This is a genomic window from Paraburkholderia sp. IMGN_8 (assembly GCF_038050405.1).
GTDB lineage: Bacteria > Pseudomonadota > Gammaproteobacteria > Burkholderiales > Burkholderiaceae > Paraburkholderia.
In genome coordinates, this window is sequence record NZ_CP150900.1 from 509,418 (window position 1) to 566,923 (window position 57,506).

Here is a 57,506-nt window from a genome sequence, read left to right on the forward strand (position 1 = left end):
CGGCGCGTCGTCGTTGTCGATCACGTCGTCGGCTGCGGCGAGGCGCGCTTCGCGCGTGGCCTGCCGGGCGATAATCGCCAGTGCCTGTTCACGGCTGAACGCGTTGCGACGCATCACGCGCGAGATTTGCGTCTCGACGCTGCAATCGACCGTCAGCACGCGGTTCACACGGGTCTTCCAGCTACCCGACTCGACCAGCAGCGGGACGACCACGATGACGTACGGTCCGCGCGCCTCGCGCTGCTCGCGCTCGGTCTCCGCGCGAATCAACGGATGCGTGATGCCTTCGAGGCGCTTGCGCGCGCCGTCGTCGCTGAACACCAGGGTTCGCATACGGGCGCGGTCGAGCGAGCCGTCTGCCGCAACGAACGAGTTGCCGAACGCGGCGGCGATCTGCGGCATCGCAATGCCTTGTGGCGCGGTGATGCGATGTGCGATCAGGTCCGTGTCGACAAGCGGCACGCCGTGCGCGGCGAACAGATCCGCCACGGTCGATTTGCCGCTGCCGATGCCGCCGGTCAATCCCACAGCAAACATGCTTCAGCCTCCTAAAGCCGGATAAAGCGGCGTGCCGAGAAACAGCGTAACAGCACCGCCCGCCGCCAGAAACGGCCCGAACGGCAGGGGTTCTTCGAAGCGCATGCGTCCGCGCCACGTCGCCGCGAGACCGACCACCGCGCCGGCAACCGCCGCGATCAGTACGATTTGCGGCAGCGCGGCCCAGCCGAGCCATGCACCGAGCGCGGCCAGCAGTTTGAAATCACCATAACCCATGCCTTCGATACCGCGCACCAGCCGGAACAGCCAGTGCACCACCCATAGCACCAGATAGCCGAAGATCGCGCCCAGCACCGCGTCGTGCAGGCTCGCGAACATGCCGTTGAAGTTGACGATCAGGCCTGCCCACAAGAGCGGCAGTGTCATTGAGTCCGGCAGCAGGTGGGTGTCGATGTCGATCGCGCTCATCGGCAGCAACGCGGCGCACAGACCGAAGGCGGCGAGCGCCATGCCCGTCGGTCCGTACAACGCGAGCGCGCCTGCGGCGCAGGCAGCGCTGGCGATTTCGAGCAACGGGTAGCGCAGGCTCACGCGCGTCTTGCATGCGGAGCAGCGCCCGCGCAGCAGCAGATAGCTCAGCACCGGCAGGTTCTCCCAGGCGCTCAGCACATGGCCGCAGTGCGGGCACGCGCTACGTGGTACCCACAAGTTGTAGCGCGCGGGCAGGCCGTCGTCTTCGAGTGGTTTCTCGGTGGCCTCGCTGACTTCCTCGCGCCATGCGCGCTCGAGCATGATCGGCACGCGATGCACGACCACGTTGAGGAAGCTGCCGATCACGAGGCCGAACACGATCGCGAACGCGATCTGCAGGCCGGCAGGCAAGCTGCCGAACGCGAGGCCGAGACCTGCGGCGAAGTGGCCGGGCAGCAAGCCCGACAGCACGCTGGAAGAAGTTTCTGACACGAGCGGAAGGGTCGCCTGCATAACGAAAGAGTTGGATTCGGCTGCGATGCTACACCACGTTGCCGAGTTGAATAATGGGAAGATACATCGCAATCACAAGGCCGCCGACCAGCGTACCCAGCACGATGATGACGAGCGGCTCGCACAAACTCGACAGCGTGCCGATCTTTTCGTCTACCTGACGATCGGCGAGCGAGGCCACGTCGATCAGCATCGTATCGAGCGCGCCGGACTCCTCGGCAACCGCCACCGGCTGGACCACCTCCGGTGGAAAGCAGTGCGCGGCGTGCATCGCCGCGGCGAGTCGTTCGCCGCGCCGCAGCCGCGCGGCAATTCCCACGGTGGCGCGGTCGAAGAATGCATTGCCGGTGGCGTGTGTCAAGGAATCGAATGCGTCGGCGAGCGGCGTGCCGGCCGACAGCAGCGTGCCCAACGCGCGGCTCCAGCGGGCTGCGCACAACGTGCGCAGCAGCGGACCGGCGACCGGCATTGTCAGCGATAGGCGGCCGAAGGAGATGCGCGCCGCTTCGGAACGGCGTAGCAGAAACGTCATAGCCCAAACCACGGCGAAGATCATGACGATCGCGGGCACGCTCCAGCGTGCGGCGGCGGACGACAGCGCCAGCACGAACTGCGTCGGTGCCGGCAGTTTCGCGCCGAAGCCGTCGAAGATCTGCTTGAAAGTAGGGACAACCCATATCAGCAACGCTGCGGTAATCGCAATCGCAAGCAACAGGATGGCCGTCGGATAGGTTAGCGCCGCCCGCACCTTGGCACGCTGCGCGGCGGCGCGTTCGCGGTCGTCGGCGAGCCTGGCGAGAACCGTTGCCAATGCGCCGGCCGCTTCGCCGACCTCGACGAGCTGGCAATACAGCGCATTGAACTGCGCCGGATGCCGCTGCAACGCCGCCGAAAACCGCAGGCCGCCGGTGATATCACGCGCCAGCGCGCCGACGATCCGCGGCATGCCGGGCTGGCGCGAACTCTGCGTTTGGGCAAGAAGGTCGAGCGCGGGCGCGAGGGGCAAACCGGCGCGTAACAGACTGGCAAGCTGGCGGGTGAATATCGTGACGTCAGCGGCGCGAGTTTTAGGACGCGGCGCCGGCCCGCGCGCCGTCAGTTCGACGATGAACAGATTGTCGCGTTTGAGCATCGCTCGCGCGGCGCTAACATTCGCTGCAATGAGCGCGCCGTTTTTTTGTACGCCGTCAGCGTCGACACCGCGCCATCTGAAGCGCAAATCGGCTGCCGCGGGCTGAGGAGATGTGGCCGTGCTCATGCGACCTCGGTAGCGGCAAGTGCTTCGGCGAGGCTCGTGGTGCCGTCGCGCACCCGGGCCAGCGCCGCGCCGCGCAACGTGGCCACCCGTTCGGTTTGAGCGAGACGTGCAAGCTCGTGCGTGCCCGCGCTCGCCACAATCAGCTCACGCATCGTATCGGAGACGGGCATCACCTGGTGAACCCCGACGCGGCCCCGGTAGCCGATGCCGTGGCAGGCCGCGCACCCGGCGGCGGCATACGGTTGCCAGCCGTCGAGTTGGTCGCCGGCAAAGCCTACTGCTCGCAGCGCCGCAGCCGATTGCGGCGCCGGTGCGCGGCACGCTGTGCAAAGCCGCCGCACCAGCCGCTGCGCCGTCACCATCCGCAGCGCGGCGGCGAGGTTGTACGGCTCGACGCCGATGTCGATCAGACGCGCGACAGCAGCGGGGGCGTCGTTCGTATGCAAGGTGGACAACACCAGGTGGCCGGTTTGCGCCGCCTTCACGGCGACGTCGGCGGTTTCGTCGTCGCGGATCTCACCGACCATGATCACGTCCGGGTCCTGACGCAGAAATGCGCGCAACGCCACTGCGAAGGTCAGCCCGGCCTTTTCGCGCACGCTGACCTGATTGATGCCGGCCAGCTGGATTTCGGCCGGATCCTCGACCGAACACAGATTGCGCGCCTCGTCATTGAGAAGTTGCAGAAAACAATACAGCGATAGCGTTTTGCCGCTGCCGGTTGGGCCGGTGACGAGCACGAGGCCGTGCGGCGCGCGGATCGCCGCATCCACGGCTTCGCGCTGTTGCGGGTCGAGGCCGAGCGAGTCGAGCGAAAGATCGGTGGGTAGCGCGTCAAGCCTGCGTAACACCAGCTTTTCACCGAACAGCGTCGGCAGTGAGTTGACGCGATAGTCTTCGGTCCGGCCGGGCGACGTGGCGATACGCAGCCGACCGTCCTGCGGGACCCGCCGCTCGGCGATGTCCATGCGCGCCAGCACCTTCACGCGCGTGATGAACGCGTCGCGCAGATGTGCCGGCGGCGCAGGGATCTCGTGCAGCACGCCGTCGATCCGCAAGCGCACGCGCCAGCCATGCTCCGCCGGTTCGATGTGCAGGTCAGAAGCGCTGCGGCGCGTCGCTTCCTGCAGCGTGTCGGTCAGCAGCCGAACGGCAGGGGCGTTGTCAGGATCGGCGAGGCTTGCACCGGCGTTGGTCGCGAACGCGTTGGGTTTCGGCTTGGCCGCGACTTCGCTATCGAAATCGATGGGCCGCAACGCCGGCGCCGCCGGTTGAAAAGATGCTTGCATGGGAGACCGGTGATGAGCCGCCTGTAGTACACAACGACTCCATCATCCGGTAAGGCGGCGGTCGCCACCATTCAGCCGATCGGCTAATGGCGCGCGCTGCGCTCGTACGCGATGCTGCCGCGTGCAGGCTTCAACGGCGCGCTGCTTTGCCGGCCTTCGCACCTGAGCGCGCCGGTGGCTTGAACAGCTTGACCGTGCGGATCGCCTGGTCGTCGCTGCGCATCACTTCGAGTTTCACCTCGCCGATCTGCACGCACACGTCGCCATCGGGAATGTCTTCGAGAATTTCGAGGATCAGGCCGTTGAGCGTTTTCGGTCCGTCGGTGGGCAGCGTGAGTTGCAGCCAGCGGTTCAGTTCACGCAGCGGCATGCTGCCGGCGACGATACATTCGCCGTTCTCGTTCCAGCCGCCACGCGAATTCGCGCCCCGGGGAATCGACGTGGTGAATTCACCGATCAGTTCTTCGATGATGTCTTCCGGCGTGATCAGCCCTTGCAGCTCACCGTATTCGTTGACGACCAGCGCCGTGCGATGACGGCTCTCCTGGAAGTACTGCAATTGCTGGAACACCGGCGTACCGGACGGCACGAAATACGGCTCCGCCAGCAGTTCACGCAGCGTCTCGCGCTCCAGTTCCTGGTTGTGCAGCGCCGCGAGCGTCTTGCGTACGTGCAGCACGCCGAGCACACGGTCGATATCGCCTTGATAGACGATCAGTTTGTTGTGATAGCAGGTTTCGAGTTGATGCAGGATCTGCTCGAACGGCGCGTCGAAGTCGAGCGCTTCGATCCGGCGGCGCGGAATCATCACGTCGTCGACGGAAATGTTTTCGAGGTCGAACAGGTTCAGCAGAATGCTGCGGTGCTTGGTGGGCATGAAGCTACCCGATTCGAGCACGATGGTGCGAAGCTCTTCGGTGGAAAGGCGCTGATCGTGCGCGCCCTTGGTATTGATGTGCAGCACCCGCAAGATGGTGTTCGCGAACAGATTGACGAACCAGACGAGCGGCTTGGCGACGCGCATCATCGGCGCGATCAGCAGACTGGCCGGCAGCGCGATTTTTTCCGGGAACGTCGCGCCGACGATTTTCGGCGTGATTTCCGCGAACACGATAATCAGAAACGCAACGATGCCCGTCGCGATCGACAGCACCAGGTTGTTGCGGCCGAACGTGTGCAGCGCGATCGAGGTGGTGAGCACCGGGATGATCGTGTTGAACAGGTTGTTGCCGATCAGGACCACGCTTAGCAGCTGGTCGGTGTGCACGAGCAGACCCTGAGTGGTCCTCGCTCCGAGCGCGTTCTGATTGGCAAGGTGTTTCAGGCGATGGCGGTTGATTGCCATCATCGCCGTTTCGGAAATCGAAAAGAAACTGGAGCAGACGAGCAGCAGAAAGACGGCGCCAATCTGCGCCCATAAGGGAAGTTGTTCCACGCGTCGTGAAGGATAGGGGACAGGATGGAGAGAATATAGCAGAGGGGGCGGCGCCAGCCGCCTGGCCGGAAGGCTTAAGACACCTGGCCGCGCGTTTTCACGCGCCTCACGGGCGGTTTTGCCAAGTCGCGCGTGGGGGTGCGAAGAAACGCGACCCAAAACAAAAAACCGCCGAGCAAGCTGGGCGGTTTTTCGAGCCTTGGGCTAACAAGGCAAATCTGGTCGGGGTGAGAGGATTCGAACCTCCGGCCTCTACGTCCCGAACGTAGCGCTCTACCAGGCTAAGCTACACCCCGATTTGTACTGCTGGACTCCTACGGTGTTTCAGTCTCGTTCAAGACTGTCTTGCCGTTGAGTAAGAACATAATTCTAGCAGGCTATCTTTGAAAATGGAATCGGGAAACGAAGAAATTGCTGCAGCAGCTGCCTGGGCTTCCTGTTTCGCGCATTCGAGCGTGTGATCCAGCGCGCCAGAACGCGTGATGGCTTCGAAAATCGTGTCGAAACGATCCGTGCCGCCTTGTTCGATCGCCTCGCGTGCGAGCGCCGATTGCTCCGGCGTGCCGCGTTCGATCAGATAGATCAGTGGAAGAGTGGGCTTGCCTTCGCGCAGATCGTCGCCAGCGTTCTTGCCCATCGATTCCGCCGTGCCTGTGTAGTCGAGCCAGTCGTCCATGATCTGGAACGCGGTGCCGATGCGCCGGCCGAATTCCGCCGCGGCGGCTTCGGTCTTCGCGTCCGAGCCGGCCAGTACCGCGCCGAGCTGGGCGGCGGCTTCGAACAGCTTGGCGGTCTTGTAGCGGATCACCTGCATGTAGCGCGCTTCGTCCACGTCGGCGTCGTGCATATTAAGCAGTTGCAGGACTTCGCCTTCGGAGATGATGTTGGTCGCTTCCGACAGGATTTCCATCACGCGCATCTTGCCCACGCCGACCATCATCTGGAACGAGCGCGAGTACAGGAAGTCGCCGACCAGCACGCTTGCCGCGTTGCCGAACAGCGCGTTGGCGGTCTGCCGGCCGCGCCGCAGATCGGATTCGTCGACCACGTCGTCGTGCAGCAGCGTGGCCGTATGAATGAATTCGACCACCGCGGCCAGTTCATGCCGATGCCCGGTGGTTTCGCCCAGCGCGCCCGCTACCAGCAGCAGCAGCGCGGGCCGCAGCCGTTTGCCGCCGGCGCTGATGATGTACTCGGAGATCTGGTTGATCAGCATCACGTCGGACGCCAGACGGTGCCGGATGACGCGATTGACCTGCTGCATGTCTTCGGCAATCGGAGCGAGCAGGCTGGCGGCGTTGGAGGAGGGGGTGGCAGTCGACGACATGATGGCTGAATTGGGTAGTGCCGCGAATTATAAGGCGAATCGCGACAGTTCCGGGTCGCTGGCTGCGGCGCGGTACGATGCGGGCGCGCGGCAAGGCCGCGCGCCGGGGCTGACGGCGAGGTGCCGGGGTGCGCCCGCGGCACCTCTCAACGAGTTTTGACCGCGCAGCTAACTCTATGTATAATCACGGGTTTCCGCGCGCGGTGCGTGGGAAAAATGAACACAGAGTGAGGTTCTCAATGTACGCGGTCATAAAAACCGGTGGCAAGCAGTATAAAGTTGCTGTCGGCGAAAAACTTAAAGTAGAACAGATACCGGCAGACATTGACGCTGAAATCACGCTCGACCAGGTTCTCGCAGTGGGCGAAGGCGAATCGATTAAGTTCGGTACGCCGCTGGTCAGTGGGGCTTCCGTCAAGGCTACCGTCGTGTCGCAAGGTCGTCACGCAAAAGTGACCATCTTCAAGATGCGTCGCCGGAAGCACTACCAGAAGCATGGCGGCCACCGCCAGAACTATACCGAACTGCGCATCGACGCGATCAACGCGTAAGCGCAACGGTTAAGGAGCAAATCAAATGGCACACAAAAAGGCAGGCGGATCGTCCCGGAACGGCCGCGACTCTGAATCGAAGCGTCTCGGCGTTAAGGTTTACGGCGGTCAAGCCATCAACGCTGGCGGCATCATCGTGCGTCAACGTGGCACGCGTATGCACCCGGGCGAAAACGTCGGTATCGGCAAGGATCACACCTTGTTCGCGCTGACGGACGGCCACGTCAATTTCTCGACGAAGGGCGCAGCGAAGAAGCACATGGTCAACGTCGTCCCGGCAGCAGTCTGAGATTAGTCAGGCACGGGCTTCAGGACCGGAAAAAGGCCCCGCGAAGTTCGCGGGGCTTTTTTATTGCAGCGTTTCGTTGCCTGATTCGATTGATGAAGTGCGGCGCGCCTATGCCGTTCGATCGATTGATCATCGCGCGGCGGGCGCGGCAAAATAGCAGCATCCGAAAGCATTAAATCTAGCGGCACCACTGGCAGCACACCACGGGACGGAGTTACGCATGAAGTTCATTGACGAAGCGAGAATTGAAGTCATCGCCGGCGACGGAGGGGATGGCAGCGCGTCGATGCGCCGCGAGAAATTCGTTCCGTTCGGCGGCCCGGATGGCGGCGACGGCGGGCGGGGCGGCAGTGTGATCGCGGTCGCGGACCGCAATATCAACACGCTGATCGACTACCGCTACGCGAAGAAACATTTGGCGCGCAACGGCGAAAACGGCCGCGGCGCGGACTGCTACGGCAAGGGCGGCGACGACATCACGCTGCGCATGCCGGTCGGCACGACCATCACCGATATGGAAACCGGCGAGCTGATCGCCGATTTGACCGAGCACAACCAGAGCGTGCAGATCGCGCAAGGCGGCGCGGGCGGTCTCGGCAACCTGCATTTCAAATCCAGTACGAACCGCGCGCCGCGTCAGAAGACGGACGGCAAGCCCGGCGAGCGCCGCATGGTGCGCCTCGAATTGAAGGTTCTGGCCGATGTCGGTCTGCTCGGCATGCCGAACGCCGGCAAGTCGACCTTTATCTCCTCGGTGTCGAACGCACGGCCGAAGATCGCCGATTATCCGTTCACCACGCTCGCGCCGAATCTCGGTGTGGTGCGCGTCGGGCCGAGCCGCAGCTTCGTGATCGCCGATATTCCTGGCCTGATCGAAGGCGCGGCGGAAGGTGCCGGCCTCGGTCACCAGTTCCTGCGCCACTTGCAGCGTACGGGTCTATTGCTGCACATCGTCGACCTCGCGCCGTTCGACGACGCGGTCGATCCGGTCGCGGAAGCCAAGGCCATCGTCAACGAGCTGCGCAAGTATGACGAGCTGCTGTATGAAAAGACGCGCTGGCTGGTGCTGAACAAGCTCGACATGGTGCCTGAAGACGAGCGTGAAGCGCGCATCGCGGCATTCATCGAGGGCTTCGGCTGGGACGGCCCGGTGTTCGAAATCTCGGCGTTGACCGGCCAGGGTTGTGAGAATCTTTGCTACGCGGTATTCGACCACATCGCCGCGCATTCGGACGCGCAGCGTGCGGCCGAAGCTGAAGACCTCGCCGCGGACGTGCGTTTCCGCGAAAAGCCGGAAGCGCCGGCCGCCGCGGCGTCGGACAGCGTCGACCCGCAGGAATAACAAGCCTGAGCGCCGGCACCCGCGAGGGCGGCCGGCAGACATCACGCGTCATCTTGGGAGACTGCGCACAATGCGTTCCGTCATCGCAGATTCACGGCGATTGGTAGTGAAAGTCGGCTCGAGCCTCGTCACGAATGACGGGCGCGGCCTCGATCATGCTGCGATCGGCCGCTGGGCCGCGCAGATTGCCGCACTGCGCGCGCAGGGCAAGGAAGTGGTGCTGGTCAGTTCAGGCGCCATTGCCGAAGGGATGCAGCGGCTCGGCTGGACCAGGCGGCCGCGCGAAATCGACGAATTGCAGGCGGCCGCGGCCGTCGGTCAAATGGGCCTTGCGCAGGTCTACGAAAGCCGCTTTGCCGAGCATTCGATTCAAACCGCGCAGATTCTGCTGACTCACGCCGATCTGGCCGACCGCGAACGCTATCTGAATGCGCGCTCCACGTTGCTTACGCTGCTACGTTTGGGCGTCGTGCCGATCATCAACGAGAACGACACAGTCGTTACCGACGAGATCAAGTTCGGCGACAACGACACGCTGGGTGCGCTGGTCGCGAACCTGATCGAAGGGGATGCGCTCGTCATCCTCACCGATCAGCAAGGGCTTTTCACCGCAGATCCGCGCAAGGATCCGAACGCGACGCTGGTCCAGCAAGCCGATGCCGGTGCGCCGGAACTCGAAGCGATGGCAGGCGGCGCGGGCTCGAGCCTCGGCCGCGGCGGCATGCTGACCAAGATTCTCGCAGCCAAGCGCGCGGCGCACAGCGGCGCCAATACGGTGATCGCGAGCGGTCGCGAAGCGGATGTGCTGTCGCGGCTCGCCTCGGGCGAAGCGATCGGCACGCAGCTGATTGCGCGCACCGCGCGGATGGCGGCGCGCAAGCAATGGATGGCGGATCATCTGCAGGTGCGCGGCCATGTCGTGATCGACGACGGCGCGGTCGAGAAGCTGACCGAAGGCGGCAAGAGCTTGCTGCCCATCGGCATCGTCGGCGTGCAGGGCGCGTTTGCACGCGGCGAAGTGATTGCGTGTCTGAGCGTTGCGGGGCGGGAAGTCGCGCGCGGTTTGACGAACTACAGCAGCGCGGAAACCAAGTTGATCCAGCGGCGTCCGAGCGGCGATATCGAATCGGTGCTCGGCTACATGCTGGAGCCGGAGCTGATTCATCGCGACAACCTCGTGCTGGTCTGATCTACCGACAAAGGCACGCGCAGCATACAAAAAAAGCCGTTCCGGCTCACGCTGGAACGGCTTTTTTCCTGTCCACGCGTTCAGATTCGAAGAACGCTGACAACGCTTTAGCGAACCAACGAGGCCGCCGTGCGCTTGTAGCGGATATTCTCGACAATCTGGCCCGCCTTGCCCGTCGGTATCTTGTTCGCGCACATATAGTCCTGATACAGCACTGCCTGATAGGCGTTCAGCGCGCCGTTCTCAATTCGCGTGAAGCCGTTCTCAACTGTCCGGTCCCAGCCGTCATGATCGGCGTTCAGACCTGCATAGAGGCGCCATTCGTACGTGTCGCAGCGGATCCCTTCGTAGTTCACGTTGCGCGCGCCGCTCGGACTCGTCACGACCACCGTATAGCGCACCACGCCGTCGGAGCCGACGCTGACGGAGTTTCTATCGATCGAAAACTGGAGCGGCGTATTGCCGGAAACCTCGAAAGGCAACAAATTCGAGTCTTGCGGCAGCGGCGGCAGGGTGTCCACCTTGTTTTCAACCCAGTTGGTCGGCTGGTCCAGCAGGTAGTGGAACGCGCTGTCGTCTTGATTGGTAGGTTTGCCGGCGCTCGAGCAGCCGGCCAGCAGGGCGCCGGTGGCGACGCACGCCACGACGAGAGCAAGTGCTTTCAATATGATTTCCTTGAAACGCTGGCGCGGCTCATGGAGCCGCGCCAGCAGAGGCGGCATGGACAGCCGCACAGAGTTATTAACTGCGCACGCCGCTACGCAAGAGCGAGCCGGCGGTTCCGCGATCCGGCTCGTCTTCTTGTGCCGACGCGGCGCCAACCTCGGCTCCCGACCCGGAACCAGGCACGCAATCGGACACAATCGACGTCGTGTGAATCGATGTTTCGATGCTAACGGTGGTCACCGTCATCATCGTCGAATCCGGCGGACCTTCCATCGACGACGCTATCCGGGGATAACGCGGCCCATGGTGCCCGCCAGGTTTTTCCGCACGCGGCGCAGCCCGGCGCATGAAACGGGAGAGTTCCGTCAGCGCCAACTGATACACATCCCGCTTGAACTCGATCACACAGTCGAGCGGCACCCAGTACTCGTTCCAGCGCCACGCATCGAACTCAGGGTGGTCGGTGGCGCGCAAGCAGATGTCGCAATCGCGTCCAACCATCCGGAGCAAAAACCAGATTTGTTTCTGGCCGCGGTAATGACCGCGTACTTCGCGCTTGATGAACTTGTCAGGCACCTCGTAACGCAACCAGTCGCGCGTGCGACCGATCACCTTGACGTGCTCTGGAAGCAGCCCGGTTTCTTCGTGTAACTCCCGATACATGGCTTGCACGGGGGTCTCACCGTACTTGATGCCCCCTTGCGGAAACTGCCAGGAATGTTCACGGAGCCGTTTGCCCCAAAACACCTCGTTGTGCGCGTTCAAGAGGATGATGCCGACGTTCGGGCGAAAGCCTTCACGATCCAGCATACAACCACCTTCGAATCCTTTAAAATTGCTTTGATTATAAACAGATAACGGACCCGACGCACCGATTCGCACCAGAATGGAACGATTCGCCGCAAAAGGGCCGTGTTTGCGGTAGCCTGTCAGTCTTTCTGCGCCTTCCCCCTTGCTGCAAAGGCTTTGCGCGGCAGCGTCGGCGCCACGGTCTGGCGGGCCTGCGCCAGGTCTGCGTTGGGTCTGCGTCGATTCCCCACCGTTTTCACCTTTCGGGCGGTCCCTCCGGAGCCGCCGCTTTTGGAAAATCTGAATGAAAGCTTCCCGTTTCTTTATCGGCACCCTGAAAGAAGCGCCCGCCGACGCCGAGATCGTCAGTCACAAGCTCATGGTGCGCGCCGGCATGATCCGCCGCGTCGCCGGCGGTATCTATAACTACCTGCCGATCGGCCTGCGTTCGATCCGCAAGGTGGAAGCCATCGTGCGCGAAGAAATGAACCGGGCAGGGGCGATCGAGTTGTTGATGCCGGCGGTGCAGCCGGCCGAGCTGTGGCAGGAATCGGGCCGCTGGGAAAAGTACGGCCCCGAACTGCTGCGCTTCAAGGACCGCAAACAATCCGATTTCGTGATTGGACCGACCCACGAAGAAGTGGTGACGGACATCGCGCGCAACCAGATCAAGAGCTACCGCCAATTGCCGGTGAACTTCTATCAGATCCAGACGAAGTTCCGCGACGAGATCCGTCCGCGTTTCGGTGTGATGCGCGGCCGCGAGTTCATCATGAAAGACGCGTACTCGTTCGACAAGGACGCGGAAGGCCTGCGCGAGTCGTATCGCAAGATGTACGACGCGTACGTGCGCATCTTCACGCGCCTCGGCCTGGATTTCCGCGCGGTGGCGGCGGACAACGGCTCGATCGGCGGCAGCGGCTCGCATGAATTCCATGTGATCGCCGAGACCGGCGAAGACGCGATCGCCTATTGCCCGACTTCCGAGTTCGCCGCGAATGTCGAAGCGGCCGAAGCCTTGCCGCTGTACGCGGAACGCGCGGCGCCCGCCGAGGACATGAAGAAGACCGCAACGCCGGGCAAGGCGAAGTGCGAAGCGGTGGCTGAACTGCTGAACATTCCACTCGAACGCACGATCAAGTCGATCGTCCTCGCCACGGAAAACCAAGGCGCCGAGCCCACCATCTGGTTGCTGATGCTGCGTGGCGATCACGATCTGAACGAGATCAAGGCGAGCAAGCTGCCGGGTCTGGCTGAGTTCCGCATGGCGACCGAAGCTGAGATCATCGAGACCTTCGGCACGCCGCCGGGTTACCTCGGCCCGATCAACACGAAGAAGCCGGTCCAGGTCGTCGCGGATCGCACGGTCGCGAACATGAGCGACTTCGTGGTCGGCTCGAACGAGGTGGATTACCACACCACCGGTGTGAACTGGGGCCGCGATCTGCCGGAACCGGTCGTCGCCGATATCCGCAACGTGCAGAAGGGCGATCCGTCGCCGGACGGCAAGGGCGTCATCGACATCTGTCGCGGTATCGAAGTCGGCCACGTGTTCCAGCTCGGCACGAAGTATTCGGAAGCGATGAACGCCACTTGCCTCGACGAAACCGGTAAGCCGCAGCCGATGGAAATGGGCTGCTACGGCATTGGCGTCACGCGTATTCTCGGTGCTGCGATCGAACAGAATTTCGACGACAAGGGCATTATCTGGCCGGAGTCGATTGCGCCGTTCGAGGTCGTGCTGTGCCCGATGGGTTACGACCGCAGCGAAGCCGTGCGCGAAGAGGCCGACAAGCTGTACGCGGCTTTGGTCGAAGCGGGCATCGACGTGATCCTCGATGACCGCGGCGAGCGCCCGGGCGTGATGTTCGCCGATTGGGAGCTGATCGGCGTGCCGCATCGTCTGGTGATCGGCGATCGTGGCCTGAAGGAAGGCAAGCTCGAATACCAGGGCCGCCGCGACGCGGAAGCCACTTTGCTGCCGGTCGAAGACGCCGCGCAAACGGTGATCGGCAAAGTTCGCGCCGCGTTGGCGCACTAAGCGGAGCGGACGGTGGAGTACACCTTCCTGTCTGCTACCGTCCTGCTGCTTCTGATCACCGACCCACTCGGCAACATCCCGCTCTTCATCAGTTGCCTGCGCGGAGTGGCGCCGAAGCGGCGCACGATCGTCATTCTCCGTGAGGTGGCGATCGCCTTTGCGATCCTGCTGGTCTTCATGGTGGTCGGCGACCGCTTCCTGCGCATGATGAGTCTGACCGACCAGTCGTTGCGCATCGGCGGCGGGATCGTGCTGTTTCTGATCGCGCTCAGGATGGTGTTCCCGCACCCGGATGGTCCGTTCGGTGGCGACACGCGCGGCGGCGAACCGCTGATCGTGCCGCTCGCCATTCCGGCGCTGGCGGGCCCATCGGCGCTGGCGACGGTGATGCTGCTGACGTCGCAGGCGCCCGGCAAGATGTTCGAGTGGATCGGTGCGTTGACCGTCACGATGATCGTCTGCGCGATCGTGCTGATGCTGGCGGAGCGCATTCAGTCGTGGCTCGGCGAGCGCACGATGATGGCCTTCGAGCGGCTGATGGGACTCGTGCTAGTGGCGATTTCGGTCGAGATGATGCTAGGCGGGATTCGCACCTTCGTGCATCAGCTTTGAGCGATCGTCGCTCTCAGCAAACAAAAAAGCGGCCTGCAAAGGCCGCTTTTTTGTTTGCTGCTGCATCAACCGCAACGAAGAGCGCGCTGGAAACTCACGCCCCTTCGGTCAACGCCCGAATGGTGGGCAGGTTGCGCCAATAGCCTTTGGCGTCCATCCCGCAGCCGAACACATAGCGGTCCGGCACTTCGAAGCCGCAGTAATCCGGACGTAGCGGCTTGGCCTTCGGGATGATCTTCTCGCACAGCACCGCGCTCAGGAAGCGCTTCGCGCCCATCGCGAGGATGCGGTCGCGGATCGCGGCCATCGTCTCGCCTTCGTCGAGGATGTCGTCGAGCACCAGCACCACGCGATCTTTCACCGACTCGGCCGGCGCCACGCGCCACTGCATCTCGTTGCCGCCCTTGGTGGTGTTGCGGTAGCGGGTCAGGTGGATGTAGTCGAACTCGAGCGGGAAATCGAGGTGCGGCAGCAGCATGCCGGTGAACACCGCCGCGCCACCCATCACCGACAGCACGAGCGGGAAATCCTCGCTCATTTCGTTGCGGATGGCGGCGGCCATGCCGCTGATCGACGCGTTGACGTCCTTGGCCGAAACGATTTCTTCGGAGTGGCTAAAAATGTGGAGAGCTTCTTCGCGGTTCATGACGTCTGACGGGCGGTAACTGTATACATAATGTGGGTGAGAACGCCCCGAAGGAAGTCCCCTTGGGGGACGGCGGCGTACGGTAGAGAATAAACCCGCACAAACCCGAAGTCAGCCGCGCATACCCTTTATGCACAGAGCCACGCGCGCCGCCGTCTGGGTAAAGCTTAGCGCATGCCGGGCAACATACCCTTCATGCCGCGCATCATCTTCTGCAGATTGCCGCCCTTGAGCTTCTTCATCATCGTGCGCATCTGGTCGTACTGATTCAGCATCCGGTTGACCTCCTGCACCTGCACGCCCGCGCCCGCGGCGATGCGGCGCTTGCGGGTGGCCTTGATGAGTTCGGGCTTGGCGCGTTCCAAAGGCGTCATCGAATTGATGATGCCTTCCATGCGGCGCATCTGCTTTTCGGCCTGGCCCATGTTGGCGCCGGCAGCGGCTTGCTGGAACTGCGCGGGCAGTTTGTCCATCAGCGTGGACAGGCCGCCCATGTTTTTCATCTGCGAAAGTTGTGCGCGGAAATCGTTGAGGTCGAAGTCGCCGCCTTTCTTGACCTTGTCGGCGAGCTTCTGTGCGGCTTGCACGTCGACGCCGCGCTGCGCTTCTTCGACGAGGGCGAGAATGTCGCCCATGCCGAGAATCCGGTTCGCCATGCGGTCCGGATAGAAGATTTCGAGGCCGTCGAGCTTTTCGGCGACGCCGACGAACTTGATCGGCTTGCCCGTCACGTGACGCACGGAGAGCGCCGCGCCACCGCGCGAATCGCCGTCGAGCTTGGTGAGCACCACGCCGGTCAGCGGCAACGCGTCGCTAAACGCCTTGGCCGTGTTGACGGCATCCTGACCCAGCATCGCGTCGACGACGAACAGCGTTTCCGCCGGCTTCAGCGTGCTGTGCAGCGCGGCGATTTCCTGCATCATCGCTTCGTCGATACCGAGACGGCCGGCTGTGTCGACCAGCAGCACGTCATGGTAGTGGCGCTTGGCCCAATCGACCGCGGCGCGCGCGATGTCGACCGGTTTCTGATCCGGTTCCGACGGGAAGAAGTCCGCGCCGACCTGCTCGGTCACCGTCTTCAACTGCGCGATAGCAGCCGGGCGGTAGACGTCGCACGAGACGGTCAGTACCTTCTTCTTGTATTTCTCGCGCAGCAGCTTGGCGAGCTTACCGACGGTGGTTGTTTTACCGGCGCCTTGCAGACCCGCCATCAGGATGACGGCCGGCGGCGTGACGGCGAGATTGAGTTCGACCGCCTTGCCCTCGTAGTCGCCGCCGATGATCGCGGTCAGCTCGCGCTGCACCACGCCGACCAGCGCCTGACCCGGCGACAGGCTGCTGATGACTTCCTCGCCGAGCGCCTTTTCCTTCACCTTGGCGATGAACTCGCGCACGACGGGCAAGGCCACGTCCGCCTCGAGGAGCGCGAGGCGCACTTCGCGCAGCATTTCCTGGGTGTTCGCCTCGGTGAGCCGGGCTTCGCCGCGCAGCGTCTTGACGACGCGCGCCATCCGTTGAGTCAGATTGTCGAGCATGGGGAGCGATGAACAGTGCGGCCCGTGCAGCGCGCGAAGCGGAAGACGTCGCGGAGTAGGGGCCTAGTGTAAACTTCGAATATGGATATTGTACTGTATGCCCTCACCGCACTCCTGTACGGCGGTCTCGCCGTCGCCGGCTGGCGCTCGCACCGGCACGCCGCCGTGCGCCCCATGCTCGGGAGCGTGCCGCCGGTGCCGGCCGCCGCGGGCATGTCGAGCTCATCGGCCCCATCGGCCTCCTCAGGCATGAGCACGTCGGGCCGCGCGCTGCTGTGTGTCGCGCTGCTCGCCCACGGCGTGCTGCTGCATACCACTATCTTTCCCCAGAACGCGATGGTGTTCGGCTTCGCGTTCGCGCTTTCGGCGATGTTCTGGCTCGGCGCCGGCATCTACTGGATCGAGAGCTTTTTCTTTCCGCTCGACGGCCTGCGCCTGCTGGTGTTGCCGCTTGCCTGCGTAGCTTCTTTATTGCCGCTGGCGTTCAACGGCGTACGCGTGCTGCCGTATTCCGCCGCACCGATGTTCAAGCTGCACTTCCTGATCGCCAATATCGCGTACGGTTTGTTCGCGATCGCGGCGCTGCACGCGATTCTGATGCTGCTGGTGGAGCGCCGCCTGCACGCAATGCGCGGCGGGCTCACGCAGCGGCATGCGGCCGCAGCAGGGAACGGCTGGCTGTCCAGTTGGCTCGATACCTTGCCGCCGCTGCTGACGCTCGAAAAGCTGCTGTTCCGTCTGATCGGCGCCGGCTTCGTGCTGCTCACTCTGACGCTGCTGTCGGGCATCATGTTCAGCGAGCAACTGGTCGACCGTGCCTTGCGGCTCGATCACAAGACCGTCTTCGCGATTCTTTCCTGGGTGATGTTCGGCGCGCTGCTGACCGCGCGCAAGGTGTCCGGCTGGCGCGGCCGTGCGGCGTTGCGCTGGGTGCTGGCGTCGTTCGTCGCGCTGCTGCTGGCGTACGTCGGCAGCCGTTTCGTTTTCGAGGTGCTGTTGCACCGTGCTGTAGTGTGAGCGTGTCCCATGCGACAAATTTTTCTGCTGATCCTGTTGTTCATCGTCGGCCAATGGCTGGTGAAGGCGCTGCGTCGTCATGACGCGCAAACGGCGCAACGTACCGGCGCGGGCGCAAGTTCGGGCGCGAACGGCGCCGCCGGGGCGAAAGGTCCGAACGGCGGCGCGCGTTCGTCCGAAGCGCCGCAACTCGCCGAGCCGATGATCCGTTGCGTCGAGTGTGGCGTGCATGCGCCGAAGAGCGAGTCGGTAGTAGTGGCGGGGCAGCCGTTCTGCAGCGCCGCGCACGCGCAGCGTCACGGCGCGCGGCCGACGGGCCGCGACGCTCGATGAGCGTCGAGTTCACCGTCGATCCTGGCGGTTGGGTCGCCGCCGCACGCAAATTGCCATCGCCGAATTTCGGGGCGCGGCCCGCCGGCGCCGTGCCGACGCTGATTGTCGTCCACAACATCAGCTTGCCGCCCGACGAGTTCGGCGGTAGCGCGATCGCCGAACTGTTCCAGAATCGTCTCGACTGCGACGCTCACCCGTACTACGACACGCATCTGCGCGGCGTGCGGGTGTCGGCGCATTTCGTGATCCATCGGGACGGCGCGCTCGAACAGTATGTGTCGTGCAACGAGCGCGCGTGGCACGCTGGACCGTCGAATTTTTTCGGCCGCGAGCACTGCAATGATTTCTCGATCGGCATCGAACTGGAAGGCAGCGACACGACTGCCTTCGAAGCGGCGCAATACCGCACGCTCGGTGCGCTGGTGAGGGCGCTCGCGGCCCGCTATCCGGTCGAGGCGCTCGCCGGTCACTCGGACATTGCTCCGGGCCGCAAGACCGATCCTGGGCCTCATTTCGAGTGGCAGCGTCTGCAGCGCGACACCGCGTTAGCGGATCAGTACTTCCCCTATCTCAAGTTTTCCAAAACGCCGTAACGACCCTTCGCGCGAGTTCGCGTGATGCGAGGAGAACAAGGCGCCGCCTTGTTCTCCGGGGAGTCGGCTTCACGCCACGCGATACCGTGTCAAGACTTCGAAGGCAAATAAATCGATTTGACCTGTCTCGAATCTCCACTATACTTGGTGCCGTAGATTCGGTTTCACACTATATCTTGTGTTGGGTGTGCATAACTGTGTGGATAACCGGGTGCATAAATCAGCGGCGCCCCGCTCTTCGAGCATGGCGCCGCAAGCATTCCAGGCAGCAAAAAAATTCCTGCGGCGCTGCCGGTACACATCACCGGCGGCATCCAGAAGCATTCAGGAAAGGGGCCCAGCAAGTGATCGCGACACACACGATGAAGACCGTTCTCAAATCAAATTCAGCTTCATCGCAGTTGCATCCCGCCACCCGGCTCAGTCGGCCTTTTTTCTGCACCCCATCGCTTGCGCACGCGGCGGCGCAGCGTTCGTTTTAACCCGCGGCTTTCTCCGCAACATTTCCAGGACCAGGAGCTTTGCACATGCAAACCACCGACAACGTGACGACCCGGTACGAGGGCTCACCCACTGGCCAGGCCTTCGGCCAGGCACAAGGCGCACAAGCGCTCGCGCCGCAAGCGACGTTTGCCGACTACAAGGTGATCCGTCGTAATGGCAGTGTGGTGTCGTTTGAACCGTCGAAGATCGCCATCGCCGTGACGAAGGCATTTCTGGCCGTCAACGGCGGTCAAGGCGCAGCGTCGGCTCGTGTGCGCGAACTGGTCGAGCAACTCACGCAGAATGTCGTGCGCGCGCTCGTGCGCAGCCGCCCGAACGGCGGCACGTTCCATATCGAAGACATCCAGGATCAGGTCGAACTCGCGCTGATGCGCGGCGGCGAGCACAACGTCGCGCGTGCGTATGTGCTGTATCGCGAGAAGCGCACCCAGGCGCGCGGTCATGACGAGCAGGTCGCCGGCGGCGCGCCGGGTCTGAACGTTACCGACAACGGTGTCACGCGTCCGCTCGACATGGCAGCGCTGCGCGGCATCATCGAATCCGCTTGTGCGAACCTGGGCGACGCCGTGAGCGCCGAGCCGATCGTCGCGGAAACGGTGAAGAACCTGTACGACGGCGTGCCGATGAGCCAGGTCTACGACTCGGCGATCCTGGCTGCCCGCACGATGATCGAAAAGGATCCGGCTTATAGCCAGGTCACCGCACGCATCCTGCTGCACACGATCCGCCGCGAGATCCTCGAAGAGGAAGTCACGCAAGCCGAAATGGGCGAGCGTTACGGCGAGTACTTCCCGCAGTTCATCAAGCGCGGCGTGCAAGCCGAGCTGCTCGACGACAAGCTGCTGCAGTTCGACCTGAAGCGTCTCGGTGCCGCACTCGACAACAATCGCGACCTGCAATTCGGCTACCTCGGTCTGCAGACGCTGTACGACCGCTACTTCCTGCATCACGACGGCGTGCGGATCGAAATGCCGCAGGCATTCTTTATGCGTGTCGCGATGGGTCTGTCGCTGAACGAGATCGATCGCGAAGCGCGTGCGATCGAGTTTTACAACGTGCTGTCGAGCTTCGACTTCATGTCGTCCACGCCGACGCTGTTCAACTCCGGCACCCGCCGCTCGCAATTGTCGTCGTGCTACCTGACGACGGTCGACGACGACCTCGACGGCATCTACGAAGCGCTGAAGGAAAACGCGCTGCTGTCGAAGTTCGCCGGCGGCCTGGGCAACGACTGGACGCGCGTGCGTGCGCTCGGCTCGCACATCAAGGGCACCAACGGCAAGTCGCAAGGCGTCGTGCCGTTCCTGAAGGTGGTCAACGACACGGCTGTGGCCGTGAACCAGGGCGGCAAGCGCAAGGGCGCGGTGTGCGCATACCTGGAAACGTGGCACCTGGACATCGAGGAATTCCTCGAGCTGCGCAAGAACACCGGCGACGACCGTCGCCGCACCCACGACATGAACACGGCGAACTGGATTCCCGACCTGTTCATGAAGCGCGTGCACGAAGGCGGCGACTGGACCCTGTTCTCGCCGTCCACCTGCCCGGACCTGCACGACAAGTTCGGCGCCGAGTTCGAAACGGCTTACACGGCTTACGAAGACAAGGTCGCGCGCGGCGAGATCAAGCTGTTCAAGAAGATTCCGGCGGCGCAACTGTGGCGCAAGATGCTGGGCATGCTGTTCGAAACCGGTCACCCGTGGATCACGTTCAAGGATCCGTGCAATGTGCGTTCGCCGCAACAGCACGTCGGCGTCGTCCACTCGTCGAACCTGTGCACGGAAATCACGCTGAACACCAGCGACGCCGAAATCGCCGTCTGCAACCTGGGCTCCGTGAATCTCGTCGCCCACCTGAAGGAACAGGCCGACGGCACGCTGGCGCTCGACCACGACAAGCTCAAGCGCACCGTCAGCGTGGCGATGCGCATGCTCGACAACGTGATCGACATCAACTACTACGCGGTTGCCAAGGCGCGTAACTCGAACCTGAAGCACCGTCCGGTCGGCCTGGGCATCATGGGCTTCCAGGACTGCCTGCACCTGCTGCGCACGCCGTACGCGTCGCAAGAGGCGGTCAGCTTCGCCGATACGTCGATGGAAGCGGTCTGCTACTACGCTTACTACGCGTCGACCGAGCTGGCGCAAGAGCGCGGCCGTTACTCCAGCTACCGCGGCTCGCTGTGGGATCGCGGCATCCTCCCGCAAGACTCGGTGAAGCTGCTGGCCGAAGCGCGCGGCGGCTATGTCGAAGTCGATTCGAGCGAATCGATGGACTGGACCGAACTGTGTTCGCGCATCGCCACCTACGGCATGCGCAATTCGAACTGCGTGGCGATCGCGCCGACGGCGACGATCTCCAACATCATCGGCGTGTCGGCCTGCATCGAACCGACCTTCCAGAACCTGTATGTGAAGTCGAATCTGTCGGGCGAATTTACGGTGGTCAACGACTACCTGGTGCGCGACCTGAAGGCACGCGGCCTGTGGGACGAAGTGATGGTCGCCGACCTGAAGTACTTCGACGGCACGCTCTCGCGCATCGACCGCATCCCGGCCGACCTGCGCGCGATCTACGCGACCGCGTTCGAACTCGATCCGGTGTGGCTGGTCGAGGCGGCTTCGCGTCGTCAGAAGTGGATCGACCAGGCGCAGTCGCTGAACATCTATATGGGCGGCGCGTCGGGTAAGAAGCTCGACGAGATCTACAAGCTCGCATGGGTGCGTGGCCTGAAGACCACGTACTACCTCCGCACGATGGCGGCGACGCACGTCGAGAAGTCGACGGTTGCGCACGGCGCGCTGAACGCGGTGAGCTCGGGTGGCGGCGAAGGCTCTGGCGGTTCGGCTGGCGGCGCGGCGGGTGGTTTCGGCGCGAGCGGTGGCGCTGCGTCGGGCGGCATCCAGGCGGCAGCGGCAGCGCCGGCAGTCGCAATCGAAGCTGCGCCTGAAGCGGATGGTCCGGTGTGCATGATGCGTCCGGGCGATCCTGGCTTTGAAGAGTGCGAGGCTTGCCAGTAAGCGTCAGGCAACTGCGAGGCAAGCACGAGGCAAGCAGCGCTGCTTGCCGACGGGTTTGTAGGTAATGACCCGCATGCAGTGAAGCAAATCAGCGCAACAGATGAGCGGCGTGACGACGAATCTCGAAGCCGCGCCGCTCGTCGAAGCAGCCAAGCCGGAAAGCGCGGCAACAGATTGAAGTAGTGAAGCGGTAGATAAGCAGTCGGCAGCACAGACGCAGCGCTCGACGCCGGGCGCTCAGCAAACGGTTCGATCGACTGGTCGATCAGCACAACCGGCCACATGCATTGCTGAACATTGCGCTGAACTTCACCTCGCTAATGCCGACGAAGGAGCAAACGCGAGGCAGCAAGAAGCAACGGCAAGACGCTGCAAGCACGCTCCGCAATACAAGTAGATAGAGCAGCGAAAAGTCACTTCGACACGTTGCTCTTCGAGCTCGCGAAGCACCTCGACGACACACGTTCAACACGCTTCACATGAGGCGACACACACAGTCTGTTGAACAAAGTGTTGTATGAACGTAGCAACGCGAATCGAAAACAGGATTTTTCATCAGCGAACTCTTTTATCGCTCGTGAAAAGATGGTACAAACCGTTCTAAATTGATGGTGACATTTATGCTCAACTGGGATGACGAGATCACTGCCGTAACTCCCTCGAGCGCTACGCAACAGAATGTGTTGCGCAACGCTGCGGGATCGGCTGTCGGTTCGCAAGTCGGAACGCGTTCCGCTCCTCAAGCTCCCTCGGCTCAAGACATCTTCGCGAACGACATTGCTGTCGCTCCCGTCGCTCATGTGGCCCATGCTGCTGCTGGAACGGCTGCCGTTTCCGAAGCGCGGGTCAATGTCGCCGACAAGCGCATCATCAACGGCCAGACCGACGTCAATCAGTTGGTGCCGTTCAAATACAAGTGGGCCTGGGAAAAGTATCTGGCTGGTTGCGCCAACCACTGGATGCCGCAAGAAGTGAACATGTCGCGCGACATCGCCCTCTGGAAAGACCCGAACGGTCTGACCGAAGACGAGCGCCGCATCGTCAAGCGCAACCTGGGCTTCTTCGTGACGGCAGATTCTCTCGCCGCCAACAACATCGTGCTGGGCACCTACCGCCACATCACGGCGCCCGAATGCCGCCAGTTCCTGCTGCGCCAGGCGTTCGAAGAGGCGATCCACACGCACGCTTACCAGTACATCGTCGAATCGCTGGGCCTCGACGAGGGCGAAATCTTCAACGCGTATCACGAGGTTTCCTCGATCCGCGCGAAAGACGAATTTCTGATTCCGTACATCCACGTGCTGACCGATCCGGCCTTCAAGACCGGCACGCTCGAGGCAGACCAGACCCTGCTGCGCTCGCTGATCGTGTTCGCCTGCGTGATGGAAGGCCTGTTCTTCTACGTCGGCTTTACGCAAATCCTGGCGCTGGGTCGCCAGAACAAGATGACTGGCGCGGCGGAACAGTACCAATACATCCTGCGCGACGAGTCGATGCACTGCAACTTCGGCATCGACCTGATCAACCAGATCAAACTCGAAAACCCGCAACTCTGGACGGCTGAGTTCCGCGCGGAAATCCGCGAGATCTTCCAGCAAGCTGTCGAACTTGAATATCGCTACGCAGAAGACACGATGCCGCGTGGGGTGCTCGGCCTCAATGCGTCGATGTTCAAGAGCTATCTGCGCTTCATCTGCAACCGCCGTTGCCAGCAGATCGGTCTCGATCCGCTGTACCCGAACGAGGAAAACCCGTTCCCGTGGATGAGCGAGATGATCGACCTGAAGAAGGAACGCAACTTCTTCGAAACGCGAGTGATCGAATATCAGACTGGCGGCGCGCTGACCTGGGAGTGATCCGGGTTCGTGTCGCAGATGCATTCATTGATGGGGATGCCGTCGGCAAGGGCCACGGCAATTTTGGTTAGGAGCAGAACCGCCTGATGCAAAGCATGCCCGGTGCGTCGCGTGCCTTCGCGGCCCACAAATATGACAGGCACTTTGCGAACCCTTCAGTGGGATGGGCAAACTTCCCCCCGGAAAAAGCCGCTGGCGTGAGCGTCGGTGGCCCGATCAAGCAATTGCCGGCGCTGGGTTTCAGCGCCGACCAGATCTGGCGCGCGGAGCCCTTGGGCACCGCGCGCCTTACCGCATTCATTAGCGTAAGCGCGCAGCACCTGCGTACGCCGATGAATAGCCCGCTTCGTAGCGCGCGCCCTGAGAAGCGTCCGCGGGAAGCGGGTTTTGACGAAGGGTGTAGTTTGAACTGACTCTCATCTGAAAACCTGAAGGAGAAAATGATGGCAACTGCAAAGAAAGCCGCCGCTAAGAAAGTTGTGGCAAAGAAAGCTGCTCCGGCGAAGAAGGCCGCTCCGGCAAAGAAAGTAGCGGCGAAGAAAGTCGCTGTGAAGAAGGTTGCAGCGAAAAAGGCAGCACCGGCCAAGAAGGTTGCAGCGAAAAAAGCTGCTCCGGCTAAGAAGGTTGCAGCCAAGAAAGTCGCTGTGAAGAAGGTTGCAGCGAAGAAGGCAGCGCCGGCGAAGAAGGCAGCACCGGCTAAGAAAGCCGCAGTGAAGAAGGTTGCAGCAAAGAAGGCAGCACCGGCCAAGAAGGCCGCAGCAAAGAAGGCAGCACCGGCTAAGAAGGCTGCTGCCAAGAAGGCTGCGCCTGCTAAAAAGGCTGCTGCCAAGAAAGCTGCGCCCGCGAAAAAGGCTGCTGCTAAAAAGGCTGCGCCTGCCAAGAAGGCTCCCGCTAAGAAGGCCGCTGCTCCTGCGAAGAAGGCTGCTCCTGCGAAGAAGGCTGTCGCCAAGAAGGCTGCGCCTGCACCCGCTGCGACTTCTGTCTCGAGCGCAGCACCGGCAGCGACGGTGAAGACCGCGCTGAACCCGGCAGCGGCATGGCCGTTCCCGACGGGCAGCCGTCCGTAAGCGGTAAATAAGCGGTAGAAGTACTTCGACACGTCGCACGATGTGTCCGATGATCGAGTAGCGCTTAAGTAGCTGTGTGACGAGCGCTACTCGGTCAGCGTCCCGTCGCCGGGTTTCCGGCGACGGGATTTTTTTCGTCTCGTAAAAGCGTGCACGTCATGATTTCAAAACGGATGGACGAAAAAAAACGCATGCACAGGGGAGCGCATGCGTGTGAGGTTGCCGCAGCGGCGCCTGAAGCGCGGCCGCGGCAGAGGGGAAAAAGCTTAGTGCGTGACGCGCGTGACGCCGCCGCTGGACAGCAGCCGCACGCGCTCGCCGGCGCGGAAGATCTCACCGGTTGCGCTTTGCGTGATCGCGCGCATATCGCCGTTATCGAGTCGCACGGTAATCTCGAGACCGTCGCGCACCGCGACGCCGTTCTCGACCGCGTTGCCGGCCACCGCACCGGCCAGGCCGCCGATGATGCCTGTCACGATCGAGCCACGGCCGCCGCCGATCGAGCTGCCGGCCACCGCACCCAAGGCACCGCCGCCGAGCGCGCCGATGCCGCTCGGCTGACCGTTGTTCGAACTGATCTTCACTGCGCGAACGCTGTCGACCGTGCCCATCCGGACCGTTTCTTCGCGCTGTGCCTGTGACGCCGTGTAGACGTCAGCAGAACTACTGTTATACGCACACCCCGACATGGCCAGCGAACCGGCGATCAAGGCGGCCACTACCAGGCGACTCATTGTTTTCATTCCCTAACTCCAATAGCTTTCGGTATTACGGCAGGTCGTAACCGAACGCCTGCTTGAACCGTTCGTTGATCTCCGCCCGAGTGGGCGCGTAGTTTTGCGGGCCCTGGTGTTCGATCTTCAGCGCCCCCATCAGGCTTGCGAGACGGCCGGTGGTTGCCCAGCCGAGCTTGTTCTCGATCCCGTACAGCAAACCGCCGCGAAACGCGTCGCCGCAGCCAGTAGGGTCGAGCACTTGCTGCGCCTTGACCGCGGGAATCTCTTCGATACCGCCGGCGTGATGGATTTGCGCCCCGTGTTCGCCGAGCGTGACGATCAGCGCATCGACCTTGCTGGCGATCTCTTCGATCGACCAACCGGTTTTGTTGCTGACCAGTTTGGCCTCGTAATCGTTGACAGCTACATAAGTAGCAAGTTCAATCATGCGCCGCAGCGACTCACCGTCGAACAACGGCAAACCTTGGCCCGGATCGAAGATGAACGGCACGCCGGCCGCTGCCAGATGCTCCGAATGCTGGATCATGCCGTCGTAGCCATCAGGCGCGACGATGCCGAGCGTGATGCCCTTTGCTTCATCGGCGCGATTCAGATGAGACTGCATCATCGCGCCGGGGTGAAACGCGGTGATCTGATTGTTTTCCAGATCGGTGGTGATCATGGCCTGCGCCGAGTAAGTGTCCGGCACGACAAGCACGTTTTCCGTCGACAGGCCGAGTTGCTCGAAGCGGTCCATGTAAAGCTGCGCGTCGGTCGCGCCGAGCGTCGCCATGATGCGCGCGTCGCCGCCCAGCAACTGCAGCGAGTAGGCGATATTGCCCGCACAGCCGCCGAACTCGCGGCGCATCGTCGGCACGAGAAAGCTCACGTTCAGGATGTGGACCTGCTCCGGCAGGATGTGCTCCCGGAAGCGGCCTTCGAAGGTCATGATGTTGTCGTAGGCGAGCGAGCCGCAAATCAGCGTAGCCAAGGCGAGCGTTCCTGTAAAAATCGGTAAAGAGAAAAGGCACGACGACGTGACAGCGCCGCGCATGAAGCGCGGCGCCGGGGGCTCGTGCGCGAAGGTCTTACTTCAGCGCGGCGAGCGCTGCATCATAGTTCGGCTCGTTCTTGATTTCGCTGACCAGTTCCGCGTGTACGACCTTGTCGTTCTCGTCGACCACCACCACGGCGCGCGCCGTCAGGCCCGTCAGCGGGCCGCTTGTCACGTCGACGCCGTACGCCTCTGCAAACTCATGGCCACGGAACGTCGAGGCTGTCACGACGTTCTCGATGCCTTCGGTCGTGCAAAAGCGCGATGCGGCGAACGGCAGGTCGCCCGACACGACGATCACGGCCGTGTTGGTCAGCTTGGCAGCGGCTTCGTTGAACTTGCGGGTCGACGTGGCGCAGGTCGGCGTGTCGAGGCTCGGGACGATGTTCAGCACCTTGCGCTTGCCGGCGAATTCGGCGAGCGTAACGGGCTTCAGATCCTTGCCGACCAGCGAGAAGGCTGGCGCTTGCTGGCCCACCGACGGAAACGTGCCGGCGACTTCGATCGGGTTACCACCCAGCGTGACTTGACTCATGTTGTTGAGCTCCGAAAATTCGTCAGAAATGACGGTGAACGCGCCCGATTGGTGTCGGGCGCACGAGTAAGCGTTACGGATAAAAAATCTGAACGCGGAAATTGGAGGCGACCGCATTGCCCGTGTCGAGGTGCACGATCATGGTTTGAGTCGTGTGCGCCGGCAAACCGGCCGCGATCGGCGTGCCGGGTGCGACATAGTCTTGCGGCCACAGCACGCGGCGCACGGCGACGTTGTTCTGGTCGTCGAGCAGCGTGAGTTCGATGGCCGGGTAGGCCAGCGCAATATTGAAGCGATTGCGCAGCGGCATTTTCAGTTCGAGCTTGTGCGGACCGTCGATCTGCCGCAGATCGGACGGCTCGACCTGCAAGCCGTCGATATCGTGAGGCGGCGCGACCTGACAGCCGATTTGCGCGCAGGCCTTCGCGTAGAGCGTCTGCGAGCGCGGAAAGTCGACCATCACCGTCTCGCGCTGCCACCAGGCGAGTTGCGCGAGCAGCGCGACGGCCAACAGCAGCGCCGCCAGTGAACCACCGATGATCCAGCCCAGCCGGCGCGGTTCGGCCGGGCGGGTTTCGCGTACCACCGGGAAAGGATCGATGCCGTCATGCACCGGATGGACCGTGAAGGGCTCTCCACTGGACGCCGCCGCGGCGGCGCCCACTGTGCTCGTGCGTGGGCCGGCCGCGCCTGAGCCGACCGCACCGAAATGCGGTTCGTTGTCGGGGATGCCGTGCAACGTGGCCGGTTCGTCCACGGGATGTTCGGAAGGGCGTTCGGTCTTGTGCCAGACCCTCGGCGCTTCCTCTGCCGGCGGACCGGCATCGTGCGCGGAGGGCCCGGGCGGCGCCTCAGCGAACACCGGTTCATGGTCGGGAGGGATCGGCGCGGTGAACGCGCTGGACGGCAATTCGGGCTCCGTGGCGTGGCGCGGCGTAACCGCGACGCCCGCGCCGGTCGAGACCGGATTGAGCGGCACATTGGTGGCGTTGTGACGCAGACGGTTGTCGATGACGGCATCGGGCGCCGGCGCCCACGGGTCCCATGCTTCGGCGCTGAAATCGGGGCCGCCGGGGCGTACGCCCGACAGTGCCTCGATCGCCGCTGCTGCGGCGACCGGCTTGGCGGTGGAGAAGTCGCCGCCCTCGGTCAGTTCGAACAGGCTGCTCGACGCGTCGAATACTTCATCGCAATGCCCGCAGCGCACGAGGCCGCGGCGCAGCGCGAGCTGCGCCGGCTGCAGGCGGAAGACAGTTTCGCAGAAGGGGCAACGCGTCGCCAGGAGCATATTGAGCCGGTAAGCCGAGAGGCCGTTGGTTGGACAATACGCCTTATTCTAATGGCTTTCGCGGCGCGTTCCCGTCAGGCATACCCAACCTTCGTGTTCGCGCCATACGGCGATGTCGATCCATCGCGCATAGACTTGCGCCACTTCGTCCGCCTGCCGCGCGAGAATGCCCGACAGTGCGATCCGCCCGCCCGGCTTGACCTTCGACGACAGCATCGAGGCCATCAGCTTGAGCGGATTGGACAGAATATTGGCGACCACGATATCGAACTCGCCGCTGGGGCATTCGTCAGGCAAACCATACGTGACGTCCGCGCGATTGCGCTCGCTGTTATGGCGCGCCGATTCGACCGCTTGCGGATCGATGTCGATGCCGTACACTGGATTCGCGCCGCACTTCTTCGCGAGAATCGCGAGGATGCCGGAGCCGCAGCCATAGTCGAGTACCGATTGCTCTGGCTTGACCGATTGCTCGAGCCACTCCATGCACAGGCGGGTGGTCGGATGGCTGCCGGTGCCGAACGCGAGGCCCGGATCGAGTTCCAGCACGAGTGCTTCGGGGTCGGGTGCATCGTGCCACGACGGCACGACCCAGATGCGCTCGCCGATCGGAATCGGATCGAATTGCGATTGCGTGAGACGCACCCAATCCTGTTCCTCGACTTCACGTACGATGAAGGAAGGCGCGGGATCGAGGCCCAGCTCGTTTGCCGCGGCCGTCAACAGCACGGCTGGGTCGTGTTCGGGCGCGAGCAGCGCGATCACGCGCGAACGCTGCCAGGCCGTGCGATCCGGCGTGAGACCGGGCTCGCCGAACAGCGGCTGCTCGTCGGGCGTGTCGGCGTCCGCATCTTCGACCGATACGGACAGCGCACCCAACTCGAGCAGCGTGTCGGAGAACTCCTCCGCGTGCTCGCGTGCCAGCTCGGCGATCAGTTCCCGGTAGCTCATGACTTACACTTCTTCCGGCGCGGCCTGCTGCTTCGCGGCCAACCGGTTTTCGAGGTAGTGAATGCTGGTGCCGCCTTCGACGAACTTCGCATCCAGCATCAGCTCGCGGTGCAGCGGAATGTTGGTCTGAATGCCTTCGACCACCATTTCCGACAACGCGATGCGCATCCGCTTGATCGCCTGTTCGCGCGTGGCGCCGTAAGCGATCAGCTTGCCGATCATCGAATCATAGTTCGGCGGCACGAAATAGCCATTGTAGACGTGCGAATCGACGCGGATGCCGGGGCCGCCCGGCATATGCCACGACGTCAAACGTCCCGGCGACGGAATGAACTTGAACGGATCTTCCGCGTTGATCCGGCATTCGATCGCATGACCCTTGAACACGATGTCGCGCTGGCGGAACGCAAGCTTCTCTCCGGCCGCGATACGGATCTGTTCCTGCACGATGTCGACACCGGTGATCAGTTCGGTCACCGGATGCTCGACCTGCACGCGCGTGTTCATTTCGATGAAGTAGAACTCGCCGTTTTCGTACAGGAACTCGAACGTACCGGCGCCAAGGTAGCCCATCTTCTTGCAGGCATCCGCGCAACGATCGCCGATACGGTCGATCAGGCGCCGCGCGATACCCGGCGCCGGCGCTTCTTCGATCACTTTCTGGTGGCGGCGCTGCATCGAGCAGTCGCGCTCGCCCAGCCACACGGCATTCTTGAACGAATCGGACAGCACCTGAATTTCGATGTGCCGCGGGTTCTCCAGGAATTTCTCCATGTAGACCTGCGGATTGCCGAACGCACGGCCTGCTTCTTCGCGCGTCATGTTGACCGCGTTGACCAGTGCTGCTTCGGTGTGGACCACGCGCATGCCGCGGCCACCGCCGCCGCCGGCGGCCTTGATGATGACCGGATAGCCGACCTGGCGGGCAATTTTCACGATCTCTTTCGGATCTTCCGGCAACGCGCCCTCAGAGCCCGGCACGCAAGGCACGCCGGTTTTGATCATGGTTTGCTTCGCGGTGACCTTGTCGCCCATCATCCGGATCGTTTCCGGGCGCGGGCCGATGAAGGTGAAGCCGGACTGCTCGACACGCTCGGCAAAGTCGGCGTTCTCCGACAGGAAGCCGTAGCCGGGGTGAATCGCTTCGGCGTCCGTCACTTCTGCCGCGCTGATCAGTGCAGGCATGTTCAGGTAGCTCAGATTCGAAGGCGCCGGGCCGATACAGACCGCCTCGTCGGCGAGCTTCACGTACTTGGCTTCCTTGTCGGCTTCCGAATAGACGACGACCGTCTTGACGCCGAGTTCGCGGCAGGCGCGCTGGATACGAAGCGCGATCTCGCCACGATTGGCAATGAGAATTTTTTCAAACATAGCGGGTTTTCGACTCATCAATGGGCGCCGGGTTGATCACAACCTCGGCTGCCTCACAGGATCGGTCGCGCGCCTCGGGAGGGCAGGCGCGCGGGCGGCGAACGCAAAGCGTGCCGCGTCAGCCGACCACGAACAGCGGTTGGCCGTACTCGACCGCCTGGCCGTTTTCGACGAGGATTTCCTTGACCACGCCGGACTTGTCCGACTCGATTTCGTTGAGCAGCTTCATCGCTTCGATGATGCAGATCGTCTGGCCTTCCTTGACCGTGTCGCCCACCTGGACGAACGGATCGGCGCCCGGGGATGGCGCACGGTAGAAGGTGCCGACCATCGGCGAGGTCACCACGTGACCTTGCGGCGCGGCGGCGGCCGGCGCAGCCGGGGCGCCTGCTGCTGCGGCGGGCGCTTCGGCGGCGCCTAGTGCCGGCATCGGCTGTGCGTATTGCGGCGCGTACGAAGCGGACGGTTGCACGTAAACCGGCGGCGCATTCTTGACGATGCGGACCTTGCCTTCGCCCTCGGTCACTTCGAGTTCGGAAATACCGGACTCGGAGACGAGGTCGATCAGAGTTTTCAGTTTACGTAGATCCATCAGGCAGCCCCTTTCAATGCGTGAAGTGCCGGCGGGGTGCGCCGCCGGCTCAAATTAGATGTGTGTGGAATTCAGCCGCGCGACGAACCGGCGGACAGCCGGTCGAGCGCGAATTCGAGCGCGTACAGATAGCCCTTCCAGCCGAGGCCGCAAATCACGCCCTCAGCCTGGTCGGAGAAATACGAGTGGTGCCGGAACGGTTCGCGGCGATGCACGTTCGACAGGTGAATCTCGACGAACGGGATGCCGACCCCCGCCAGTGCGTCCCGAATGGCCACGCTGGTATGCGTGTACGCGGCGGGATTGATCAGTATGAAATCGGTCTTTTCAGTCCGGGCGGATTGGATGCGATCGACCAGCGCGCCTTCGTGATTGCTCTGGAACGACGCTATCTCGACGCCGACGTCCGCTGCGCGGTCTGCCAGCGCCTGATCGATCTGCGGCAACGTCACGCGGCCGTAGACCTCGGGTTCCCGGGTGCCGAGAAGGTTGAGGTTGGGGCCGTGCAGTACCAGCAGTCGCGTCATGGTCGCTTCTTTTTCCGTGGAATTGGGCGCACTTTAGCGCTGATTAGAGAAACTTGTCTAGTTTCATGCACGTACGGATTGATTTCGGCGACTTTTCGCCGCCGCTCCGGGCGCCCATCTTCTCTCAAATTCGCGCGATTTGCGCGCAATATTGTACGTTCCGCCGATATCTGAACGTCAAAAGAATGTGAAATTTAGAGCGCGTCGAGCGTCCGTTTCAGCGCTTGAGGGTCGATTTGGCCTAATTTTGTCGAACGGATGTTGCCTTTTGCGTCAATTACGACGGTAAAAGGCAATCCGCCCGCGTTATTGCCGAACGCCCGCGCCAGGTCGGCGCCGCCGAATCCGGTCACGTAGATCGGGTAGGCCACCTTCACCTTTTGCAGGAAGGTCTGGACGTTTTTATCCGAATCGACGCCAAGTCCGACGAACTGGATTCCCTTCTTGGCGTATTCGCGCTGAAGCTGCGAAAGGGCGGGCATCTCTTCGACGCACGGGCCGCACCACGATGCCCAGAAGTTGACGACGATCGCGTGACCTTTGAGCAGACTCAACGATTGAGGCTTGCCGTCCACCGTGGTGACGGGCGCGGCCCACAACTGCTCAACTGCGCTTTGCTGGGCGCCAGGTTGCGCCGCATGCGCGATCTCCGAGCCGTCGCCGTTCAGCCAGCGATTCGCCAGCACGCCGCCGCCCGCGGCGACGGCCGCCACCAGTGCGCCTGCCAGAATCCGTCTCGTATTCATTGTTGGTCTGTCTAATTAGTGGAAGAGGTGACGTCGCTATTGTCGTCGAGCAGTGCCTGAACGGCCTGCAGATTCGCGCGGGCAGTGCGGCCGCGCGCGTCGGCTCGTACCGCGCCGCGCAAATCGTCCGTCTCATACAATGCGACGTGGATGCCCACCGGTTCTGCGCCGGATCCTTCTTCTGTGTCACGCCACAAAAAGCTCAGCGTCTCGACGTAGCCGCGCCCGGCAAAATGCCGCGTCTCCGAAACGTCGTACTGGATGTTGGCGTTCAGAAAGTAGATCGCGACTTCTTTCGGGTTGTCGCAGAACGCCTGCAGATGGATGTCCGAATGTTCGCCGGCTGTGCCGCCGAGCACTGCGCCTGTCAGATACGGATTGAACGGCGCGAGCCTTTGCATCCAGTCGATCGCGACCCGCCTGAGCCGGCGCAGCAGGATCGGCTGGCTGTCGCCTTGAAAGAGCGACTGATATTCGCGGATTTCTTCCTCGATCTGGTCGTTATCCGGCAGCCATTCGCCGGCGACACGGCTCTCGCCGACCACCTGCCGCGCGGCTTTACGCTTGGCCGTAGCGTAGTCCATACCGTCTTCGGCGATCAGGCGCGCAGCCGCCATGGCGATTTCCTCGCGCACGCGCTGCGGATCGAAATGTGATTTGCGAACCATCTCTCAATCATACTAGAGATTGATGACACGCCTTACTGGGTGGGTCGCACCGGCTGCCCGGCTTAGGGCGATGCGAAGGCGTCGGTTACAATAGCGTCCTTTGCAGACGGTCGTTTTGCCCGCTCCTGCGCTCTCCCATCCCACGCAAAAAACGCCCGCGCGGCACGACAGGCTTATGCACATCCACATCCTCGGCATCTGCGGCACGTTCATGGGCGGTCTCGCGGTGCTCGCGCGCGGCGCGGGTCACACCGTAACGGGCTGCGACGCCGGCGTCTATCCGCCGATGAGCACGCAGCTCGAGGCGCAAGGCATTCGTCTGATCGAAGGTTACGACGCCGAGCAGTTGAACGGCCTGCAAGCGGACCTTTTTGTGATCGGCAATGTGGTCTCGCGCGGCAATCCGCTGATGGAAGCGATTCTCGACCGCGGCCTGCCGTATGTGTCCGGCCCGCAATGGCTCGGCGAGCATGTGCTGAACGGCAAATGGGTGCTGGCGGTGGCCGGCACGCACGGCAAGACGACCACCAGCTCGATGCTCACCTGGCTGCTCGAAGACGCCGGGTTGAATCCGGGCTTCCTGATCGGTGGCGTGCCGCTGAATTTCGGCGTGTCGGCGCGGCTGACCGATTCCAGCTTCTTCGTGATCGAGGCCGACGAGTACGACACGGCCTTCTTCGACAAACGTTCCAAGTTCGTTCACTACCGTCCTAAAACCGCGGTCCTGAACAACCTCGAATTCGATCATGCCGACATTTTCCCGGATCTGGCTGCGATCGAAACACAATTCCATCATCTGATCCGCACGGTGCCGGGCATCGGCCGCATCGTGACGAACGGTCGCGAGGACGCGCTGGAGCGCGTGCTGACGCGCGGGTGCTGGAGCGAAGTGGAGCGGTTCGGCGTGCAGGGCGGCTGGGAGGCCTTGCCGGCGGAAGACGGCGTACCGGTCGACGAACGTTTCGCCGTGTATCACAACAGCGAGCGCGTCGGCGTGGTCGAGTGGCAGGTGCAGGGTGAGCACAACCGGATGAACGCGATTGCCGCGATCGCCGCCGCGCGTCATGTGGGCGTGCCGCCGGCGCAGGCCGCAAAGTCGCTTGGCGGCTTCCGCAACGTCAAGCGCCGCATGGAAGTGCGCGGTAGTGTCGACGGCGTGACCGTCTATGACGACTTCGCCCATCATCCGACCGCAATCGAAACCACGGTGGCCGGACTGCGCGCACGCGTGGGCCGCGAACGCACGCGGATTCTCGCGGTGCTCGAGCCGCGCTCGAACACCATGAAGCTCGGCGTGATGAACGCGCAACTGCCGGAAAGTCTGGCCGACGCCGACCTCGTGTTCGGCTACGGTGCGCCGAGCGGCCGCGACGCGCTCGGCTGGAATCTCGGCGTAGCGCTCGCGCCGCTCGGCGGCAAGGCGCAAGCGTTCGATAATCTCGACGCGCTGGTCAAAGCGGTGGTCCACGCCGCGCGCCCCGGCGATCAGATTCTGGTGATGAGTAACGGCGGCTTCGGCGGCGTGCATCAGAAGCTGCTCGACGCACTCTCTGCGCGAGGCACGTCGTGATCCTGTATCTGCACGGTTTCCGCTCTTCGCCGAACTCGTTCAAGGCGCGCGTGCTGGCGGCACGGCTTGCCGAACTCGGCCGCGGCGACGAATGGTGTTGTCCGATGCTGCCGGTTTCGCCGTTCGAGACGGTGGCGCTCGCCGAATCGCTGATGGCCGCCGCGGGCGCCGGGCGCGTGACGCTGATCGGCAGTTCGCTCGGCGGCTATTTCGCCACCTGGCTGGCCGAGAAGCACGGCTGGCCGGCGGTGCTGCTGAACCCGGCGGTCGTGCCGCAGCGCGACCTGAGCGCGTACCTCGGCGAGCAGCCGTTGTGGCACGGCGGCGGCAGCATTGTTGTCGAGCCGCACCATCTGGACGAGTTACGCGCGCTCAGCGTCGAGTCGATCACGCGGCCCGAACGCTATTATTTGATGGCAGCCGCCGGCGACGAAGTGCTCGATTACCGCGAAATGCTCGCGCACTATCCCGGCGCCCGGACTACGCTGATCGAAGGCAGTGACCACGCGATCAGCGAGTTCGAGCAATACGTCGACGAGGTGCTGGCCTTTTGCGATGCGGAAGACGTCGAGCCGCCGGCGCCGCGCGAGGCCGCCTGACGGCCGAGGCCAGGGTTTATATCTCACGAGATTCATGCCGCCGGCGCTCAAGTATCGAGTATCGCGCCGCGGACCCACTACCACGAACACGTTGCCGTACCGCGCACGCAGTGACCGACAGTCGAACACAGTCGGGCGCGCCGGCAGATGCAAGTCAGAACGAGAGTATTGAGTGAACGTTTTCTTTGAGGAATCGGGCAGTTTCAAGGCGGGCAGCGTGCTGTCGCGCCAAGGCGACGCGTTTCAGGTTGAGTTGCCGGGTGGCCGGCGCGCCAAGGTGCGCGCGAAAGATGTGCTGATCGAATTCGAGAAACCCACCGCAGCCGAGTTGATGCAGCAAGCCGACGCCGCCGGGCAGGACATCGATCTGGACTTCCTGTGGGAATGCGCGCCTGAAGACGAATTCCCGTTCGCCACGCTGGGCGCCGAGTACTTCGGCGAGGGCTTTGGTCCGATCGAGCGCGCGGCGCTGGTGCTGCGTATGCACGGCGCGCCGGTGTACTTCCGCCGCAAGGGCCGCGGGATGTATCAACGCGCGCCGCAGGAGCAACTGAAAATGGCGCTCGCCGGGCTCGAACGCAAACGCCAGCAGGCGCTGGTGCAGGCCGGCTATGAGGACGAACTGAAAGCCGGCCGTCTGCCCGAAGCGTTCGCCGGCGCCAAAGCGCTGGCGTTGCTGACGAAGCCCGACAAGAACACGATCGAATACAAGGCGCTCGAAGGGGCGGCGGCGGCACGCGGCATTTCGCAGGCGCGCCTGATGCTCGAATGCGGCGGCATTCCGTCGGCGCGCGCGCTGCATGAGGCGAAATTCCTGTCGGAGTTTTTCCCGCACGGCACCGGTTTCCCGCCGGTCGCCGCCGGCACCTTGCCGGAAGATCTGCCGGAAGCCCTTGTAGAGGCGTTCTCGATCGACGACGTCACCACCACTGAAATCGACGATGCGTTTTCCGTCGAGCATCTGGCCGATGGCCGCGTGCGGATCGGCGTGCACATCGCCGCGCCGGCGCTTGGCATCGCGCGCGGCGACGATGTCGACGCGATCGCGCGCACGCGTTTGTCGACTGTCTATATGCCGGGCGACAAGATCACGATGCTGCCCGATAGCGTCGTCGACGCGTTCACGCTGGCTGAAGGCGGCTTGCGGCCGGCCTTGTCGCTGTATGTGATCGTCAATCGCGAGACGCAGGAGATCGTGGCGAGCGAAACGCGCGCCGAACGCGTGTTCATCAAGAACAATCTGCGCCACAACACGCTCGACGAACTCGTCACTGAAGAGGCGCTCGCCGCCGGCAGCGGCGACTATTCGCACAAGGAGGACATCGCCGTGCTGTGGCCGTTCGCGCAGGCTTTGTTCGAAAAACGTCAGACCGCGCGTGCCGGTTACGGTCTGCGCCGCGAAGTGCAGCGCAACACCGATTTCAATTTCTACGTCGAAGGCGAGCACATCACGATCACGCCGCGCCGGCGCGGTTCGCCGCTCGATACGATCGTGGCTGAGCTGGCGATTCTGGCCAACTCGTCGTGGGGCGCGTTCCTGCACGACCACGGTGTGCCGGGCATCTACCGTACGCAGCGCGCGTTCGGCACGCCGACCGGCCCGAAGCGCACCCGCATGCAGACCAACGCCGCGCCGCACGAAGGTTTGGGCGTCACGCAATATGCGTGGAGCACGTCGCCGCTGCGCCGTTACGTCGACCTGGTGAACCAGTGGCAACTGCTCGCATGTGTGCAGCACGGCGTGACCGCGAAGCTGGCCGCGCCGTTCAAGCCGAAAGATGCCGATCTGTTCGCCGTCGTGCAAGGCTTTGACGACACGTACACCGCGTATGCCGATCACCAGCGCCGCATGGAGTACTTCTGGTGTCTGCGTTGGTTGAAGCAGGAGAACAGGAAGCAGGTGGTGGCATCGGTGGTGAAGGGCGATCTGGTGCGCCTCGAAGAGATTCCGTTGCTGCTGCACGTGCCGGGTCTCGGCGTGCACGCACGCGGTACGCGTTTGCAGATGGAGGTGATGTCGATCGACGAATTGACCGTCGAAGCGTCCGTGCGCTTGTTGCATGTGCTGGATGCGCCGACCGTGACGAGCGGCGCCGAGGCTGAAGAAGCCGACGAGGCGGATGAAGGCGAAGAGGAGATCATCGACGCCGCCGACGAAAGCGCCGAAGGCGAAGCCGAAGCGCAAGCTGAAGCGGACCTCGATGGCGGCGCAGCTGCACAGGGCGACGCCGGGAACGGCGATGGAGCCAGCGATGCGGCAGCCGATCAGCACGTCGCGGAGCCGGGACGATGAGCGCTAACGAAGTTCGTGATCGCTACGCGGTAATCGGCAATCCGGTCGGCCATAGCAAATCGCCGTTCATACATGGACGTTTTGCCGCGCAGACTGGCGAGCCGATCGAGTATGGCCACTTGCTTGCGCCGGTCGACGCCTTCGTGCCGCACGTGCGCGCTTTTATCGAAGCGGGCGGCCGCGGCCTCAATGTAACCGTGCCGTTCAAGCTGGACGCGCACGCCTTCGCCGACACCTTGTCGCCACGCGCGGCAGCGGCGGGCGCGGTGAACACGTTGCGCGTCGATTCGACCGGCATTTACGGCGACAACACGGATGGCTTCGGTCTCGTGCGCGACATCGAAGTGAATCTCGGCGTGCCGCTGAAGGGCGCGCGCATCCTGCTGTTGGGCGCGGGCGGCGCGGCGCGTGGCGTGGTGCTGCCGATGCTCGACCGCACGCCGCACACGCTGACGATCGTCAACCGCACGGCCGCGAAGGCGGAAGCGCTGGTCGGCCAGTTCGCGCAGGCCGCGCGCGACGCCGCATGCCGCTTGACCGGTGGCAGCGCAAAAGCCATTGAAGCGGGTGAGTACGACGTGATCGTCAACGCGACCGCGGGCAGTCTCGACGCGTCGCTGCCGGAATGCGACGACCGTGCGTTCGGCGCGGGCACGCTGGCCTACGACATGATGTACGGCGCGCAGCCGACGGTGTTCATGGAGTACGCGCGCACGTTGGGCGCACGCGGTGCCGATGGTCTCGGCATGCTGGTCGAACAGGCCGCCGAGTCATTTTTTGTCTGGCGCGGCGTGCGGCCTGACGGTGCCCCGGTGCTGGCCGAGTTGCGAGCGCTCCTCACTGCGCCGCCGCGCGCATAGTCGAGCGCCTTACACTTCAGAACTCACCGACGCGGGGACTGTGACCACGATGACTGCAACGCGGCGCGCGAGCCGGCCAGGTCCGGTGCGATGGATTGTTTATCTGGGCGCGATGGTGGCGATTGCGTGGTTCGCGACGCAGCTCTTCTATTTCGCGCAGATCGCGGTGTGGATTTACGTCAATCCGCAGTCGACTGCTTTCATGCGATCGGACGCATGGCGATTGTCGCAGGATCGGCCTGATTTGTCGGTGCAGCATGCATGGGTGCCATACGAACAGATTTCGCACAATCTGAAGCGGGCGATTATCGCTTCCGAAGACGCGAATTTTGTTAATAACAACGGGTATGAGACGGACGCCATTTTGCAGGCGTGGGAGCGGAATAAGGCCAAGGGCAGGATTGTTCGAGGCGGCTCGACAATTACCCAGCAGCTGGCGCGGAATCTGTTTTTGTCCCGGGAGAAGAGTTATATCCGCAAGGGGCAGGAGCTGATCATTACCTGGATGCTCGAGACCTTGATGGACAAGCAACGGATCTTTGAGATTTATCTCAACTCCGTTGAGTGGGGCAATGGGGTTTATGGCGCCGAGGCGGCGGCGCGTTATTACTATAAGACTTCTGCTGATAAGTTGACTGCGGCGCAGTCGGCCCGATTGGCTGTGATGTTGCCGCGGCCCAAGTATTTTGACGAGCACAGAGGCTCGGGGTATCTCGTTCAGCGTTCGCGTGTGATTGCGCGGCGGATGGGGGCCGCTGAGTTGCCCGAATGAGGTTTTTTTTGCGCGTAGCGGGTGGTTTGGGGGTTTGCCTACGGCGTTGGGTTTTTTGCTTGAGCTTGTTTGCCTTCGCGGCGCTTTTTGTCTGTGTGCCTGCGGTGTTGGCCTTTCCTTGATTTGTTAGTGGTCTATTAGCTTCGCCCCTGTGCGGGGCAGGCACTTACTTTCTTTGCCGCCGCAAAGAAAGTAAGCAAAGAAAGCGGCTTCACACCGCTAATTCTGAAGCGGGTCCCCTGGCTTGGAGGAGGTAGTGGAGCATCTGGAATCGGTGTTCTCGCGCACTCCGCGCTGGTGACAAGGCAGTCATACTTCCGGCGGCGCTGCGCGCGCCGTAGCGGTACTTCACAAAACCATCTGGTCGTTTAAGGCGACCGCCGCAGTACGGTCTTCTCAAGCCGTAGCTATATTCTGCGTCCCGCCGGGTTAACAGGCGGGCGTTACCTATCCAGCAAATCGCCTACCGCTTTTAGCGCAGGCGTATCACCCGGCGGAGTGGTTGCAATTGACCCTTCGGCACATCCAGAACACAGATCAATTTCGGTGCCTCTTCGAGGCGAAGCCGATGGCCCCCGATCACGCACAAACGAAGCCTATGGTTTCCCTGGCAGACCCGTCCGCGACGCACGTAGTGCGGAGTGGGAGGAATGATGCCGGAAGCGTATATCCGCTATCGGTGTTGGGAAGTACCGCCACGGCGCGCGCAGCGCCGCCGGAAGAATGACTGCCTTGTCACCAGCGCGGAGTGTGCGAGAACACCGATTCCAGATGCTCCACTGCCTCCTCCAAGCTAGGGGACCCGCTTAAGAATTAGCGGTGTGAAGCCGCTTTCTTTGCTTACTTTCTTTGCGGCGGCAAAGAAAGTAAGTGCCTGCCCCGCACAGGGGCGACGCGAATAGACCACTAACAAATCAAGGAAAGGCCAACACCGCAGGCACACAGACATAAGCGCCGCGAAGGCAAAAAAAAGAAAGCAAAGTCCACCGCCACAGGCAAACACCCAACCCCAGCCCCCGGCAAGGCAAAAATCCCATTATTTGAATCAAACATTCACATATTGGAGATTTCTAAAAAACCGCCCTACAATCCAACCCAACACGCGCCGCGAGCGGGAAAGAGCAGGAAAGAGCAGCAAGAGCCAGAACCCCGCCCGCGACAGCGACTGCAAAAAAAAACCGGAGACAAAGCCAAACCATGCCTAAGACCCAAAGGCGGCACTGCCACGCCGCGAGCAGCGGCAAACCCCAAGGCCATCTCTCCGGCCCCGCGCTGTAAGCGCAAAAAACCAACCCCATAGCGAATCGCCATGAACAAAGCGATGCCTACTCACGCAGCAAGCGCGCCCGAGCCCGACTTCGCGCCGGCGGCGGATCACGCTCCCAGCGCGGCAAAAACCCCGCGCGCCAGCGCCCAACCCGCCGTGGTCGACGAAATCGCCCTCCCCAGCACGCTGCTGGACATCACCCCGCAACAAGCCGGCACACAAACGCTTCTGCGCGGTCTGGCGATTCTCGAAGCCGCCGCCGCCGGCGTGCGCGACCTGCGGACCTTCGGCGCCGCGCTCGGCACCACCCGCAGCACCACGCATCGGCTGGTGAGCAGCCTCGTGCAGGCGCGCTACCTGCGGCAGGTGCAAGGCGGCTATCTGCTCGGCCCGAAGCTGATCGAACTCGGCACCATCGCGCTCGAGCAGATGCCGCTCACCGCCGTCGCGCGTCAGCATCTCGAATCGCTCGCGGAACAGACGCTCGATACGATTCACCTCGGCGTGCGCGACGGCGACGACGTGCTGTACATCGACAAAATTCCCGGCACCCGCGGTCTGGAAATGCGCTCGCGCGTCGGTCATCGGATGCCGCTCGCGTCGACCGGTATCGGCAAAGCCATGATGCTCGACCTCACGCCGGACGTCTGGCAGTCGCTCTTCGAAGCCTCGCGGCGCGCGCTCGCCGGCGTCAGCTTCAAGCCGGATAACCGCCCCGACGCGCAGACCTTCATGCAGCGCATGACCAACTACGCCGCCGGTGGCTACACCTTCGACCTCGAAGAAAACGAAGCGTCGATCCGTTGCGTCGCCGCCCCCGTGCGCGATGCGTCGGGGGCCGTGGTGGCCGCGCTGTCGGTGGCGAGCACGATCCCCTATATGTCGCTCGAACGCATGGATGAACTGATTCCAGTCGTGCAGCGCGAAGCGCGCGCGATCTCGGAAGAACTCGGTTGGCGCGCCCCCCAACCGGCGACCCGCAGGATCAAACGATGAAGCAAGCGGGCTCTCCTACGTCGGCAGTCGATCACGCCGTTGCCGCCGGCACCGTCAGCGTGAACGCCAACCTCGAGCACGCAGCGCTGATTGGGCTCGATTGGGGCACGACGTCGCTGCGCGCGTATCTCTTCGACGCCGCGGGCAAGCTGCTGGCGGCGCGTGCATCGACGGCCGGCATCATGAATCTGCCGCGCAGCGCCGAGCAAGGCGGCTTCGACGCGGCCTTCGACGAAGCGTGCAGCAGCTGGCTCGAACATGCGCCCGATCTGCCGGTGATCGCGGCAGGCATGGTCGGCAGCGCGCAAGGCTGGGTCGAAGCGCCCTACGTCGAGGCGCCGGCGGATACCAATACGCTGGTTGCCGGCATCGTCCGCGTGAAGGCGGCGTGTGGCGCGACGCTGCATATCGTGCCGGGCGTGCTGCAGCGCGGCGAACTGCCGAACGTGATGCGCGGCGAGGAAACGCAGGTTTTCGGCGCGCTCGGTGAAGACACGGGCTCCGCGGATAGCGGCAAACGCGCACTGATTGGCTTGCCGGGCACGCACGCGAAATGGGTCGTTGTACAAGCGGGCCGCATCGAACGCTTTCATACCTTCATGACCGGTGAGGTGTTCGCTGCATTGCGCGAACACACGATTCTCGGCCGCACGATGACCACGCCGGATCGTCCGGATAACGCTGCATTCCTGCACGGCGTGAACATCGCTCGCGAGAAAGGCCAGGCAGGTTTGCTTGCGACCGTATTCAGCGCCCGCGCGCTCGGCCTGACAGGACAACTGTCGCGTGAACAGCAGCCGGACTATTTGTCGGGATTGCTGATCGGTCACGAGCTCGCCGGCCTCGACGCCGTACTCGCGCAACAGCAAAACTCGCTCAAGGGGCAGGCCTTGCGCCTGATCGGCAACGAAGCACTGTGCGAGCGTTATCGCCTCGCACTGACGCAATTCGGTTGCACTCAGGCGGAACTGGTGAAGCACGCCACCGAGAGCGGCTTGTGGCGCGTCGCCACTCAGGCGGGGCTCGTCAATCCGGCCGCCCATGCGGTGCATACGGGCTAACCGGCAGCGCCGCCGAACATGGAACAAGGAACCGACATGCAACCTCACATCAATCTGCCCGCTCCGTACATGCCGCACGCGGGTCTGATCGCGGCGTTCGAGGTGTGTCCGCTGATCGCGATCATGCGCGGCGTCACGCCAGCCGATGCGGCCGATCACGGCCAGGCGCTGTACGAAGCGGGTTTTCGGATCGTCGAAGTGCCGTTGAATTCACCGCAGCCGTTCGACAGCATCGCGGCGATCCGCAAGGCGTTGCCGGCCGATGCGATCGTCGGTGCGGGCACGGTGCTGCATCCGAGTTTCGTCATCGATGTGAAGTCGGCAGGCGGCGAGTTGATCGTGATGCCGCATAGCGATCCGGAAGTGGTGAGCGCCGCGAAGGCGCAGGGTCTGGCGTGCGCGCCGGGCGTCGCGACGCCGAATGAAGCATTCATCGCGCTGAAAAACGGCGCCGACGTTCTGAAGATGTTCCCCGCCGAACAACTCGGCTGCCAGGTCGTGAAGGCGTGGCGCGCGGTGATCGCGGCGCAGGTGCCGCTGGTGCCGGTCGGCGGAATCACGCCGGACAACATGGGGCCGTTTCTGAGCGCCGGCGCGAACGGTTTCGGTCTCGGCTCGGCGCTGTACAAGCCGGGTCAGAGCGCGGCGGTGACGGCTTCGCACGCGAAGGCGTTCATCAACGGTTTGCGTGTCGCCAGGGCTGGCGCGAAGAAATGAAACGGCTCGCCGACAAGGTTGCGTTGATTACCGGCGCCGGGCGCGGCATCGGCGCGGCGATTGCGCTCGCGTTTGCGCGCGAAGGCGCGGCGGTCGTGCTGGCTGAACTGGATATCGAAACCGCGCGGCAGACGGCGGAGCAGATCAAGGCGCAAACCGGCGCGCGCGTGTTGGCGGTGCACACCGACGTCACGCAATCGACCTCGGTCCAGCATGCGGTGAGCGAGGCGGAACGCGCGTTCGGCGCGCTCGACGTGCTGGTGAACAACGCCGGCATCAACGTGTTCTGCGATCCGTTGACGATGACCGATGAAGACTGGCGCCGCTGTTTCGCAGTCGATCTGGACGGCGTCTGGAACGGTTGCCGCGCGGTGTTGCCGGGCATGGTGGAACGCGGCGCGGGCAGCATCGTGAATATCGCGTCGACGCATGCGTTCAAGATCATTCCGGGCTGCTTTCCGTACCCGGTCGCGAAGCACGGCGTCATTGGCCTCACGCGCGCGCTCGGCATCGAATACGCGCCGCGCAACGTGCGGGTGAACGCGATCGCGCCGGGTTACATCGAAACGCAGTTGACGCACGACTGGTGGAACGAACAAGCCGATCCGGCGGCGGCGCGGCAAGCGACGCTCGACTTGCAGCCGATGAAGCGCATCGGCCGCCCTGAAGAAGTGGCGATGACGGCGGTGTTCCTCGCCTCGGACGAAGCGCCGTTTATCAACGCCACCTGCATCACCGTGGATGGCGGCCGCTCGGCGCTGTATCACGATTGACCGTAGCAAAGCAGCACGCAATAAGTACGCAACAAAAAGAGTTCACCGGGCGACGCGCTGGCCGCGTGTGTCACAACCGGTACAAGAAAACGCGGCCGACACCTTCTCGTTATCAATTAGTCAGGAGACACGCATCATGAAACGAAGAATTTTCCTCACGCTGGCAGCAGCGGCGGCGGGTGTGCTCTTCAACGCACCGGTCGCGCAAGCCGCCGATCCGGTGAAGATCGGCTTCCTCGTGAAGCAGCCGGAAGAACCGTGGTTCCAGGATGAGTGGAAGTTTGCCGAAATCGCTGCCAAGGAGAAGGGCTTCACGCTGGTGAAGATCGGCGCGCCGTCGGGCGAGAAGGTAATGAGCGCCATCGACAACCTGTCGGCTCAGAAAGCGCAAGGCTTCGTGATCTGCACGCCCGACGTCAAGCTCGGACCGGGCATCGTCGCGAAGGCAAAGGCCGACGGCCTGAAGATGATGACGGTCGACGACCGTCTGGTGGACGGCGCGGGTAAGCCGATCGCCTCCGTGCCGCATATGGGCATCTCGGCGTACAACATCGGCAAGCAGGTCGGCGACGGTCTGGCCGCGGAAATCAAGAAGCGCGGTTGGGACATGAAGGATGTGGGCGCGATCGACGTGACCTACGAGCAACTGCCGACCGCGCATGACCGCACCACGGGCGCCACCGACGCATTGGCCGCTGCCGGCTTCCCGAAGGCGAACATCATCGCCGCGCCGCAAGCGAAGACCGATACGGAAAATGCCTTCAACGCCGCCAACATCGCGCTGACCAAGAACCCTCAGTTCAAGCACTGGATCGCTTACGCGCTGAACGACGAAGGCGTGCTCGGCGCGGTGCGCGCAGCGGAAGGCCGCGGCTTCAAGGCGGACAACATGATCGGTATCGGCATCGGCGGTTCGGAGTCGGCGCTCAACGAGTTCAAGAAGCCGTCGCCCACGGGCTTTTTCGGCACCGTGATTATCAGCCCGAAACGTCACGGCGAAGAAACCTCGACGCTGATGTACGACTGGATCACCCAAGGCAAGGAACCGCCGGCTCTGACGCTGACCAGCGGCATGCTGGCCACGCGTGACAACGTCGGTGAAGTGCGCGAGAAGATGGGTCTCGCGTCGAAGTAAGCACTGCCGCAGTGAGATGAACTGCCGGTGCGTGCGTCTTTTTCACGAAAGAAGGCGCGTACCGGCTGCAGCAATAGAAGAAGTGGTTGAGACAGACCGTGCGAGTGTCTATGAGGTCCACGAGGCACGTGGAGCGCGGGTCACATGAATGGGACCTGAGTAAAGCGCTGAAGCGCCAACTCAGGTCGACATACAACTGCATGGGGCAGGAGTAAGCGCTAAAGCGCTAACTCCTGTCGACATAGGAGGCGAAGTGTCAGCGACGCTACGTTTTGACAATATCGGCAAAGTCTTTCCAGGCGTGCGTGCGCTCGACGGTGTGTCCTTCGACGTCAACGTCGGCCAGGTGCACGGCCTGATGGGCGAAAACGGCGCAGGGAAATCGACCCTGCTGAAGATTCTCGGCGGTGAATACCAGCCGGATGCGGGCCGCGTGATGATCGACGGTAATGAGGTGCGCTTCACGAGCGCCGCTTCGTCGATCGCGGCGGGGATCGCGGTGATTCACCAGGAATTGCAATACGTGCCCGATCTGACGGTCGCGGAAAATCTGCTGCTTGGCCAACTGCCGAATTCGCTCGGCTGGGTCAACAAGCGCGAGGCAAAACGCTTCGTGCGCGAACGCCTCGAAGCGATGGGCGTGGCGCTCGATCCGAATGCGAAGCTGAGGAAGCTCTCGATCGCGCAACGGCAAATGGTCGAAATCTGCAAGGCGCTGCTGCGCAACGCGCGCGTGATTGCACTGGACGAACCGACCAGCTCGCTGTCGCATCGCGAGACCGAAGTGCTGTTCAAGCTGGTGCGCGATCTGCGTGCTGACAACCGCGCGATGATCTACATCTCGCACCGGATGGACGAGATTTACGAGCTGTGCGACGCGTGCACGATCTTCCGCGACGGCCGCAAGATCGCCTCGCATCCGACGCTCGAAGGCGTGAAGCGCGACACGATCGTCAGTGAAATGGTCGGGCGTGAGATCGCCGACATCTATAACTATTCAGCACGGCCGCTCGGTGAAGTGCGTTTCGCCGCGAAGGCGATCGAAGGGCATGCGCTCGCGCAACCGGCCAGCTTCGAAGTGCGGCGCGGCGAAATCGTCGGCTTTTTCGGTTTGGTGGGCGCGGGACGCAGCGAACTGATGCACCTGGTGTACGGCGCGGATCACAGGAAGGGCGGCGAATTGCTGCTCGACGGCAAACCGATCAAGGTGCGCAGCGCGGGTGAAGCGATCAAACACGGCATCGTGTTGTGCCCGGAAGATCGCAAGGAAGAAGGCATCGTCGCGATGGCGACCGTGTCGGAGAACATCAATATCAGTTGCCGCCGCCACTATCTGCGCGCCGGGATGTTTCTCGATCGCAAGAAAGAAGCGGAAACCGCGGATCGTTTCATCAAGCTGCTGAAGATCAAGACGCCGAGCCGCCGCCAGAAGATTCGTTTTCTGTCGGGCGGCAACCAGCAGAAGGCGATTCTGTCGCGCTGGCTGGCCGAGCCGGATCTGAAAGTGGTGATTCTCGACGAGCCGACGCGCGGTATTGATGTCGGCGCGAAGCATGAGATCTATAACGTGATCTATCAGCTTGCCGAACGCGGCTGCGCGATCGTGATGATTTCGTCGGAATTGCCGGAAGTGCTCGGCGTGTCCGACCGGATCGTCGTGATGCGTCAGGGCCGTATTTCCGGCGAATTGTCGCGCAAGGAAGCCACTGAACAAACGGTGCTGAGCCTCGCATTGCCGCAAAGCTCCACCGCGCTGCCCGCCACCCAGCAAGCGGCCTGAACATTATCTGGACGAAAGTCCGCAACCCGTGGGGAACGGGAGGAGTCTTCAACATGCAAGCCAGAGAAAACCTCGCGCAACAGGCGGCCAAAAGCGCCGCCGACGCGCTGATTCCGCAAGGTAGCGACAAGGCGAAATGGTGGCAGCAGATCACCGAATACAGCCTGATCGTGATCTTCCTGCTGATGTTCATCACGATGTCGCTGACCGTCGATCACTTCTTCTCGATCGAGAACATGCTCGGCCTCGCGCTGTCGATCTCGCAGATCGGCATGGTCGCGTGCACGATGATGTTCTGTCTGGCGTCGCGCGATTTCGACTTGTCGGTGGGTTCGACGGTCGCGTTCGCCGGCGTGCTGTGCGCGATGGTGCTGAACGCGACCGGCAATACGTTCATCGCGATCGTCGCCGCGGTGTTCGCGGGCGCGGTGATCGGTTTCGTCAACGGTGCGGTGATTGCGTATCTGCGGATCAACGCGCTGATTACGACGCTGGCGACGATGGAAATCGTCCGCGGTCTCGGCTTTATCGTGTCGCACGGGCAGGCCGTCGGCGTGTCGTCGGATACGTTTATCGCGTTGGGCGGCTTGAGCTTCTTCGGTGTGTCGCTGCCGATCTGGGTCACGCTCCTGTGCTTTATCGTGTTCGGCGTGATGCTCAATCAGACGGTGTACGGCCGCAATACGCTGGCGATCGGCGGTAATCCGGAGGCGTCGCGTCTGGCCGGTATTAACGTCGAGCGCACACGTGTTTATATCTTCCTGATTCAAGGCGCGGTCACCGCGCTCGCCGGCGTGATTCTTGCGTCGCGGATTACGTCGGGTCAGCCGAACGCTGCCGAAGGCTTCGAACTGAACGTGATTTCGGCATGCGTGTTGGGCGGCGTGTCGCTGCTCGGCGGCCGCGCGACGATCTCGGGTGTCGTGATCGGCGTGCTGATCATGGGCACGGTCGAGAACGTGATGAACCTGATGAACATCGACGCGTTCTATCAGTACCTCGTGCGTGGCGCGATCCTGCTTGCCGCCGTGTTGCTCGATCAGTTGAAGAATCGCGGATCACGCGATTAAATCCACCTTGTTCATAAAGGAATCGAACGATGTCGTCTCCGGCCAATGCAAACGCCAGTCTCGCGGATAACGCGTTCGCGCGCTATCCGAGTCTCGTTGACCGCACGGTGTTGATCACGGGCGGCGCGACCGGTATCGGCGCATCGTTCGTCGAGCATTTCGCGTCGCAAGGCGCGCGCGTTGGGTTCTTCGATATCGATGCGACAGCGGGCGAAGCGCTCGCCGACGAACTCGGCGAGTCGAAACACAAGCCGCTGTTCTTGCCATGCGATCTGACCGATATCGACGCGCTGCGAAAAGCGATCGCCGACGTGAAAGCCGCAATCGGACCAATCCAGGTGCTGGTAAACAACGCCGCGAACGATCGCCGTCATTCGATCGGAGAAGTGACGCCCGAGTTTTTCGATGCGGGTATCGCGGTGAATATCCGCCATCAGTTTTTCGCGGCGCAAGCGGTGATGGAGGACATGAAAGCGGCCAATGCGGGGTCGATCATCAATCTCGGTTCGATCAGCTGGATGCTGAAGAACGGCGGTTATCCGGTGTACGTGATGTCGAAATCGGCGGTGCAGGGTTTGACGCGTGGTTTGGCGCGCGACCTCGGCCCGTTCAACATCCGCGTCAATACGCTGGTGCCGGGCTGGGTGATGACGGAGAAGCAGAAGCGTCTATGGCTCGACGACGCGGGCCGTCGCTCGATCAAGGAGGGCCAGTGCATCGATGCTGAATTGCAGCCCGCCGACCTCGCGCGCATGGCGCTGTTCCTCGCCGCCGACGACAGCAAGATGATCACCGCGCAGGACATCGTCGTGGACGGAGGCTGGGCGTGAGCACGACCTCGCGCTCGCATCGCGCGGCGTTGCTGATCGATGCGAAATGCACGCTCGGCGAAGGCGCGACGTGGTGCGCGAAAACCGGCCGCTTCTACTGGACCGATATCGAGGGCGCGCGGCTGTGGCGCTATGACCCTCTCGATGGCCGCAGCACCTTCTGGCGCATGCCTGAGCGCCTCGCGACCTTCGCGCTGTGCGCCGATCCGCATTACCTGTTGCTCGGCCTGGCCACGCATCTGGCGTTTTTCGATCTCGCGACCGGCGAGATGCAGCGTATCACCGATGTCGAGCCAGGGTTGAACACGCGCGTGAACGATGGCCGCTGCGATCGTCAGGGGCGTTTTGTGTTCGGTACGAAAGACGAAGGCTCGCCGGTCAAACCGGTCGGCGGGTTTTACCGCGTGAATCACGATTTGTCGCTGGAGCGCTTGCCACTGCCCGCGCCGGCCATCTCGAACAGCATCGCGTTCAGTCCGGACGGCGCGACGATGTACTACTGCGATTCGCCGGCCCGCGAAATCCGCGCCTGCGACTATCGCGTGGACGGCAGCGTCGCCAACGACCGCGTCTTCACCGCGCTGACGGACACCACCGGCGAACCCGACGGCTCGACTGTCGATCGCGACGGCGGCTTGTGGAACGCGCAATGGGGCGGAAATCGGGTCGTGCGTTATGGCCCCGACGGCGTCGAAACGGAACGCATCGACGTGCCGACGGTGCAGCCGAGCTGCGTCGCGCTCGGCGGTGCGCAGTTGGACACGCTGTACATCACGAGCGCGCGCATCGGCCTCGATGCTACTGCACTCGCGGGCGATTCACGTGCGGGTGGTGTGTTTATCGCAACACCTGGGCGGCGGGGTTTGCCCGAACCGGTGTTCCAAGGTGTGCCGGCATAGCGCAGAATGACGCTGCTTTGGTTGTTGAGGCAGCGGTGTATGGCAGAGAGCAGTGAATTTGACGGTGAATCAACCGTTGATGTCGCAAAACTCAGTGGCAGCAAATCGGCAGCATGCAGTTCGGACCCAAAGGCGACCCATTAAAAAAAATCGCCCAACAGCACCCGTCAGCGATGACGGCAACGTCCCACGCCTCTCGATGGAGCCAGATATGACTGTTGCGAATCTAGTTTCCGCCTCTACTCAAAGCCGACGCGCGCGACTCGCCGCAGCGGCCAATCCGGTGCTTCCGGGTCCCAGTACCTCCGCAGTCGCGGTTGGCGAAACGAGCGGCGGGGAGCTCGCCTGCATTACGCTCGCCAACGCGCAACTGCGGCTCGACGTCGCGCCGACGCTCGGCGGCGGCATCACCCGTTTCGACTGGCGCAACGACGGCGCGCTTACTCCGATCTTTCGCCGTTGCCGCCACGTCGGTGCCGATACGCAGCCGAACCAGCTTGCCTGCTATCCGTTGCTGCCGTATTCGAACCGGATCGGCGGCGGCTATTTCAATGTCGCGGGACGGCGTGTCGACGTGCCGCGCAACCGCGCCGACGAGCCGTTGCCGATTCACGGCGACGGCTGGCAATCTGCGTGGCAGGTCGCCGAGGCGGATCGCGAAAACGTGCGCCTGACGCTCGATCGCCACGACGGCAAACCGTACGCGTTTCGCGCCACGCAAACCTACACGCTGGATGGGCCCACGCTCGCCGTCACGCTGGAGATCGAGAACGCCGGCCGTGAGGCGCTGCCTTTCGGGCTGGGCATCCATCCATTTTTCGTCCGCGACGCGGATACCGAACTCTCGGCGGCGGCCGGCGGCCTGTGGCTTGCCGGCGACGACTGGCTGCCGGTGCGCCATGTGCCGACGCCACCCGCGTGGCAATTCGGCGTTGCGTATCCGTTGCCCGAGGCCATCGTCAATCATGCGTTCACCGGTTGGAGCGGACAGGCGGCGGTGGTGTGGCCGAAGCGCCGCCTGTCGCTGACGATCGCCGCCGACACTGACTACTACGTGCTGTACACGCCGCCCGGCGAGGACTTCTTTTGCTTCGAGCCGGTCGATCATCCGATCAACGCGATGAATCTGGCCGGCGGCGCGTGCGAGAACGGCATGACGATGTTGGGACGCGGCGAGCGGCTGACGCGCTCGTTCCGCTTTACCGTCGAACGTACCGGTTTGCGCTCGATGCCGGGCGCTCGTGGTTCGCGGCGGCGGCAGTAGGCGAGCAGATCAGCACACTGCACCGCCTGGCACGGAACGACGCCGGCGCGGGCCGCCGCGCAGGACGGGTAAAATACGCGCCTCTTCCGTTATCGGCTCGCCGCGAGACTCACCATGTCCAATTTCATCCAGACACTCAACGACGCCTGGCAGCGCACGAACTCGCTGCTGTGCGTCGGCCTCGATCCCGAGCCCAGCAAATTCCCGGGCGCGCTTGCGGGCCGTCCCGAAGCGATTTACGACTTCTGCCGGGTGATCGTCGACGCGACGGCGCCGTATGCCTCATCGTTCAAGCCGCAGATTGCGTACTTCGCCGCTCATCGCGCGGAAGACCAGCTCGAGCAGCTGATCGCGCACATTCATGCGCACCACCCGGGCCTGCCGGTGATTCTGGACGCGAAGCGTGGCGACATCGGCAGTACCGCCGAACAGTACGCGCGCGAGGCGTTCGAGCGCTATCGGGCGGACGCGGTGACGGTGAATCCGTATATGGGTTTCGACTCGATCGAGCCGTATCTGGAGCACGAAGGCAAGGGCGTGATCGTGTTGTGCCGGACTTCGAATCCCGGCGGGTCGGACCTGCAGTTTCTGGAGACGGGCGGGCGTCCGCTGTATCAGGTGGTCGCGCAACTGGCGGCTGACAAGTGGAACGCGAGCGGACAGCTGGGTCTGGTAGTCGGCGCAACCTTCCCGAAGGAAATCGAAGTGGTGCGCGGGATTGTCGGCGAAATGCCGTTGTTGATTCCGGGCATCGGCGCGCAAGGCGGCGATGTTCAAGCGACGGTGAACGCCGGCCGTACGGCGAAGGGCACAGGGATGCTGATCAACTCGTCGCGCGCGATTATCTACGCGGGTAAGGGTGAAGATTTCGCCGACGCCGCCGCCAAGGCCGCGATGCAAACGCGCGATCGGATTAATGCGTTTCGGTGATGGACGGCTGTCGTTGGAAAAGACAGCCTCTTAATCCGCTTCTGGACAGGCTGCGTTGGGCGGCGCTGGGGCTAGTCAAGCAGCCGGCCCCAGCCGCTCGATAAACGCTGCATGCCGCGGATGCTTCGTCTTCAACGCGTCGACATCCGCGAGCTCGAATTCGCTGAATTCGAACCCCGGCGCCACCGTGCAACCCACCAACGCGAATGTGGCCGGGTCGGCGCATTCCGCGGCAAACCACAACCCTGCGGGCACAACCGCCTGAAACACGGCATCGGAATGCGTCAGCGCGTTGCCCAGCCGGTGTGTGACCAGATGGCCCGCTTCGTCGAGCACGTGCACGTTCAGCGGTTCTCCCGCATAAAAATGCCAGACCTCGTCGGACTTGATCCGATGCCACGTCGAATGCGCGCCGTCGCAGAGCAGGTAATAGATCGCGGTGGACGCAGAGCGCGTCTCAGTAGAACCGTCGTCGCGGCTCACCAGCCCGGCCGACCGGTATGTCTCGCTAAAAAACCCGCCTTCCGGATGCGGCTTCAGATCGAAGCGCCGGATCAACTCGTCTTTGGCTGCGTGCGATGCGGGCATCCTGGGCATCCAACCGGAAGTTAGTGTTCGCGCTCGTCGAGCATTTCCAGCAAGCCGCGCAATGCATGCGCTGCGGCCTGCACGCGGATCTTCTCGCGGTCGCCCTTGAATACCTTGGTTTCCACCGACGTATGCAGCCGGTTGCTCCAGCCGAACGACACCATCCCGACCGGCTTGGTTTCCGTGCCGCCGCCCGGGCCGGCGACGCCGGTGATCGACAGCGACACCTGCGCGCGGCTGTTGCGCAGCGCGCCCTCGGCCATCGCACGAGCCACTTGCTCGCTCACCGCGCCGTGCTTGTCGATCAGTTCGGCCGGCACGCCGATCATTTCGCACTTCGCCTGGTTCGAATACGTGACGAAGCCGCGCTCGAACCAGCCGCTGCTGCCGGAAATATCGGTGATCGCCGTTGCCACCATGCCGCCCGTGCAGGATTCGGCGGTCACGAGCATCAGGCGTTCGTCGCGCAAGCGGTTGCTCACGCGAATGGCGAGCTGGTGAACCACGGAATCGGTAGGCATGGCGTCAATCCGGAAGCGGGCGACCGGCTGCGGGCAACCGGCTACGGGGGCTGGTGGCGGTTAAACCGACATGCGCCAGAGCGCAATCACGAGCAGCGTGAAAAACGCGGCGACCAGGTCATCGAACATGATGCCAAAGCCACCTTTCAGTCTGCGATCGAAGTAGCCAATCGGCGGCGGTTTCACCATGTCGAAGAAGCGGAACACGATGAACGCGGCGAATTGCCCGGTTAGCGTGACCGGCGTGACCATCAGCAACACCAGCCAGAACGCAATGATTTCATCCCACACAACCGGCGACGGATCGTCGATGCCGAGCTTCTTCGCGGTGAAGCCGCAGATCGCAATGCCGCCGACAAACCCGACGGCGATCAGCAGGCCCCATTCGATCACCGTCAAATAACGGCTCAACACGGCGAACGACGCCCACGCGAACAGCGTGCCGACCGTACCCGGCGCAACCGGCGACAAGCCGCTGCCGAATCCCAGCGACAAGATGTGCAGCGGATGCGACAGCATGAAGCGCGCGGTGGCGCGGCGCGGTGGGCGCGGCTCGGGCGCTTTGGGCGGCGGGCTGCCGGTGAGATCGTCGGCAGGGCCGAGCGAGGGATCAGTCTGCATGGAAATGGTCGAAGCCTTGCAACGTCAGAGTGAGCGGCGCGCCGGCGGCATCGCGCCAGTTGATCGCCGGGCGGTCGGCCGCCGTTTGAAGAGCGCTTATTGTACCGATGCGCGTGACCGGCAGATTCACCTCGCGGCCGGCCGCTTCAACCGATGCGCGCGCAGCCACGGGCGCCGTGAAGCACAGTTCGTAGTCGTCGCCCCCGGCAAGCGTGCAGCGCTGCTGGATTTCGGGCGATAAGCGGCGTAAGGCTGCCGAACGCGGCACGGCGTCGACATCGACGCTCGCCTGCATTTTCGAGCGTTCGAGGATGTGCAGCAGGTCGCCGGCGAGCCCATCCGACAGATCGAGCGCCGCATGCGCGATGCCGCGCAGCGCCAGACCAAGCGCGATGCGTGGCTCCGGGCGCTCGAGGGCGCGACGAAACGTCGCAGTGTCCGCCAGGTCCGCCGACCACTCGCCGCGTTGCACGCCAAGCCCGGCGCGTGCGTCGCCGAGGGCGCCGGAGATCCAGATGTCATCACCCGGTTGCGCAGCGTCGCGGCGCAGCGCCATCCGCGGCGGCACGCTACCGAATACAGTGATGCAGAGATTCAGCGGGCCGCCGGTCGTATCGCCGCCGATCAACTCGCAGCCGTAGCGCCCGGCAATCGCAAAGAGGCCCTCGCTGAATGCGGTGAGCCATGCTTCGTCTGCTTTCGGCAAGGAGAACGCCAGCGTGAACGCCTGTGGCTTCGCGCCCATCGCGGCGAGGTCCGATAAATTCACCGCGAGCGCCTTGTGACCGAGCGCTTCGGGATCGATATCGGCGAAGAAGTGGCGGCCTTCGACCAGCATGTCCGTCGATATCGCCAGTATCTCGCCGGCGCGCGGCGCGAGCAGCGCGCAGTCGTCACCGATGCCGAGCGTGCCGTCGACGGTATTGGGCGGCAGAGCGGCGGCGCGGCGCGCGAAGAAACGATCGATCAGTGAAAACTCGGAGAGCATGGTGGCGATGAGTGAATGGGTAAGGGCGATGAAAAGCCGCTAACGGCGCGCATTGTACGAAGAAGGCGGCGGGTAAACACCTGATCCGCACTCAAGCCGCACTCAACCCGCATTCGATTCGCGTTCCGCCCGAAGCGCGCCTCGCGCACCTTTCGCTGTATTTCAGTCGCGGCAGTTGTACCCGTATTGAAGGAATTGGGGCGGCGATTGGGGCTACAATGCCGTCGAACATCTATTCTAATCCGCACTTCGAAGCCCGCCTTATGTCGACTCCCGTCAATAGCAAACTCCGCGAAGCCGCTCTCGATTATCACGAGTTCCCCACCCCCGGGAAGATCGCGATCGCCCCGACCAAGCAGATGATCAACCAGCGCGACCTCGCGTTGGCGTACTCGCCGGGCGTCGCGTTCGCGTGCGAGGAAATCGTCGAAAACCCGCTGAACGCGGCGCGTTTCACCGCGCGCAGCAACCTCGTCGGCGTGGTCACGAACGGCACCGCGGTGCTGGGTCTGGGCAACATCGGGCCGCTCGCGTCGAAGCCGGTCATGGAAGGCAAGGCCGTCCTGTTCAAGAAGTTCGCCGGCATCGACGTGTTCGATATCGAGCTGAACGAGTCCGATCCGCACAAGCTGGTCGACGTGATTGCCGCGCTGGAGCCGACCTTCGGCGGCATCAACCTCGAAGACATCAAGGCGCCGGACTGCTTCATCGTCGAACGCGAATGCCGCAAGCGTATGAAGATTCCGGTCTTCCACGACGACCAGCACGGCACGGCCATCGTCGTCGCGGCGGCGATCACCAACGGTTTGAAGGTGGTCGGCAAGGACATCAAGAAGGTCAAGCTGGTCTCCTCCGGCGCGGGCGCTGCGGCGCTGGCCTGTCTGGATTTGCTGGTCGACATCGGTTTGCCGCTCGAAAACATCACCGTTACCGACCTGGCCGGCGTGGTCTACAAGGGCCGCGTCGAACTGATGGACCCGGACAAGGAACGCTTCGCACGCGAAACCGAAGCCCGCACGCTCGCCGAAGCGATTGGCGGCGCGGACATTTTCCTCGGCCTGTCGGCCGGCGGCGTGCTCAAGCAGGAGATTGTCAAGCAGATGGCGGATAAGCCGCTGATTCTGGCGCTGGCCAACCCGACGCCGGAAATCCTGCCGGAGCTGGCGCTCGAAGTGCGTCCGGACGCCGTGCTCTGCACAGGCCGCACCGACTATCCGAACCAGGTGAACAACGTTCTGGTGTTCCCGTTCCTGTTCCGCGGCGCGCTGGATGTAGGTGCGACGACGGTGACGCGTGAAATGGAAATCGCGGCGGTCAATGCGATCGCCGAACTGGCGCGCCAGGAGCAGAGCGACATCGTCGCAGCCGCTTATGGCATCCAGGATCTCTCGTTCGGTCCGGCATACCTGATTCCGAAGCCGTTCGACCCGCGCCTGATCGTCAAGGTCGCGCCCGCAGTGGCGAAGGCGGCGATGGATTCGGGCGTCGCGACCCGTCCGATCGAGGACATGGACGCGTACGAACAGCATCTGCAGCAATTCGTCTACCACAGCGGCACGACGATGAAGCCGATCTTCCAGTTGGCGCGCAGCGTCGAGCCGGAGAAGAAGCGCATCGTGTTCGCGGAAGGCGAGGAAGAGCGCGTGCTGCGCGCCATGCAGATCATCGTCGACGAAAAGCTCGCCAAGCCGATCCTGATCGGCCGTCCGGCGGTGATCGAGCAGCGTATCGCGCGCTACGGTCTGCGTCTGGTTGCGGGTCACGACTACACGGTCGTCAACACCGACCACGACGAGCGCTACCGCGACTTCTGGCAGGAATATCACAAGATGATGTCGCGCAAGGGCATCACCGAGCAGATGGCGAAGCTTGAAATGCGCCGCCGCACCACGCTGATCGGCTCGATGCTGGTGAAAAAGGGCGAGGCGGACGGCATGATCTGCGGCACGATCAGCACGACGCATCGTCATTTGCACTTCATCGATCAGGTGATCGGCAAGCGCGAAGGTTGCGCTGTCTACGCGGCAATGAACGCGCTGGTGTTGCCGAACCGGCAGATTTTCCTGGTCGATACGCACGTGAACGTCGATCCGACGCCGGAACAGCTCGCCGAGATCACGATCATGGCTGCCGAAGAAGTGCGCCGTTTCGGTATCGAACCGAAGATCGCGCTGGTGTCGCATTCGAACTTCGGCTCGAGCAACGCGCCGACCGCGCAGAAGATGCGCGACACGCTGGCGATCCTGCGCGAGCGCGCCCCGGACCTGCAAGTGGACGGCGAAATGCACGGCGACGTTGCGCTCGACGCGAATCTGCGGCGCGAAGTGCTGCCCGACTCGACGCTGGAAGGCGACGCGAACCTGCTGGTGCTGCCGAATATCGACGCGGCCAACATCTCGTACAACCTGCTGAAAACCGCCGCGGGCAACAACATCGCGATCGGCCCGATGCTGCTGGGCGCGGCCAAGCCGGTGCACGTGCTGACCCCATCGGCCACGGTTCGCCGCATCGTCAACATGACGGCGCTGCTGGTTGCTGACGTGATTGCTGCCCGCTAATCGGGAAGTTGAGTCGGTACTGAAGCTCGAGGGCTCGAGCGCATCGGTTCTCAGACGAAAAAGAGGCGTGCCCGCAATGGGCACGCCTTCGGGTGAACAGGGGATAGCCACCCAAAAAAAAGCTG

Annotated in this window: 54 protein-coding genes and 1 tRNA gene (1 of these 55 only partly in view); 30 read left to right on the top strand and 25 right to left on the bottom strand. The window is 63.0% G+C overall.

The annotated features are described in order from the left end of the window. The 7 genes from coaE to WN982_RS02550 all read right to left on the bottom strand — a co-directional run. Window positions 1–537, bottom strand: the 5' portion of a protein-coding gene (gene coaE, locus WN982_RS02520; protein ID WP_341314233.1) for a dephospho-CoA kinase. 66 nt of this gene lie to the left of the window's left edge; only the first 537 of its 603 coding nucleotides appear in the window; it begins with the start codon at window positions 535–537; the stop codon falls past the left edge of the window. A gap of 3 nt (window positions 538–540) precedes the next feature. After that, a complete protein-coding gene (locus WN982_RS02525; RefSeq protein ID WP_341314234.1) occupies window positions 541–1,482 on the bottom strand; it encodes an A24 family peptidase in 942 nt (313 codons plus the stop codon). A gap of 28 nt (window positions 1,483–1,510) precedes the next feature. Then, window positions 1,511–2,740 carry a type II secretion system F family protein gene (locus WN982_RS02530; protein WP_341314235.1) on the bottom strand — a complete coding sequence of 410 codons (1,230 nt, stop codon included), beginning with the start codon at window positions 2,738–2,740 and terminating at the stop codon, window positions 1,511–1,513. Continuing rightward, the gene (locus WN982_RS02535; RefSeq protein ID WP_341314236.1) at window positions 2,737–4,029 is read right to left on the bottom strand and encodes an ATPase, T2SS/T4P/T4SS family; all 1,293 of its coding nucleotides are present in this window, start codon (window positions 4,027–4,029) and stop codon (window positions 2,737–2,739) included. The genes WN982_RS02530 and WN982_RS02535 overlap by 4 nt, the downstream gene beginning before the upstream one ends. Window positions 4,030–4,159: 130 nt before the next feature. After that, complete coding sequence (locus WN982_RS02540; protein ID WP_341314237.1) at window positions 4,160–5,464, bottom strand: HlyC/CorC family transporter; 1,305 nt, start codon at window positions 5,462–5,464, stop codon at window positions 4,160–4,162. 219 nt (window positions 5,465–5,683) lie between these two features. Further along, a tRNA-Pro gene (locus WN982_RS02545) sits at window positions 5,684–5,760 on the bottom strand. 38 nt (window positions 5,761–5,798) lie between these two features. Then, the gene (locus WN982_RS02550) at window positions 5,799–6,791 is read right to left on the bottom strand and encodes a polyprenyl synthetase family protein (protein ID WP_011489900.1); all 993 of its coding nucleotides are present in this window, start codon (window positions 6,789–6,791) and stop codon (window positions 5,799–5,801) included. Between the two features lie 239 nt (window positions 6,792–7,030). Between WN982_RS02550 and rplU the strand changes: the two genes are divergently transcribed. The 4 genes from rplU to proB all read left to right on the top strand — a co-directional run bounded on the left by rplU (window position 7,031) and on the right by proB (window position 10,162). Continuing rightward, a complete protein-coding gene (gene rplU, locus WN982_RS02555) occupies window positions 7,031–7,342 on the top strand; it encodes a 50S ribosomal protein L21 (RefSeq protein WP_007180329.1) in 312 nt (103 codons plus the stop codon). Window positions 7,343–7,367: 25 nt separating this feature from the next. Then, a complete protein-coding gene (rpmA, locus tag WN982_RS02560; RefSeq protein WP_007180330.1) occupies window positions 7,368–7,631 on the top strand; it encodes a 50S ribosomal protein L27 in 264 nt (87 codons plus the stop codon). A 220-nt stretch (window positions 7,632–7,851) separates the two neighbouring features. Next, complete coding sequence (cgtA, locus tag WN982_RS02565; protein ID WP_341314238.1) at window positions 7,852–8,973, top strand: Obg family GTPase CgtA; 1,122 nt, start codon at window positions 7,852–7,854, stop codon at window positions 8,971–8,973. A 70-nt stretch (window positions 8,974–9,043) separates the two neighbouring features. Then, the gene (proB, locus tag WN982_RS02570) at window positions 9,044–10,162 is read left to right on the top strand and encodes a glutamate 5-kinase (protein WP_341314239.1); all 1,119 of its coding nucleotides are present in this window, start codon (window positions 9,044–9,046) and stop codon (window positions 10,160–10,162) included. A gap of 107 nt (window positions 10,163–10,269) precedes the next feature. On the opposite strand, the gene WN982_RS02575 is transcribed toward proB, so the two are convergent. Continuing rightward, a complete protein-coding gene (locus WN982_RS02575) occupies window positions 10,270–10,827 on the bottom strand; it encodes a CNP1-like family protein (RefSeq protein WP_341314240.1) in 558 nt (185 codons plus the stop codon). Window positions 10,828–10,903: 76 nt separating this feature from the next. Next, window positions 10,904–11,638, bottom strand: a complete 735-nt coding sequence (locus WN982_RS02580; protein ID WP_341315699.1) for an RNA pyrophosphohydrolase — start codon at window positions 11,636–11,638, stop codon at window positions 10,904–10,906. Between the two features lie 283 nt (window positions 11,639–11,921). Between WN982_RS02580 and WN982_RS02585 the strand changes: the two genes are divergently transcribed. Next, complete coding sequence (locus WN982_RS02585; RefSeq protein WP_341314241.1) at window positions 11,922–13,658, top strand: proline--tRNA ligase; 1,737 nt, start codon at window positions 11,922–11,924, stop codon at window positions 13,656–13,658. Window positions 13,659–13,670: 12 nt separating this feature from the next. Continuing rightward, window positions 13,671–14,270, top strand: a complete 600-nt coding sequence (locus WN982_RS02590) for a MarC family protein (RefSeq protein ID WP_341314242.1) — start codon at window positions 13,671–13,673, stop codon at window positions 14,268–14,270. A gap of 94 nt (window positions 14,271–14,364) precedes the next feature. Here WN982_RS02590 and WN982_RS02595 read toward each other — a convergent pair whose 3' ends face one another. Further along, a complete protein-coding gene (locus tag WN982_RS02595) occupies window positions 14,365–14,916 on the bottom strand; it encodes a hypoxanthine-guanine phosphoribosyltransferase (RefSeq protein WP_341314243.1) in 552 nt (183 codons plus the stop codon). A gap of 167 nt (window positions 14,917–15,083) precedes the next feature. Further along, window positions 15,084–16,451 (bottom strand): signal recognition particle protein, encoded by a 1,368-nt coding sequence (gene ffh / locus WN982_RS02600; protein ID WP_341314244.1) that lies wholly within the window; start codon window positions 16,449–16,451, stop codon window positions 15,084–15,086. Between the two features lie 81 nt (window positions 16,452–16,532). Between ffh and ccsA the strand changes: the two genes are divergently transcribed. The 7 genes from ccsA to WN982_RS02635 all read left to right on the top strand — a co-directional run bounded on the left by ccsA (window position 16,533) and on the right by WN982_RS02635 (window position 24,841). Then, a complete protein-coding gene (gene ccsA / locus WN982_RS02605; protein WP_341314245.1) occupies window positions 16,533–17,468 on the top strand; it encodes a cytochrome c biogenesis protein CcsA in 936 nt (311 codons plus the stop codon). 9 nt (window positions 17,469–17,477) lie between these two features. After that, a complete protein-coding gene (locus WN982_RS02610) occupies window positions 17,478–17,801 on the top strand; it encodes a PP0621 family protein (RefSeq protein WP_341314246.1) in 324 nt (107 codons plus the stop codon). After that, window positions 17,798–18,394 carry a 1,6-anhydro-N-acetylmuramyl-L-alanine amidase AmpD gene (gene ampD / locus WN982_RS02615; RefSeq protein ID WP_341314247.1) on the top strand — a complete coding sequence of 199 codons (597 nt, stop codon included), beginning with the start codon at window positions 17,798–17,800 and terminating at the stop codon, window positions 18,392–18,394. The genes WN982_RS02610 and ampD overlap by 4 nt, the downstream gene beginning before the upstream one ends. 527 nt (window positions 18,395–18,921) lie before the next feature. Continuing rightward, window positions 18,922–21,918: a ribonucleoside-diphosphate reductase subunit alpha gene (locus tag WN982_RS02620; RefSeq protein WP_341314248.1), complete on the top strand. Its 2,997-nt coding sequence runs from the start codon at window positions 18,922–18,924 to the stop codon at window positions 21,916–21,918. Window positions 21,919–22,538: 620 nt separating this feature from the next. Beyond that, window positions 22,539–23,774 (top strand): ribonucleotide-diphosphate reductase subunit beta, encoded by a 1,236-nt coding sequence (locus WN982_RS02625; RefSeq protein WP_341314249.1) that lies wholly within the window; start codon window positions 22,539–22,541, stop codon window positions 23,772–23,774. Between the two features lie 86 nt (window positions 23,775–23,860). Further along, window positions 23,861–24,187: a hypothetical protein gene (locus tag WN982_RS02630; RefSeq protein WP_341314250.1), complete on the top strand. Its 327-nt coding sequence runs from the start codon at window positions 23,861–23,863 to the stop codon at window positions 24,185–24,187. Between the two features lie 30 nt (window positions 24,188–24,217). Next, window positions 24,218–24,841, top strand: a complete 624-nt coding sequence (locus WN982_RS02635) for a histone H1-like repetitive region-containing protein (RefSeq protein ID WP_341314251.1) — start codon at window positions 24,218–24,220, stop codon at window positions 24,839–24,841. A gap of 266 nt (window positions 24,842–25,107) precedes the next feature. On the opposite strand, the gene WN982_RS02640 is transcribed toward WN982_RS02635, so the two are convergent. The 10 genes from WN982_RS02640 to WN982_RS02685 form a co-directional block, all read right to left on the bottom strand. After that, window positions 25,108–25,584, bottom strand: a complete 477-nt coding sequence (locus tag WN982_RS02640) for a glycine zipper 2TM domain-containing protein (RefSeq protein WP_341314252.1) — start codon at window positions 25,582–25,584, stop codon at window positions 25,108–25,110. A 25-nt stretch (window positions 25,585–25,609) separates the two neighbouring features. Further along, window positions 25,610–26,548, bottom strand: a complete 939-nt coding sequence (locus tag WN982_RS02645) for a carbohydrate kinase family protein (RefSeq protein WP_341314253.1) — start codon at window positions 26,546–26,548, stop codon at window positions 25,610–25,612. A gap of 97 nt (window positions 26,549–26,645) precedes the next feature. Next, complete coding sequence (gene tpx / locus WN982_RS02650; protein WP_341314254.1) at window positions 26,646–27,146, bottom strand: thiol peroxidase; 501 nt, start codon at window positions 27,144–27,146, stop codon at window positions 26,646–26,648. Window positions 27,147–27,219: 73 nt separating this feature from the next. After that, window positions 27,220–28,434, bottom strand: a complete 1,215-nt coding sequence (locus tag WN982_RS02655; RefSeq protein ID WP_341314255.1) for a DUF3426 domain-containing protein — start codon at window positions 28,432–28,434, stop codon at window positions 27,220–27,222. Window positions 28,435–28,482: 48 nt separating this feature from the next. Further along, on the bottom strand, window positions 28,483–29,385 hold the full coding sequence (gene prmA, locus WN982_RS02660; RefSeq protein ID WP_341314256.1) for a 50S ribosomal protein L11 methyltransferase: 903 nt from the start codon (window positions 29,383–29,385) through the stop codon (window positions 28,483–28,485). Between the two features lie 3 nt (window positions 29,386–29,388). Next, on the bottom strand, window positions 29,389–30,756 hold the full coding sequence (gene accC / locus WN982_RS02665; protein ID WP_341314257.1) for an acetyl-CoA carboxylase biotin carboxylase subunit: 1,368 nt from the start codon (window positions 30,754–30,756) through the stop codon (window positions 29,389–29,391). Between the two features lie 118 nt (window positions 30,757–30,874). Next, entirely contained in the window at window positions 30,875–31,348 is a 474-nt protein-coding gene (gene accB / locus WN982_RS02670) for an acetyl-CoA carboxylase biotin carboxyl carrier protein (protein ID WP_341314258.1), read from the bottom strand. Between the two features lie 71 nt (window positions 31,349–31,419). Further along, entirely contained in the window at window positions 31,420–31,875 is a 456-nt protein-coding gene (gene aroQ / locus WN982_RS02675; RefSeq protein WP_341314259.1) for a type II 3-dehydroquinate dehydratase, read from the bottom strand. A 194-nt stretch (window positions 31,876–32,069) separates the two neighbouring features. Then, entirely contained in the window at window positions 32,070–32,621 is a 552-nt protein-coding gene (locus WN982_RS02680) for a TlpA disulfide reductase family protein (RefSeq protein WP_341314260.1), read from the bottom strand. A gap of 11 nt (window positions 32,622–32,632) precedes the next feature. Then, window positions 32,633–33,289: a UDP-N-acetylmuramate--alanine ligase gene (locus WN982_RS02685; RefSeq protein WP_341314261.1), complete on the bottom strand. Its 657-nt coding sequence runs from the start codon at window positions 33,287–33,289 to the stop codon at window positions 32,633–32,635. Between the two features lie 175 nt (window positions 33,290–33,464). On the opposite strand from WN982_RS02685, the gene mpl reads away from it, so the two are divergent. The 16 genes from mpl (at window position 33,465) to pyrF (ending at window position 52,105) form a co-directional block, all read left to right on the top strand. Then, entirely contained in the window at window positions 33,465–34,859 is a 1,395-nt protein-coding gene (gene mpl / locus WN982_RS02690) for a UDP-N-acetylmuramate:L-alanyl-gamma-D-glutamyl-meso-diaminopimelate ligase (RefSeq protein ID WP_341314262.1), read from the top strand. Further along, the gene (locus WN982_RS02695) at window positions 34,856–35,458 is read left to right on the top strand and encodes a YqiA/YcfP family alpha/beta fold hydrolase (protein ID WP_341314263.1); all 603 of its coding nucleotides are present in this window, start codon (window positions 34,856–34,858) and stop codon (window positions 35,456–35,458) included. Before mpl ends, WN982_RS02695 begins: the two co-directional genes overlap by 4 nt. A gap of 172 nt (window positions 35,459–35,630) precedes the next feature. Beyond that, the gene (locus WN982_RS02700; protein ID WP_341314264.1) at window positions 35,631–37,751 is read left to right on the top strand and encodes an RNB domain-containing ribonuclease; all 2,121 of its coding nucleotides are present in this window, start codon (window positions 35,631–35,633) and stop codon (window positions 37,749–37,751) included. Beyond that, window positions 37,748–38,611 (top strand): shikimate dehydrogenase, encoded by an 864-nt coding sequence (gene aroE / locus WN982_RS02705; RefSeq protein ID WP_341314265.1) that lies wholly within the window; start codon window positions 37,748–37,750, stop codon window positions 38,609–38,611. The genes WN982_RS02700 and aroE overlap by 4 nt, the downstream gene beginning before the upstream one ends. A gap of 49 nt (window positions 38,612–38,660) precedes the next feature. Beyond that, window positions 38,661–39,383, top strand: a complete 723-nt coding sequence (gene mtgA, locus WN982_RS02710) for a monofunctional biosynthetic peptidoglycan transglycosylase (RefSeq protein WP_341315700.1) — start codon at window positions 38,661–38,663, stop codon at window positions 39,381–39,383. Between the two features lie 1,309 nt (window positions 39,384–40,692). Then, window positions 40,693–41,646 carry an IclR family transcriptional regulator gene (locus tag WN982_RS02715; RefSeq protein ID WP_341314266.1) on the top strand — a complete coding sequence of 318 codons (954 nt, stop codon included), beginning with the start codon at window positions 40,693–40,695 and terminating at the stop codon, window positions 41,644–41,646. After that, complete coding sequence (locus tag WN982_RS02720) at window positions 41,643–42,707, top strand: 2-dehydro-3-deoxygalactonokinase (protein ID WP_341314267.1); 1,065 nt, start codon at window positions 41,643–41,645, stop codon at window positions 42,705–42,707. The genes WN982_RS02715 and WN982_RS02720 overlap by 4 nt, the downstream gene beginning before the upstream one ends. Window positions 42,708–42,743: 36 nt before the next feature. After that, window positions 42,744–43,424, top strand: a complete 681-nt coding sequence (locus WN982_RS02725) for a 2-dehydro-3-deoxy-6-phosphogalactonate aldolase (protein ID WP_341314268.1) — start codon at window positions 42,744–42,746, stop codon at window positions 43,422–43,424. Next, window positions 43,421–44,197 (top strand): SDR family oxidoreductase, encoded by a 777-nt coding sequence (locus WN982_RS02730; protein WP_341314269.1) that lies wholly within the window; start codon window positions 43,421–43,423, stop codon window positions 44,195–44,197. Before WN982_RS02725 ends, WN982_RS02730 begins: the two co-directional genes overlap by 4 nt. 136 nt (window positions 44,198–44,333) lie before the next feature. Then, window positions 44,334–45,332 (top strand): arabinose ABC transporter substrate-binding protein, encoded by a 999-nt coding sequence (locus tag WN982_RS02735; RefSeq protein WP_341314270.1) that lies wholly within the window; start codon window positions 44,334–44,336, stop codon window positions 45,330–45,332. 253 nt (window positions 45,333–45,585) lie between these two features. Next, entirely contained in the window at window positions 45,586–47,112 is a 1,527-nt protein-coding gene (araG, locus tag WN982_RS02740; RefSeq protein WP_341314271.1) for an L-arabinose ABC transporter ATP-binding protein AraG, read from the top strand. A 53-nt stretch (window positions 47,113–47,165) separates the two neighbouring features. Further along, window positions 47,166–48,182 (top strand): L-arabinose ABC transporter permease AraH, encoded by a 1,017-nt coding sequence (gene araH / locus WN982_RS02745; RefSeq protein ID WP_341314272.1) that lies wholly within the window; start codon window positions 47,166–47,168, stop codon window positions 48,180–48,182. 29 nt (window positions 48,183–48,211) lie between these two features. Continuing rightward, window positions 48,212–49,012 carry an SDR family oxidoreductase gene (locus tag WN982_RS02750; protein ID WP_341314273.1) on the top strand — a complete coding sequence of 267 codons (801 nt, stop codon included), beginning with the start codon at window positions 48,212–48,214 and terminating at the stop codon, window positions 49,010–49,012. Continuing rightward, window positions 49,009–49,911, top strand: coding sequence for an SMP-30/gluconolactonase/LRE family protein (locus tag WN982_RS02755; protein ID WP_341314274.1), 903 nt, complete (start codon window positions 49,009–49,011; stop codon window positions 49,909–49,911). Before WN982_RS02750 ends, WN982_RS02755 begins: the two co-directional genes overlap by 4 nt. A gap of 211 nt (window positions 49,912–50,122) precedes the next feature. Next, window positions 50,123–51,175, top strand: coding sequence for an aldose 1-epimerase (locus WN982_RS02760; protein WP_341314275.1), 1,053 nt, complete (start codon window positions 50,123–50,125; stop codon window positions 51,173–51,175). A gap of 114 nt (window positions 51,176–51,289) precedes the next feature. Further along, window positions 51,290–52,105 (top strand): orotidine-5'-phosphate decarboxylase, encoded by an 816-nt coding sequence (gene pyrF, locus WN982_RS02765; protein ID WP_341314276.1) that lies wholly within the window; start codon window positions 51,290–51,292, stop codon window positions 52,103–52,105. A gap of 75 nt (window positions 52,106–52,180) precedes the next feature. On the opposite strand, the gene WN982_RS02770 is transcribed toward pyrF, so the two are convergent. From WN982_RS02770 to thiL, 4 genes are read right to left on the bottom strand one after another with little or no spacing between them, the layout of a single operon-like run. Next, window positions 52,181–52,693: a cupin domain-containing protein gene (locus WN982_RS02770; RefSeq protein WP_341314277.1), complete on the bottom strand. Its 513-nt coding sequence runs from the start codon at window positions 52,691–52,693 to the stop codon at window positions 52,181–52,183. A 20-nt stretch (window positions 52,694–52,713) separates the two neighbouring features. Next, window positions 52,714–53,214 (bottom strand): CinA family protein, encoded by a 501-nt coding sequence (locus WN982_RS02775; protein WP_341314278.1) that lies wholly within the window; start codon window positions 53,212–53,214, stop codon window positions 52,714–52,716. A gap of 60 nt (window positions 53,215–53,274) precedes the next feature. After that, on the bottom strand, window positions 53,275–53,835 hold the full coding sequence (locus tag WN982_RS02780) for a phosphatidylglycerophosphatase A (protein WP_341314279.1): 561 nt from the start codon (window positions 53,833–53,835) through the stop codon (window positions 53,275–53,277). Further along, a complete protein-coding gene (gene thiL / locus WN982_RS02785) occupies window positions 53,825–54,823 on the bottom strand; it encodes a thiamine-phosphate kinase (RefSeq protein ID WP_341314280.1) in 999 nt (332 codons plus the stop codon). The genes WN982_RS02780 and thiL overlap by 11 nt, the downstream gene beginning before the upstream one ends. Before the next feature lie 218 nt (window positions 54,824–55,041). Between thiL and WN982_RS02790 the strand changes: the two genes are divergently transcribed. Then, window positions 55,042–57,381: an NADP-dependent malic enzyme gene (locus WN982_RS02790; RefSeq protein WP_341314281.1), complete on the top strand. Its 2,340-nt coding sequence runs from the start codon at window positions 55,042–55,044 to the stop codon at window positions 57,379–57,381. Window positions 57,382–57,506: the final 125 nt, after the last annotated feature.

Bases quoted from the DNA above. Each gene is read 5' to 3' on its own strand.
- WN982_RS02525 (WP_341314234.1), bottom strand. From the start codon at position 1,482: ATGCAGGCGACCCTTCCGCTCGTGTCAGAAACTTCTTCCAGCGTGCTG.
- WN982_RS02530 (WP_341314235.1), bottom strand. From the start codon at position 2,740: ATGAGCACGGCCACATCTCCTCAGCCCGCGGCAGCCGATTTGCGCTTC.
- WN982_RS02535 (WP_341314236.1), bottom strand. From the start codon at position 4,029: ATGCAAGCATCTTTTCAACCGGCGGCGCCGGCGTTGCGGCCCATCGAT.
- WN982_RS02550 (WP_011489900.1), bottom strand. From the start codon at position 6,791: ATGTCGTCGACTGCCACCCCCTCCTCCAACGCCGCCAGCCTGCTCGCT.
- rplU (WP_007180329.1), top strand. From the start codon at position 7,031: ATGTACGCGGTCATAAAAACCGGTGGCAAGCAGTATAAAGTTGCTGTC.
- rpmA (WP_007180330.1), top strand. From the start codon at position 7,368: ATGGCACACAAAAAGGCAGGCGGATCGTCCCGGAACGGCCGCGACTCT.
- cgtA (WP_341314238.1), top strand. From the start codon at position 7,852: ATGAAGTTCATTGACGAAGCGAGAATTGAAGTCATCGCCGGCGACGGA.
- proB (WP_341314239.1), top strand. From the start codon at position 9,044: ATGCGTTCCGTCATCGCAGATTCACGGCGATTGGTAGTGAAAGTCGGC.
- WN982_RS02580 (WP_341315699.1), bottom strand. From the start codon at position 11,638: ATGCTGGATCGTGAAGGCTTTCGCCCGAACGTCGGCATCATCCTCTTG.
- WN982_RS02585 (WP_341314241.1), top strand. From the start codon at position 11,922: ATGAAAGCTTCCCGTTTCTTTATCGGCACCCTGAAAGAAGCGCCCGCC.
- WN982_RS02595 (WP_341314243.1), bottom strand. From the start codon at position 14,916: ATGAACCGCGAAGAAGCTCTCCACATTTTTAGCCACTCCGAAGAAATC.
- ffh (WP_341314244.1), bottom strand. From the start codon at position 16,451: ATGCTCGACAATCTGACTCAACGGATGGCGCGCGTCGTCAAGACGCTG.
- ccsA (WP_341314245.1), top strand. From the start codon at position 16,533: ATGGATATTGTACTGTATGCCCTCACCGCACTCCTGTACGGCGGTCTC.
- WN982_RS02610 (WP_341314246.1), top strand. From the start codon at position 17,478: ATGCGACAAATTTTTCTGCTGATCCTGTTGTTCATCGTCGGCCAATGG.
- ampD (WP_341314247.1), top strand. From the start codon at position 17,798: ATGAGCGTCGAGTTCACCGTCGATCCTGGCGGTTGGGTCGCCGCCGCA.
- WN982_RS02620 (WP_341314248.1), top strand. From the start codon at position 18,922: ATGCAAACCACCGACAACGTGACGACCCGGTACGAGGGCTCACCCACT.
- WN982_RS02625 (WP_341314249.1), top strand. From the start codon at position 22,539: ATGCTCAACTGGGATGACGAGATCACTGCCGTAACTCCCTCGAGCGCT.
- WN982_RS02630 (WP_341314250.1), top strand. From the start codon at position 23,861: ATGCAAAGCATGCCCGGTGCGTCGCGTGCCTTCGCGGCCCACAAATAT.
- WN982_RS02635 (WP_341314251.1), top strand. From the start codon at position 24,218: ATGGCAACTGCAAAGAAAGCCGCCGCTAAGAAAGTTGTGGCAAAGAAA.
- WN982_RS02640 (WP_341314252.1), bottom strand. From the start codon at position 25,584: ATGAAAACAATGAGTCGCCTGGTAGTGGCCGCCTTGATCGCCGGTTCG.
- tpx (WP_341314254.1), bottom strand. From the start codon at position 27,146: ATGAGTCAAGTCACGCTGGGTGGTAACCCGATCGAAGTCGCCGGCACG.
- WN982_RS02655 (WP_341314255.1), bottom strand. From the start codon at position 28,434: ATGCTCCTGGCGACGCGTTGCCCCTTCTGCGAAACTGTCTTCCGCCTG.
- prmA (WP_341314256.1), bottom strand. From the start codon at position 29,385: ATGAGCTACCGGGAACTGATCGCCGAGCTGGCACGCGAGCACGCGGAG.
- accC (WP_341314257.1), bottom strand. From the start codon at position 30,756: ATGTTTGAAAAAATTCTCATTGCCAATCGTGGCGAGATCGCGCTTCGT.
- accB (WP_341314258.1), bottom strand. From the start codon at position 31,348: ATGGATCTACGTAAACTGAAAACTCTGATCGACCTCGTCTCCGAGTCC.
- aroQ (WP_341314259.1), bottom strand. From the start codon at position 31,875: ATGACGCGACTGCTGGTACTGCACGGCCCCAACCTCAACCTTCTCGGC.
- WN982_RS02680 (WP_341314260.1), bottom strand. From the start codon at position 32,621: ATGAATACGAGACGGATTCTGGCAGGCGCACTGGTGGCGGCCGTCGCC.
- WN982_RS02685 (WP_341314261.1), bottom strand. From the start codon at position 33,289: ATGGTTCGCAAATCACATTTCGATCCGCAGCGCGTGCGCGAGGAAATC.
- mpl (WP_341314262.1), top strand. From the start codon at position 33,465: ATGCACATCCACATCCTCGGCATCTGCGGCACGTTCATGGGCGGTCTC.
- aroE (WP_341314265.1), top strand. From the start codon at position 37,748: ATGAGCGCTAACGAAGTTCGTGATCGCTACGCGGTAATCGGCAATCCG.
- mtgA (WP_341315700.1), top strand. From the start codon at position 38,661: ATGACTGCAACGCGGCGCGCGAGCCGGCCAGGTCCGGTGCGATGGATT.
- WN982_RS02715 (WP_341314266.1), top strand. From the start codon at position 40,693: ATGAACAAAGCGATGCCTACTCACGCAGCAAGCGCGCCCGAGCCCGAC.
- WN982_RS02720 (WP_341314267.1), top strand. From the start codon at position 41,643: ATGAAGCAAGCGGGCTCTCCTACGTCGGCAGTCGATCACGCCGTTGCC.
- WN982_RS02725 (WP_341314268.1), top strand. From the start codon at position 42,744: ATGCAACCTCACATCAATCTGCCCGCTCCGTACATGCCGCACGCGGGT.
- WN982_RS02730 (WP_341314269.1), top strand. From the start codon at position 43,421: ATGAAACGGCTCGCCGACAAGGTTGCGTTGATTACCGGCGCCGGGCGC.
- WN982_RS02735 (WP_341314270.1), top strand. From the start codon at position 44,334: ATGAAACGAAGAATTTTCCTCACGCTGGCAGCAGCGGCGGCGGGTGTG.
- araH (WP_341314272.1), top strand. From the start codon at position 47,166: ATGCAAGCCAGAGAAAACCTCGCGCAACAGGCGGCCAAAAGCGCCGCC.
- WN982_RS02750 (WP_341314273.1), top strand. From the start codon at position 48,212: ATGTCGTCTCCGGCCAATGCAAACGCCAGTCTCGCGGATAACGCGTTC.
- WN982_RS02760 (WP_341314275.1), top strand. From the start codon at position 50,123: ATGACTGTTGCGAATCTAGTTTCCGCCTCTACTCAAAGCCGACGCGCG.
- pyrF (WP_341314276.1), top strand. From the start codon at position 51,290: ATGTCCAATTTCATCCAGACACTCAACGACGCCTGGCAGCGCACGAAC.
- WN982_RS02770 (WP_341314277.1), bottom strand. From the start codon at position 52,693: ATGCCCGCATCGCACGCAGCCAAAGACGAGTTGATCCGGCGCTTCGAT.
- WN982_RS02775 (WP_341314278.1), bottom strand. From the start codon at position 53,214: ATGCCTACCGATTCCGTGGTTCACCAGCTCGCCATTCGCGTGAGCAAC.
- WN982_RS02780 (WP_341314279.1), bottom strand. From the start codon at position 53,835: ATGCAGACTGATCCCTCGCTCGGCCCTGCCGACGATCTCACCGGCAGC.
- thiL (WP_341314280.1), bottom strand. From the start codon at position 54,823: ATGCTCTCCGAGTTTTCACTGATCGATCGTTTCTTCGCGCGCCGCGCC.
- WN982_RS02790 (WP_341314281.1), top strand. From the start codon at position 55,042: ATGCCGTCGAACATCTATTCTAATCCGCACTTCGAAGCCCGCCTTATG.